This window comes from Methylophilus sp. 42 (genome assembly GCF_000384155.1).
Classification (GTDB): Bacteria; Pseudomonadota; Gammaproteobacteria; order Burkholderiales; family Methylophilaceae; genus Methylophilus.
The window spans coordinates 2,839,917-2,895,474 of the sequence record NZ_KB913031.1 but is presented as its reverse complement, the minus strand read 5'-3'; the positions used below and the strand labels follow the sequence as shown (position 1 = coordinate 2,895,474).

Sequence of the window (55,558 nt, the reverse complement as noted above, 5' to 3'; positions counted from 1 at the left end):
GGGGGCAACAACATCCTGACCAATTACGCGCGTTGCTGGATGCGAATCCTAGCTATGTGTTTTTTAAATTATTGCCTGCAGGTTTGTCCGGTCCGCTCGGTGCGCTGGGCGTGCCGTTAAGTGCCGCCCGTAGTATAGCGGTTGACCCGTTTTATATTCCACTGGGGGCGCCAGTCTATCTGGCCACAACTTATCCAAACTCGGAGGCGCCTTTGCAGCAGCTGATGCAGGCGCAAGATACCGGTGGCGCTATCAAAGGTGGCGTACGTGCCGATGTCTATTGGGGTGAGGGCGAGTCTGCGGGCAAGCTGGCAGGCGCGATGCGCCAGCAAGGGCAGTTGTGGGTGTGGTTGCCTAAAACGTTCCGGCTACCACACTAGCTGCTATGCACCGCATGCATGACAGGCAAGATTACGGCTGGCAAGCACATGTGGTTGGTCGGCTACCGTTGCGGCCCTGGTTGCAGGAACGTGGCTCGTTAACGGCGCGCTTAAAGCGCCAATATCCGGATTTCTCAGTCAAGGTGTTGTCTCAAGGCTGGCGCAAGCCCAATGTCGATGAGCAGGCAGTGTTACGATTGCCTGCCGCCACCCATGCCTGGGTGCGCGAAGTCATGCTGATGGGCCAGGGGCAGCCGCAGGTGTTTGCGCACAGTGTCATTGCCCGCAAGGACTTGCGAGGGGCATGGTGCCAATTGCGCAATATTGGGCGTGTGCCGTTGGGTGCGGCACTGTTTGCCAATGCCAGTGTGCAGCGTGGTCGTTTACACTACCGAAAACTGTCGTCTGCGCATCCGCTGTACAAAGCTTTTTACCGTCATTTTCCTGAGCAAACGCGGCAGGTGCTATGGGCCAGGCGCTCGTTGTTTTGCCTGCGGCATTATCGTTTGCTGGTGACTGAAGTGTTTTTACCGTCCTGCGCCCAGCCGCCTGGTCGTTAATCCTTATCAGGAATCCTTTTTATGCAATTTCTCGCCAAATGGCATGCTTATTACCGGCTGACGCGGCTGGATAAGCCTATCGGTATCTGGCTGTTATTGTGGCCTACGCTGTGGGGGCTACTGATTGCGGGGCAAGGGCAGCCACAGTGGTGGGTTGCCTGTGTATTTGTGCTGGGGACAGTGTTGATGCGGTCGGCAGGCTGTGCATTAAATGATATTGCCGACCGGCATTGGGATGGCGCGGTCGCACGCACAAACAAGCGGCCGCTGGCGACCGGTGAAATCTCCGTCAAAGAGGCTTACCTGGTCGCCATCGGATTGTCGTTACTGGCGTTTGCGCTGGTTTGTACACTGGGCTGGCAAGTCGTGCTATGGTCTGTGCCGGCGCTGTTTCTCGCCGTCAGCTATCCTTACACCAAGCGTTTTTTCGCCATTCCGCAAGCCTATCTGGGCATTGCCTTCGGTTTTGGCATCCCGATGACTTTTGTTGCCTTGCAGGGTCAGGTGCCTGCAGTCGCCTGGTGGCTATTGTTGGCCAATGTCTGCTGGTCGGTGGCTTATGACACGGCCTATGCCATGGTTGACCGCGAAGATGACCTCAAAATCGGCATCCGCTCTTCCGCCATCACTTTCGGGCGTTTTGATGTGCTGGCGATTATGGGCTGCTTTGTTGCCATGCTGCTGATTGTGGGCTATGTGGCGCAAGTGCTGGCGCTAGGCTGGCCATTCTGGCTTGGCTGGGGAGTGGCGGCTGCGCAGCTGTGGCGGCAATACAGGTTGATTCGTCACCGGCAGCCTAGCGATTGCTTTAAGGCGTTTCTGAAGAATGTCTGGATTGGTGCGGCATTGACCGCCGGGCTGGCAGTCAGTTACGGTTTAGGCGGACTTGCGTAATGTTGAAGGTTCGTCCAACTCAAAGGTGAAGTCTGTCCAGTATTGGAAGGGCGTGTGTTCAACCGGCGCCAGAATATAAAGATCTTCTGACAGCTGCTGCAACTCACGCAAGTTGCCATTGATCGGTTCTTCATGGTCAGCCGCTTTTGGCGCAGGCGGCACCGCTGGCAGGTTTTGTGTCTGGCAGGCAATTTCTTTCAACAACATCAGGTCTTCAAAGACGCTGCGCTCAAAACCCATGCGTGGGACCAGACGCGTGTTGTAAACCAAGTCGTCAATCAAGGCAATCACCTGCGGTGTGCCCCAGGCTTGTTGCAAGGCTTTCATGACGCGCGGGAAGGATTCAATACCTTGTTGCTTCAAGTCCGGCGCGTGCTCCACGTTGAGGTTGAAATGTTTGCGGCATTCGCCGGCAACAATATCAAATTCTTGCTGTTTGCCTTCTTTTGACAGCAGGTCCAGCAAATACAGCCACATCCAGGGAGATGATTTCGGATGCTTGGCCAAATGCTGCTGCAAATGATCAATCGCCTGATTGACCCGGCCATGTGTGAATAATCGCGAGGCATCTTGCATCACCGCCTGTGTGCTTTGCTGCGAGCTCACCTTCAGAGGCACGCCGTGTGGCATCACCGTATCATCGTTGGCATGCATGGGCACTGATTTTAAGCGGCTGCTTGTTTTGGTCGTGGCAGGCGGCTGTGTTGGCGTATTCAAGCCATGTGTGTCGCTTGCCTGCTGAGTCGGCAAGACGGTGGCTGAAAAAGGTTTGCCACTCAGTGGGCGCGTCGCCGGGCCCGATGTGCCATCGGTAGGTATAGATGCAGCGTCACTTTGTTTAGCTGTACGGCGTGACTTAATCACTTTTGGCACGGCGGCGTGGCGGCGTAGCCAGTCAGCAAAGAAAAAACCGCTGGCGATCAGCGCGAGCCCCAAGGCAATGACCAGGGTGCGTAATAGATAATTTTCGTTTTGCAGGTGAGTAAGCTGGGTTTTTAGTGTCGCCAGGATGTCCGCCTGCGCCAGATTGCTGGCATACAGGACATCAGATTTTGTCTGTAATTGCTTGAAGTTTTGCTGCAAATCGTTAATTTGCGCTTGCAGTGCAGTATAAGCTTCTACTGGGATGGCAGGCGGCGCGGGCAGTGTTTCAACCGCTTCTGGTTGAATCACTGCAATGGGCTCAGGAGTCGTGTTGCTGATGGGTGGCGCAGCTGCAATAGCGATTGAAACCGTATTGTCGGGCTGAATGGTCACAGTCTGCCGCGTGTGCTGGCAGCGATCAGTCAAGGTCAGTGTCAGCGGGCTGGCAATGGCAGCGTCAGACCACAGCATCAATACGCCCTGCTGGCTACCCAGGGTCGTGTATTCGAGGTGAACAGGGCTGGTCTCTGGCGCTGGTTGTTTGGAAGATTGGCTCAGGCTGAAGCAACTGATATCTGTGTCTGCCTGAACATGACTCAGCGGCAACTGGGCCAATAATGGCTGGCCTGGCGCAGATTCAATCGTGAGTGCGCCAAATTCAGCTGCTTGCAGCAACGATGTAAACGCAAACAGCACGGAAGCACAAAGCCCTCGCCAGCCAGTGGCAGCGCGAAAGCGGAGTGATTTAACCTGGTATATGCCTGAAAGCATCTAAAATTATTTTTAGTAGTGTTGCTGCTGTTTAATTAAGTGACTGTGGTTTAAATCAATCTAAAGTAAACGGATGCAGAAAGTCAAAACTTGAGCTAATATAGCATCCGATTGCAATTATCCTTGAAAAAACAAGGCTTGTTTGTGATAAAAGCACGTTTTATATCAAGTAATTTGCCTAATTGATGGCAAAAAAGCCACAAAATAGCTTGCCTCAGTCAGCAACCTGATTCCATCAGGCTGGTTACGATTATTTTTAGAATATTTCGTTGACAAGCTTTCTTATGCTGGCATATAATCCGCCCTCTTAATTTATACGCTATAACTCGGTAGTTATAAAATGAAAACTTTTTCAGCAAAATCGCATGAAGTACAACGTGACTGGTTCGTGATTGACGCCACAGACTTGGTATTGGGTCGTTTGGCCAGCGCAATCGCTCATCGCCTGCGTGGTAAGCATAAAGCTATTTACACACCACACGTGGATACAGGCGACTACATCATTGTAGTCAATGCGGACAAAATTAAAGTAACTGGTAACAAAGCGGGTGACAAGCTGTATCACCGCCACTCCGGTTACCCAGGCGGTATCACTACGACTTCATTCTCAAAAATGCAAGACCGTTTCCCAGGTCGTGCGTTGGAGAAAGCTGTGAAAGGCATGTTGCCAAAAGGTCCTTTGGGCTATGCCATGATCAAAAAAATGAAAGTGTATGCGGGCGACAAGCACGAGCACATTGCGCAGCAACCGCAACCATTAACCATCTAATTTAAGACGATTAGGATAAAACATGATCGGTAAATACAACTACGGCACAGGCCGCCGCAAAAGTTCAGTGGCACGTGTGTTCCTGAAGTCCGGCAGTGGCAACATCGTGGTCAACGATAAGCCAGTTGACACATACTTTTCACGCGAAACTTCTCGCATGATTTTGCGTCAACCGCTGGAATTGACTAACAACACAGCAAGCTTTGACATTCTGGTCAATGTGCATGGTGGTGGTGAATCCGGTCAAGCGGGTGCAGTACGTCATGGCATTACCCGTGCGTTGATTGACTATGATGCAGCTTTGAAGAGCGCATTGTCTCACGCTGGTTTCGTAACACGTGATGCACGTGAAGTTGAACGTAAGAAAGTCGGCCTGCGTAAAGCGCGTCGTCGTAAGCAGTTCTCCAAACGTTAATTTCCAACGTTTGTTACAAACCTGTTGTGCAAAAAGGTCGCATTGGCGGCCTTTTTCATTTATATTGTTTTACTTTTTATGCATGGGTCGTCATCGAACGCGCATCTGGTTTAAAGATATGGAAAAAATCAAAGTTGGCATTGTAGGTGGAACGGGTTATACCGGTGTTGAGTTGCTGCGTTTGTTAGCAAGACATCCTGATGTGCAATTGCAAGTGATTACCTCCAGGGGCGAGGCAGGTCTGCCGGTCGCCGATATGTTTCCCAGCTTGCGTGGCGTGGTTGATCTTAAGTTTAGCGATCCGGCCACGGTCGATCTGACGCAATGTAATGTCGTCTTTTTTGCCACGCCGCATGGCGTTGCCATGGCACAAACGCCTGCGCTGGTGGCAGCTGGGGTGAAGGTCATCGATCTGGCTGCTGACTTTCGTCTGCAGGATGCTGCTGAATTCGAAAAGTGGTACAAATTGCCGCATAGCTGTACTGACGTGCTGAAAGATGCTGTATATGGCTTGCCTGAGTTGTATGCCGCTGACGTGCAGCAGGCAGACGTCATCGGTAATCCTGGTTGCTACCCGACCACGGTATTGCTTGGTTTGGCGCCGCTACTGGAGCAGGGCTGGATTGATTTCTCCGTACCTATCATTGCGGATGCCAAGTCTGGTGTCTCCGGTGCTGGTAGAAAAGCCGAAGTGGGCACCTTGTTCTCTGAGTCCAGTGATAACCTGAAAGCCTACGGCGTGGCCGGGCACAGGCATCATCCTGAGATTCTGGCCCAGTTAAAGAAACTGTCCGGTAACGACGCGGTCAACCTTATATTCGTGCCGCATTTGATTCCCATGATTCGTGGCATGCTGACCACTTTGCATGTAAAACTCAACGCACAGGGCAAGCAACAAGTGTTGCAGCAGGTCTATGAGCAGCGTTACCAGGGCGCCACTTTTGTGGATGTGATGCCTGCAGGCTCTCTGCCCGAAACCCGCTCGGTACGTGGTGCCAATGTTTTGCGGATGGCGCTATACCCACAGGCAGGCGATTATGTCACAATCGTTGTCGTGCAGGACAATCTGGTCAAAGGCGCATCTGGTCAGGCCGTGCAGAATATGAATTTGATGTTTAACCTGGCGCCAGATGCTGGTTTGCAAGTGCTGCCATTGTTGCCATAATGATCAGGCCGATACGCAGAAGACTGAGAAACCATTTTGGCCTGACCGCCAAGCAGGTGGCAGTGCGCTCACATCGGCCCTGGTATTTTCAAAGCATGCTGGCGGTGACTTATGTCGTGATCGGCTTTGCCTTGGCCTACTGGGTGGTGCATGATGATGATGGTGAGCATATACGCCAGCGTTTGCGGCAAGTGACTACCGAAAATATTGAATTACAGAAAAAACTGATTGCTTCGCAGCGGGAGTTGCAAGTGGAGCTGGCTACCAGTAACAACCTGGCCAAAACCCTGACGGCGCAGCAGGATGAAAGCATCAAACTGAAAGAAGAATTGGTGTTTTACAAGAATATGACCAAGCGTTAGCCGCCTGCATGATATGGCTGATGCTCAATGGACATCGCCATTTAAGTTAATTCGGAACAGGAAGTAGCATGTTTTTCAAAAAAAGCGTTCAAATCGACAGTCATATTGATACCTTGATCGGCCATGAAACACAGATTAATGGCAATATGCAATTTGCGGGCGGGTTAAGGGTCGATGGCTTGATCGCCGGGAATGTGATTGAAAAACGTGAGCATCCCAGCACACTGATTATCAGTGAAAATGGGGCCGTGACAGGCGCCGTTGAGGCTTCTAAAATTGTTTTGAATGGCATGATACGCGGCCCGGTGCGCTCTTCAGTGTTTATTGAGTTACAAAGCAAGGCCAGAATCGTGGGTGACTTGTACTATAAATCACTTGAAATGCACACCGGCGCGGTGATTGAAGGAAAACTGATTTACCTGGGGGAGCCATCTGAGGCTGCCGTCCCGGAAGCGACTTGAAATTAAAACTTTCGTCGCCATATTGTTATTGAGAATTTGACAGGAGTCTATGATGACCGCAGAAGCTACCCTTGAAATGCCCGTTCCATTGGTGTTTACCGACAATGCCGCCAAAAAAGTGAAAGAACTGATTGATGAAGAAGGCACGCCAGACCTGAAACTGCGTGTATTCGTCAGCGGTGGTGGCTGCTCAGGTTTCCAATACGGCTTTACGTTTGAAGAAGAAGTAAACGATGATGATACGCAAGTCGATAAAGATGGCGTGACCTTGCTGATTGACCCGATGAGCTTGCAATATCTGGCCGGTGCCGAGATTGATTACACCGATAGCCTGCAAGGTTCACAGTTTGTGATCCGCAACCCGAATGCGACCACCACTTGTGGTTGTGGTAGCTCGTTCTCGGTTTAACGACTGCATTCAGTCATGCGTTTTATGATTGAGAAAAGCCAAGCGTGTGCTTGGCTTTTTTTATGCCGGCTGATACTTGTCACGAGTATGGCTATCAGCCTGGGCTGTACCAAGCATGCAGCAGAGGTGCAGGCTATCCCGGCTGGCGCGACTGTACTTGTGCTGGGCGATAGCATTAGCTACGGTACAGGCGCCGAGCATGGTACGCAGGATTATCCGACACTGCTGGCACGCAAGACCGGCTGGCAGGTCATCAATGCTGGTATTGCTGGGGATGTTTCCAGCGGTGGTTTGTCACGCTTGCCGGGCTTATTGGTGCAGCATAGACCTCGATTGGTCATTATTGAGCTGGGTGGCAATGATTTCTTGCGGCAAATGGCGCCAGCGCGTGTCGAGGAAAACCTGAAAAGTATCGTACATTTAGTACAGCAGGCGGATGCAGCCGCTATATTGATTGCCATGCCGGAAGTGAGTCTGGCTGGCCCGCTCAGTGATCACCCGCTCTATGCACGCGCGGCCGAGGCAACTGGCGCACTATTAGTGCCTCACGCAGTGTCTGCTGTCTTGTCAGATGGCCGGCTGCTTGCCGATCAAGTGCATCCGAATGCAGAAGGTTATCGTGAGTTGGCGGATGCACTGACAAAACAGCTCCATGACCTTGGTGTGTTGCGTTAGCGGAAACGATCAGGATCGGAGAATATGAAAAGCCCGACAATCTATTGATGTCGGGCTTTTGTTTTTGCAGGCGTGATTCAGTCTGTGGCTAGCGTTGGTGCAGCGGTACAAACTCCCTGCGTTCAGAGCCGACATACAATTGGCGTGGGCGGCCAATTTTTTGCTCCGGGTCGGCATTCATCTCGCTCCATTGCGAAATCCAGCCAGCGGTGCGCGCTAGCGCAAATATGGCGGTAAACATGGAGTTTGGAATGCCCATGGCACGCATGACGATGCCGCTGTAGAAATCGACATTCGGATACAGTTTGCGTGAGACGAAATATTCATCCTCCAGGGCGATTTTTTCCAGTTCCATCGCCAGTTTGAACATAGGGTCATCGTGCAGACCGAGTTCGTTCAATACTTCATGGCAGGTTTTACGCATGATGGAGGCGCGCGGGTCCATGTTGCGATAGACGCGGTGCCCAAAGCCCATGAGGCGGAAGCTGTCAGTTTTGTCTTTGGCGCGTTTGATGAATTCACCAATACGGCTGACGTCGCCAATCTCTTCCAGCATGTTCAATGTTGCTTCGTTGGCACCGCCATGGGATGGGCCCCACAAAGAGGCAATCCCGGCCGCGATACAGGCAAACGGGTTGGCGCCGCTGGAGCCAACCAGGCGTACGGTAGAGGTAGATGCGTTTTGCTCGTGATCTGCATGCAGAATCAGGATACGCTCAAATGCACGTGCCAGGATCGGGTTGGGTACATACTCTTCGCAAGGGGTCGCAAACATCATATGCATAAAGTTTTCTGCGTATCCCAGCTTGTTTTGGGGGTACATAAATGGCTCGCCTACATTGTACTTGTAGCTCCAGGCGGCAATCGTAGGTACTTTGGCCAGTAGACGCATGGCGGCCACCCGGCGAGATTCCGGATCAGCCACATTGTTATTGTCGGGATAAAACGCAGCCATGGCACCTACGACCGCAATCATGACTGCCATCGGGTGGGCATCGCGGCGGAAACCGCGAAACACATTGCTCATCTGGTCGTGCAGCATGGTGTGCTGGCTGATGGTGTCGACGAATGCTTCACGTTGTTGCAGGTCCGGCAGTTCGCCATTGAGCAGTAAGTGCGAAACTTCGAGGAAGTTACAGTTTTCTGCCAGCTGTTCAATCGGGTAGCCACGGTAATACAGCAACCCTTGTTCACCATCAATAAAGGTGATGCCGGAGGTGCAAGAGGCCGTAGACATAAAGCCAGGGTCAAACGTGAAATAGCCATGTTTGCCCAGGTTGCGGATATCGATCACATCCGTGCCAAGGCTGCCCTTTAAGACGGGCAATTCAATTGCGGTACTGTCGTTGTCAAATGTAATGGTCGCTTTGGTAGCCATAACGCACTCTGTTTAAGTCAAGGTTGTCTAAATTATACGCAATCGTTTTTGAATATGGTGGCTTGTAAGGAAATGAGGGGAGAAAAGTTCAAAAATCGCCTTCAATCCTGCACCAGTTTAAATCAAACGTTGAGTGCATTCGCACTGCTTTAGGGTGTCTTAGTCCTAATTCGGATAAATCGCGCCTAATACCCGTGGCCCTGCTGCACCGGTGACGGCAGGCAGGTTGCCGGGTTGATGATCCACGCAACGTTGCGCCAGCCAGGCAAAAGCAACGGCTTCCACCCAGTCGACGCCAATTCCCAGGCTATCCGTGTGTTGCACTGGTCGGCCGCACAGGGTTTGTAACCTGTCTATCAAAGCAATATTGTGCGCACCGCCGCCACAGACATAAATTTCTGCGGCACCGCTACAATGCTGTTTCAAGGCATTGGCGATCGTCACTGCCGTCAATTCCAGCAGCGTACGGGCGACATTCTGTGGCGTGTCAGCATGGGCTTGCAGGTGTGCATGGAGCCAGGCCTGGTTAAACAGGTCGCGGCCAGTGCTTTTAGGGATGGGCAGGGCAAAATAGGCGTCAGCAAGTAAAGCGGCCAGCAAGGCTGGATTGACATCGCCACGTACCGCCCAGGCGCCACCAGCATCATAGCTCTGGCCTGTGTGCTGCAGGGTCCAGGCATCCATGAGTAAGTTGCCGGGGCCGGAATCAAAGCCAATCACCTTGCCGCTCACCGGCAAGTCGCTCAGGTTGGCGATGCCGCCAATATTCAAAATGACGCGATGTGTGTCAGGTGCTGCAAAGATTGCCTGGTGAAAGGCGGGCACTAATGGTGCGCCTTGCCCGCCAGCCGCAATGTCGCGGCTACGAAAGTCGCCGACTACGGTGATGCCAGTGCGTTCCGCCAGGCGTGCATGGTTACCCAGTTGCAAGGTATAGGCCTGGCCGTTGGCCAGATCAGGACAGTGGCGTATGGTTTGCCCGTGGCAGCCAATCGCCGTCACGGCTTCTGCCGATACATTGGCTGTTTGCAATAAGCCTTGCACTGCCGCTGCGTAGAGGTCGGCCAGCTGATTGGACACTATAGCGGCGGTATGTAATTCGTTGACGGCTGGCGTATGCAGATCCAGCAGGATTTGTCTGACATCCGCCGGATAAGGCAGGAAGTACTGGCTTTGTTGCTGCAGGTGCTCACCGTGTTGCGCGACCAGGACTGCGTCCACCCCATCCAGACTGGTACCAGACATCAGGCCGATAAACAGGCGCGTTTGAGTGGGTGGGGCAGAAAAATTCATAAGGCATAAGTGTAACACTGCTCATGCCTGGCTTACAGAAATGCATGGGATTACGTTAAAATAGCTGTTTTACTTTCATGACGAGGCGTGCGCAACGCGCGCCTCAAAAAAAGAACCTTTATGACAGACGTAAACCAAGCTTCAGTGACGACTGAAGCACTGAGTCCAGAGATTGTGAACGCACTGGCGATTATCAAGCGCGGTGCCGATGAACTATTAATCGAGCAAGAACTGATTGAAAAGCTGAAAACCGGCAAACCCTTGCGTGTGAAAGCAGGCTTTGACCCCACCGCACCTGATTTGCATCTGGGGCATACCGTGCTGATTAACAAATTGCGCCAGTTGCAGGATCTGGGGCACCAGATTCAATTCCTGATCGGTGACTTTACCGGCATGATTGGTGACCCGACGGGTAAAAGTACCACGCGCCCGCCGTTAACGGTCGAACAGGTGAAGGCGAATGCCGACACCTATTCCGAACAGGTATTCAAGATTCTGGACCCGGCCAAAACTGAGATTGTGTTTAACTCCAAGTGGTTAAGCGACCTCGGTGCCGCGGGCATGATCAGGCTGGCAGCCAGCCATACAGTCGCCCGTATGCTAGAACGCGATGACTTCTCCAAGCGTTTCAAAGGCAACCAGCCAATCGCGATTCATGAATTCTTGTATCCCTTATTGCAGGGCTATGACTCTGTGGCTTTGCAGGCCGATTTGGAACTGGGCGGCACAGACCAGAAATTTAACCTGCTCATGGGCCGTGAATTGCAAAAGCAGGCTGGCCAATCGCAGCAATGCGTGTTGATGATGCCGTTGCTGGAAGGCCTGGACGGCGTCAATAAAATGTCCAAGTCTTTGGGTAACTATATTGGTATCAGCGAAGCGCCTGAGACGATTTTCGCCAAAATCATGTCGATTTCTGATGAACTGATGTGGCGCTATATCGACCTGCTGTCATTTGCCACCCTGGAAACTATCGCCCAGTGGAAAGCACAAGTGGCTGCTGGCGACAATCCACGTAATATCAAGGTCGGTTTTGCACAGGAGATCGTTGCCCGTTTTCACGGCCAGGCGGCGGCTGAAAAAGCCCTGCAAGACTTCCAGACCCGTGCCAAAGGCGGGATTCCTGATGATGTGCCTGAGGTAGCAGTAGCGATTGATGGTGATAGCATCAGTATCAGCCAGTTGCTGAAACAGGTGGGCCTGGTGGAAAGCACCAGTGAAGCCATGCGTGCCGTGCAACAAGGCGGCGTGAAGCTGGATAGCGTAAAAGTTGACGATAAAAACCTGTCATTGGCAAAAGGGGTGACCGTGGTGGCACAAGTGGGCAAGCGCAAGTTTGCCAAAATCACCATCCAGTAAACAGGCGTTACCGATAAAAAAGGCCGCATTTGCGGCCTTTTTGTTTTACAGCGATTTGCGTAAATTGGCTGGTGGGATATTCAGCGATTCGCGGTATTTGGCAATGGTGCGGCGCGCAACCACAATGCCTTGCTGCGCCAGCGTATCGGTGATTTGATTGTCGGACAATGGTTTTTTCTGGTTTTCTTCAGCGACCATTTGTTTGATGAGCGCGCGAATGGCGGTGGCAGAACATGAGCCGCCTGCATCGGTGGCGACTGAGCTGCCAAAAAAGTATTTAAGTTCAAATACACCGCGTGGCGTGAGCATGTACTTATGTGTTGTCACGCGAGAAACCGTGCTTTCATGCAAGTCGAGCTCTTCGGCAATTTCGCGCAATACCAGGGGCCGCATGGCAATTTCACCATGTTCAAAGAAATTGCGCTGTCTGTCCACAATCGCTTGCGACACACGCAAGATGGTAGAAAAGCGTTGCTGGATATTTTTAATCATCCATTTGGCTTCCTGCATCTGGCTCTGCAGATATTGGCCGGAGCTTTCACGGTTGCGCTTGAGGATATCTGCATACAACTGATTGATACGTAGTTTGGGGATCACGCCATCATTGAGCGACGCCATCCAGATGCCTTTGATTTTTTTGACCACGACATCGTGCTGAATAAAGTGGTCATGGCTAAAGGTCGCAAACTCGTTGCCTGGCTTGGGGTTTTGCTGGCGAATCAGTTGTTGCGCGCCTTTGAGTGCAGCTTCGTCGCAAGTGAGTACCTTGCGCAATTTGACAAAGTCTTTGTTGGCCAGCAATGCCAGGTGATCTTTGGCAATCGCCATCGCAATACGCAAATAAGGTGTCTCAGGCGGCAGTACTTGCAGTTGTAGCAAGATGCATTCACGCAGGTCACGTGCGCCGACGCCGATCGGATCCAGGTTCTGGATCAATTTCAGTGCGGTTTCCAGCTCCAGTAACTCAATTTCCAGCTCTGGCGGCAACAGGTCGACAATTTCCTGTAGATCCTGCTCTAAATAACCATCATCGTTAATGCTGTCGAGCAAAAATTTCACCAGATCCATGTCACGCTTGGACAGGTGTGCCAATTGCATCTGGTTGATCAGGTGCTCGCGCAGACTGATGTTGCTGGCGTCCTGGCGAGAGAAGTCGCTATCTTCATCATCGAGGTTGTTGCGGCCCGCTTCGTCCCAGTTGCTGGCACTGCCAAACTCTTCGTAGTCATCTTCAAACTCGGGCGGCGTGAATTCTTCATTCAGATTTGGTTGTTCGCCTTCAGTGCCGCTCGTTTCGTCACGTGGTTCATCACGCAGACTCTCTGCAGGGGGAGTGAGGTCGTTTTGGGTCGCGACATCAAATGAACTTGCATCCACCTGCTCTGTGTCTGTCGAGCTGGTGGCCAATGGCGAGTTATCTTCAAATTCTCCTTCTTCGCCATCTGCCATTTCCAGCAGCGGATTTTCCTGCAGGATGGTTTCCAGCTCCTGGCTTAACTCCAGCGTGGACAACTGCAACAGGCGGATGGACTGCTGAAGTTGCGGGGTGAGCGCCAGGTTTTGTGAGATGCGTAATTGCAGGTTTTGCTTCATATCAGGTTACAGCCTAAAATTCTTGCCCAGATAGACTTCACGTACGCCTTCGTTCTGAATGATTTCGTCTGGCGTGCCTGCGGCAAACACAGCGCCTTCATTAACGATGTACGCCCGGTCACAAATATCCAGGGTTTCACGCACGTTGTGGTCTGTAATCAAAATGCCGATATTCTGGCTGCTCAGGTAGCGGATAATTTTCTGGATCTCAATCACCGCAATTGGGTCAATCCCGGCAAATGGCTCATCCAGCAGGATGAATTTCGGGTCTGTGGCCAGGCAGCGCGCAATCTCTACACGGCGGCGCTCGCCGCCCGACAGGCTGACTGCCTGGCTGTGACGGATATGCTGGATATGTAATTGATCCAGTAAAGACTCCAGCCGCGCTTCACGCTCTTCTTCCGTGTAAGGGCGGGTTTCCAGGATTGATAAAATATTATCAGTCACCGTCATTTTACGAAAAATGGATGCTTCTTGTGGCAGGTAAGCCAGGCCCATGCGGGCGCGCTCGTGCATGGGCGCGCGGCTGACATCTGCCCCATTCAGCGTAATGCTGCCGTCGTCCAGTGCGACCAGGCCAACAATCATGTAAAAGCTGGTGGTTTTGCCAGCACCATTCGGGCCGAGCAAACCAATCACTTCGCCGCTGCGTAGCTCAAGTGTAGTGTTTTTAACCACGGTGCGTCCCTGATAGGCTTTTTTCAGGTGGCTGACACGTAAGTGGTTATGATCTGGTGAAACTGTTGTCTGCATAAGGCCGGTCTTTAGGGTTGCGCTTTCGTAGGCTCATTAGTGGTGTCGGCGGGTGCCGGTTCCACTTTGATTTGCAGTGAGCGGTTCATGCGCAGCCCTTGTTGCGAGGTTGGCTTGTTATCAATCACAGGCGGCGTGGTTTTGTTCTTGGGCTGAATGGTCGCTTTGACGCGGCTACCGGCGGTACCATTGGGGTTAGCCTTGGTGCCGCCAATGACTTCGGCGTACTCTGCATTGGCGTCATAACTGATGTAGTCACCGGTGACCAGGTCTTCACCACGTTTGACCCAGGCGTTGGTGTATAGCTGTACCTTGTCCATGCGCGCGTTGTATTCAATACGCTGCCCACTGCCTTGCATCCATTCGTCTTTGCCAGTGCGTTTTTGCTTGAATGTGGTCGGGTTGCCGGTACAGGTGCTGTGCTGAAAGCCATCCTGGTCTTCACGCACAATCATTTTGTCGGCTTTGATTTGTAGGGTGCCCTGGTTGAGGATCACATTGCCGGTATAAATACTGATCTTTTTGGCATCATTCACAGTCACGGTATCCGCTTCCAGCTCAATCGGCTGGTCACGGTCAGACTCTTCAGCCAGCACGCTGGTTGACCACGATAGCAGTGCCCATAAGGTCAAGCAGGTGGCATAAAATAATGGCTTGTGCGTGTTCAACTCATTTCTCCAGAATCAACGACCCTTGTGATTGCCTGTTTTCGCCTTCGCTGCCGGGCTTGCAGTTTTTGCGACTGCGGGTGCGCGTACATAATGTACATGCACCCGGTTAAATAATTGCATGGTGCCTGCCTTGTTATCAAAACGCATGCCGGTACCTGTGATCACCGTCGCCGGTAGCTGGCGGATAGTGACCGGCAAATCGGTGTAAGCGAGGTCTGTATCCGGTTCCAGCGTTAAATGTTCGGTTTGCAACTGCATTTCAGGCTTGGCCAGCGTGCCCTGGCGTATGACCTTGACCTGCTTGCTAAACTCGACCAGTTTACCATTGGCTGACACTTTGCCGTGCTGGCCATGAATTTGCGTGTAAGGTTTATCCTGCCCAAACTGGGTGAAACGCGGGCGCTGTAATTCGGTATAGTCGTTATCCGGAAAATGGCGCATTTCTGCCGCAGCTAACACGTATTTGGTATTGCCAGTGGCGTCGGTACGCGTGCTGACAAAGTTATAGAGCATGTAGTCCGGATCGTGACGACTTAAGCGGCTCAAGCTCAGCGCCTGCTCCTGTACGGTCTGGTTAATCCAGAATGTCAGCAGCGCTAAAAACAGCATTAACGCAATTGGCAATAAGATGGGGTGTTTAAGCATGCGGGCGTTCCAGGGCGTCAGTGAACCTAAACGATTTTTGCCTTGAGTAAATCATGCATGTTAAATGCGCCCACTAATTGCTGCTGCTCGTTCACTGCCATAAACCCGTTAATTTTATATTGCTCCATCAGGTTGACTGCTTCAACCGCCATTTGTTGCATGCCCAATAAACGTGGCTGCGTATTCATGACCGTTTTGATTGATTGTTGCGTATCGGTGGCACCTTGCATAAACAGGCGACGCAAATCGCCGTCGGTGAATACGCCGATCGGGTGTTGTGCGCTATCGACAATCGCTGTAAACCCCATGCCTTTGCTCGAAATCTGTGCAATCGCTTCCTGTACGGTGCCATGCTCGCTGATAGCGGGGATCGCATCCCCCGTGCGCATGACATCTTTAATCCTTACCAGCAACCGTCTGCCCAGGCTGCCGCCAGGATGTGACCGGGCAAAATCCTCGGCAGTAAATTCGCGCAAGTCGAGAACGCAGAGCGCCAACGCATCGCCCAAGGCCAGTGCGGCCGTCGTGCTGGCCGTGGGTGCCAGCCCCAGTGGGCACGCTTCGTGGCTAACGGCGGCACTTAAATGCACATCTGACTCTCGCGATAGCGTGGACTCTTCGCTACCGGTAATGCTCAGAATACGCGCACCGATACGGCGAATGGCTGGCAAAATATTGATGATTTCATCACTTTCGCCGGAATTGGATAAGGCAATCACGACATCTTCAGAAGTGATCATGCCCAGGTCGCCATGGCTGGCTTCCGCCGGATGCATAAAAAACGCAGGGGTACCCGTGCTGGCCAGGGTAGCCGCAATTTTGCCGCCAATATGGCCGGATTTACCCATGCCAGTGACGACAATGCGGCCGCGACAGGCCAGAATCATGCTGACAGCGGCTTCAAATTCGCTGCCGATACGGTCGGCCAGTTGGCGGATTTCATCTGCCTCGTGCAGCAGTATGCCTCGTGCACGCGTCACGATGTCTGGACTTTTCACGAGGTGGACACCTGATTTTGCTGTGTTCATGGCGGGTTAGTATAGCAAGTGACGCCCCCGGCAAGAAAGCGAAACACAGCTTTTTTACGGATTTTTTATTAGCGGGCACATTTTTTGCATAAAATAGTGTTTTGTGGCAGGATGCATCATCCTGAAACGCGACTGTTTCAAGGTGCATCACTGACGATACGTCATAATATATGGTTTGCTGGCAGACATTCATCTGCACGGCTTGACATTAATGCTTTAGAATTTTTGCATGTTTGATTCCCTGATCCATTTATTATTGTTGCTTACCAGCTCGGTCTTCGCCGTCGGCTTATTCCGTATCCTGGGTTTGCCAGCGATGCTGGCTTACTTCATGATCGGTATTGTGCTCGGCCCGCACGCCTTGGGTTTGCTGGAAGATGAAGAAACTGGCCGCCAGGTGGCCGAGTTCGGTATTGTGTTCCTGATGTTTAGTATCGGCCTCGAGTTCAGCCTGCCTAAACTCTATGCCATGCGTAAAACCCTGTTCGGCTTGGGTGGCGGTCAGGTTGTGTTAACGCTGCTGGCCAGCCTGGTACTGGGCAAGCTGGCAGGGCTAAGCCTAACCTCGGCGTTCATTATTGGTGCCGCCATCACCATGTCTTCGACCGCCATTGTGTCCAAAATCCTGATGGAACGTGTTGATTTAAATTCCAGGCATGGCCGCCTAAGTATCGGCGTGCTGCTGTTCCAGGATCTGGCAGTAATCCCGATTCTGGTGCTGATCCAGACCTTGGGCTCACACAGCGATAACTGGCTGGATGTATTGGGACTGACTTTGTTCAAGTCCTCAATTCTGCTGTTTTTCTTGTTTAAGTTTGGTAAAAACATCCTCAACTTCTGGTTTGAACTGGTGGCCAAGCAGCGCTCACGTGAGCTGTTTGTACTCAATGTATTGATGGTGACCTTGTTAATGGCAGCGGCCACTAACTTTGTTGGCTTATCGTATGCCCTGGGGGCGTTTGTGGCGGGCATGCTGATTTCAGAAACCAAATACCGCTACCAAGTGGAATCTGATATTGCTCCTTTCCGCGATATTTTACTGGGCCTGTTCTTTATCAGTGTTGGCATGTTGCTAGACGTCTCTGTGCTCGTCCAGCATGTGGGGCTGATTGCTGTCCTGCTGATATTGTTCCTGGTCTTCAAGATTGGCCTGATTGCATTGCTGACCAGGTTCTATGGCTTTGAAATGGGCGTGGGTGTGCGTACCGGCATCATCCTCGGCCAGGCCGGCGAGTTTAGTTTTGTGGTACTGGCGCTGGGTTTGCAAACCAATTTGATTGATGGCGACTCCTTGCAACTGGTGTTGTCTGTGGCCGTGCTCTCCATGCTGGTGGCGCCGTTTATTATTCAAAAAAACGGCCGCATTGCGCGTGCGCTGGTCAAAAGCTACAGCCGCAACAGCATCAAAGTGGTGGATACCATACAGGAGCATAGCCAGGATCTGCGTGATCACGTGATCATTTGCGGCTATGGCCGTAGCGGCCAATATCTGGGACGTTTTTTGCGCGAAGAAAATATCCCGTATGTCGCGCTGGATATGGATGCCAGCCGTGTGCAGGAAGCCGCTTCTGCGGGTGAGAATGTGATTTACGGTGATGCCGGGCGGCGCTCGGTGCTGGAAGCCGCTGGCTTGGCCAGAGCGAAAGCCGTCATCATCAGTTATGCCGAAATCCGCGGTACCATGAAGGTCTTGCATGTGATTCAGGAGCGGAATCCCAACCTGCCGGTGATTGTGCGCACGCATGATGACAGTGACATGGATGCACTGCGAGATGCCGGTGCCGCAGAAGTGGTGCCGGAAATCCTTGAAGGCAGCCTGATGCTGGCTTCGCATGCACTGGTGACCTTAGGCGTCCCCCTTAATCGTGTCGTCAAACGCATCCGCCTGTTCCGTGAAGAGCGCTATAAAATGTTCAAGGGCTACTTCCGCGGCGTCAGCGATGCTGATACCGCCACTGCCTCGTTACCGCAGTTGCACTCGGTGGAAGTGTATAAGAATTTTTATGCACACGGCCTGCGCCTGGACCATATTCCGTTCGGTGATTTTGCCGTCGAGGTCAAGCAGTTACGTCGCCCGAATATGCCCGAGCCAATCGCGCCCAGGGATGACATTATGCTGAATGAAGGCGATATCCTGGTGTTGCTGGGCAGTAATGCCGCCCTCATCGCAATGGAAGTCTATTTGATTTCCGGACGCAAACCGTAAGACAATACACGCCTCGTGTCCTGACAGGTCACACATCGTCCTGTCAGGCTTTTCATGCTATTTCAGAAAAAATCTTATGGCGAACAGTTCAGTCGTGGTGGTGGGTGGTGGTATTGTCGGGTGCCTGACCGCCATGCAGTTGCGCAAGCAAGGCCATACGGTCACGCTGGTTGAGCGCAACATCATTGCGGCACAAACCTCAGGCGAATCCTCATGGGCGGGGGCTGGCATAGCATTTCCCCTATTGCCCTGGTTTTACCAGGATGTCGTCAATGAACTGGCGTTGGCTGGTGCGCGTGCCTATCCGGCAGTGAGCGCCGAGTTGTACGCCGAAACCGGTATAGACCCCGAATGTACCCGTAGTGGTATGCTGATTCAGCCACCGTTTGACCTGCAACCAGCCATAGACTGGTGTGAACGGTTTGGCCTTGAATACGTGTTACAGGGCGCTGATCTATTGATTCCCGAAGTTGTGCAAATCCGTAACCCGCGCCTGCTGCAATCCCTCAAAACCTGGCTGATCAAGCATGGCGTCACGCTGCGCGAGCAGACCCAGCTGATGCCATTGCAAGAAGGTCACGCATCCATCACCAGCTGGCAAACCACTACTGGTGAAACCTTATCTGCCGATGTGTTTGTCGTCACCTCTGGTGCCTGGAGTTTTGAACTACTTAAGCAAACGGCCTCCAGTCTCGATATCAAACCTATGCGCGGGCAAATGCTGTTGTATCACATGACGCCTGGCCTGTTGCCGCATATTCTTTACCGCGATGGGTTCTATATGCTGCAACGGCAGGATGGTCATTTGCTGGCAGGCAGCAGCCTGGAGGATGTTGGTTTTGATGCAGGCGTGACCGACAGCATGCGGCAGGAAATGCTGCAAAAGGCTGAGGCTATCTTACCTGCCTTGCAGGGGCAGCCGATTATCAAACACTGGAGTGGCTTGCGGCCGGGGACACCGCATAATATTCCCAGTATTGGGCGGCATCCGCAGATTGAGAATTTGTACCTGAATACAGGGCATTTCCGTTATGGCGTGACTATGGCACCGGAGTGCGCGCGGCGGATTGCGGCGTTGTTGGATTAGGCTGGGAAAGTGATGCTTTGGTTGTAATGGTGCTTTTCGCTTTTTCAGCGAGTTACTTTTCTTTGCCTGCCCGAAGCAAAGGTTATTTCATGAGAAATTCTATTTCGCCTCTCGGCGACCGTTCTTTCTTATGCTTGTCCATAAGAAAGAAGGCAAAGAACAAGACACCCCAGCTTCCGCTTCTTCCTTGCGCTACTCGGCTTGCCGGGCGTCCATCGAAACTCGCCCTGACAAGCCACACAGAACGTGGCTTGTTGCGGAGCTCGGACAGCCGATGGCCGAAGACTCCCGCCAACCCTGCGTTGCTCGGCGCGGCAGATGGGGACCCCGAACACCAAGTAAACGCAACGGTTGGTGATTTAAATAAACGAATCTGGTTTTCTAACTTTCCAAATTTCTACGTAGCTAGTTTGACGAGATAAATCCCATCCCATCACGCTGAGTAGCGGAGACAAAATAAGGGAGAAGGGAGCGACTGTTTGAGCTCCGCAACAAGCCACGAAGTGTGTGGCTTGTCAGGGCGAGTTTCGTGACCGCTTATTTTGTTGAGCAACGCAAGGGAGCCGCAGGCCGTGATGGCTGGGTGCCCTCTTCTTTGGTTACTTTCTGAGGGGCAAGCATCAGAAAGTGACTCGCCGAGAGGCGAAAGAAATGCCTCGATACGGTCAGTGTCGCTTTAAAACTTAATTCTTTTGTATTTACTTGGATAGGCTTTCGTTACTTAAACGGCTACCCAATCCCCACTCTTCCCACCATGCTTCTCCAGGACTCTCACCCCTTGTATGGTCATGCCTCTGTCAATCGCCTTGCACATATCATAAATCGTTAGCAGTCCCACTTGCACAGCAGTCAATGCTTCCATTTCGACCCCTGTCTGCCCGGTAGTTTCACATTGCACGCGGCAGCTAATGCTGTGTTGTGCTTCATCTGCCACAAAATTGACATCTACCCGGCTTAGGCTGAGCGGGTGGCAGAGTGGAATTAAATCACTGGTTTTTTTGCTGGCCTGGATTGCTGCAATACGGGCGATGCCGAGCACGTCGCCTTTTTTAGCGTTGCCTTGCAGGATGGTTTGCAAAGTGGCGGCTTGCATGGTGATGTGGCCTTCGGCAATGGCGATGCGTTTGGTATGGGCTTTGTCGCCGATATCCACCATGTGGGCATGGCCTTGGGCATTGAAATGGGTGAGTCCTGAGGTTGATTTTGTCATGGGTTTACGCGTGTGAAAAAGGATGAACTCAAGCGATGAAGTCGTTATCATAACAAGTTTGGGTAGTTGGCACAGGCCTGTGATCGGGCGGTGCAATTTCAAACGCTGGGATTCATGGCTTTTAAAGACATTAAACATGCTTATCAACAGGGTGGCCGCCACGTGGTGCGTGGCTTGCTGTTGTGCGGCCTGTTGTTGATGCCGGGGGCGACCTTACTGGCTAATTATGCAACAGGCGTGTTTTCGGGTAAGCCGTATGAGCCGGATGATCTGGACTTGAGTTTGCCGTCAGATTCATCTAATCAATTGCCGGAGCTGGGCGATGCTTCGCAAACCGTATTGTCATTGCGTGATGAAGAAAAGATTGCGCACCAGATTCTCAAGCAGGTGGCGACCAGTGAGGATGTGCTGGATGACGCAGAAGTCACTGATTATCTGCAAGCATTAGGGTCACGATTGGGCGAGAGCAGCCCCGATCGCCAGCAGAAGTTTTACTTTTTTGTGGTGCAGGACAAGACCATTAACGCGTTTGCCATGCCTGGTGGCGTGATTGGTGTGCATACCGGTTTGTTTATGGCTTCGAACAGTGAGTCAGAGTTGGCCAGTGTGCTGGGGCATGAGATCGGTCACGTCACCCAGCATCACCTGGCGCGCATGCTGGCGTCACAAAAGTACGATATGTTTAAAAATATCGCGGCGACGGCGTTGGCCTTATTGATCGCGCGTTCGAATCCGCAGGTGGGGATGGGTGCCATGACCGCTGCTTCTGCGGCAGGGATACAAAAGCAATTGGATTACACGCGTGAGCATGAACGCGAGGCCGACCGGGTGGGTTTGACCATTTTGCAGGATGCCGGATTTGATGTGCGCGCCATGCCTGCTTTTTTTACCACCATGCAGCGTGCGACACGCTTTTCTGATGGCGGCAGTATGCCTAGCTATTTGCGTACGCACCCTTTGACCAGTGAGCGTATTGCCGATATTGGTAACCGTGTGCAAAACCTGCCTTACAAGCAGATTAACGAAAGTCTGACTTTTTTCCTGATGCGGGCGAAAATCCGCGCTTTCCAGGGTGCCCCGCAACAAATGGTGGAAGAGTTTCAGAATAATATTAGCGAAGGTCGTTATCAGAACGAACTGGCAGAGCATTATGGCCTGGCTTATGCCTGGCTGCGGGCCAATCAGGCCAAAAATGCGCAGGGGGAGGTCGACTGGCTGGTGCAGCATGGTATGGTGAGTCCTTACCTGGTGACCTTAAAGGCGCTGACTTTGGCCAAGCTAGGCCAGGTGCCGCAGGCACAGGCGCAATTTGTGCAGGGCTTGCAGCAGTACCCCAAACATAGAATCCTGGCACAAGGGCAGGCCGAGTCATTAATACGCAGTAATCAATGGGCGCCAGCGGTGACCTTTATTCAAAAGCAACTGGATGCTTTTCCCGATGATCCCAAGTTGTATGACTGGCTGGCAGCGGCTTATCAAGGACAAGGCAAGCAGATGTTACGGCATCAGGCATTGGGCGAAAGCTATGTGCGTAAATATGATTTGCCGCGCGCGATTGACCAGTTTGAGATCGCCAGCAAAGCCAAAGATGGCGATTTTTATCTGCAATCCAGAGTAGAGGCGCGATTGAAAATGCTGAGGCTGCAACTCAAACTGGAGCAGGGGGATGATAAAAATGGATAACAGTATGCAAAGACGGGTGTGGTTGAAAGCCGGGTTGGCTTTAGCCACCATGCCGTTTTGGCTGGTTGCACGCAAACTCGAGGCAGCTACCTGGTTTACGCAAGCCTTTGAGGCCAAGCAGACAGCGCAAGTGATGGCGGCGCTGCAAGCGAGCGCCGTGCCGGTGTCAGCTGATTTGCAGATTGACGCACCACAAAAAGCCGAAAATGGTGCGGTGGTGCAGGTTGAATTGACGAGCAAGCAGGCTGCAGGCAGCGTGAGCAGTTTGCGCTTGCTGGCGGACGCTAACCCGACCCCGCTGATTGCCAGTTTTGAACTGGGGAAGCAGGTGTTGCCCAAGCTGGTGACTCGCATCAAACTGGCGCAATCGGGAGAGGTGATTGCATTGGCACAGCAGGCAAATGGGCAGTTTCAGCAACAGCGACGCCAGGTGATTGTGCTGGAAGATGGCTGTGCCGGTAGCGAACGTAAAGAGCCGTTTGCCAGCAGCATGAAAATGCGTGCACGGTTGATGGATGAGCGTTCGCCAGGCAAGCCAGTCACTGAACTAAAGATTATTATTTTGCATCCCATGCGTACTGGCCGCAGTAAAAACGATGATGGCCAGTTGCTGCCTGCGCATTTTATGCAGCTCATGCAGGTGGTACTCAATGGGCAAGTGATTGTTGACGCGCAGACCGGTACCGGCATTGCGCGTAACCCTTACTTTACCTTTTATATACAAGAAGCCAAGGTGGGCGATGTGATTGCGGTAAACTGGCAAGATAACCTGGGTTATGAAGGCCATGGTCAGGTCACGGTGTCGGCCTGATTTTTAATCATTAATTTTATTGATTAATATTATTTATCAATAAAATTAGAATAATCAATTTTACATATGGTATGTGGTTGCTTAAAATGCATCCATTCGCTGTTGAAACACAGCAAATTTTAATTAAGTCCTGTTTAATAAATCATAAAGGAGAACTAAATGTCATTGATTAACACACAAGTACAACCATTCAAGGCGCAAGCATTCCACAACGGTAAATTTATCGAAGTGACTGAAGAGTCTTTGAAAGGCAAATGGTCTGTGTTGATTTTTATGCCAGCAGCGTTCACTTTCAACTGCCCGACAGAAGTTGAAGATGCAGCTGACAACTACGCAGAATTCCAGAAGGCTGGTGCTGAAGTGTACATCGTGACCACCGATACGCATTTCTCCCACAAGGTTTGGCACGAGACTTCACCAGCAGTGGGCAAAGCAAAATTCCCATTGGTTGGCGACCCGACACACCAATTGACACGTGCATTTGACGTGCATATTGATGAAGAAGGTCTGGCATTGCGCGGTACATTCGTGATCAACGCTGATGGCGTGATCAAAACAGCTGAAGTACATAGCAACGAAATCGCCCGTGATGTAAAAGAAACCTTGCGTAAGTTGAAAGCAGCGCAATACACGGCTGCTCACCCAGGCCAGGTTTGCCCAGCCAAATGGAATGACGGTGCTGCAACATTGACACCATCTTTGGACTTGGTAGGTAAGATCTAAATCTCTTTGAGATGACTTGAGCAAAGCCCTGCGCAAGCAGGGCGCTCAGGTAAAGTCACCCGGTTGTCTTTTAATATGGCGGTGGTTTTACCTGAGCGAGCTTCCCCCCAACGACTTTTGATCGCCATACGATATGGCCACGGCTTGTTGTTGCCGCAAGGTTTAGATAAGTGCGTGAATTTGGAGAGTAAAAAATGTTAGACGATACCTTAAAGACACAACTGCAAACCTACCTGGGCATGCTGCGTCAGCCAATCCGTCTGATCGCATCCCTGGACAACAGCGACAATGCTGTAAAAATGCGCGAGTTGTTGCAAGAAATTGCTGCGTTGTCAGACAAAGTCAGCCTGGACGAAACTGGAGATGATGCTCGTAAACCTTCTTTCGTGATTGCTAAAGAGGGCGAGACCCGTGGCGTGCGTTTTGCGGCGATTCCATTAGGCCATGAGTTCACTTCACTGGTGCTGGCTCTGTTATGGACTGGCGGCCATCCGCCCAAAGTGGAGCAGGATGTGCTCGACCAGATCAAGGCGCTCGACAGCGATTTGAACTTTGAAGTCTATATGAGCTTGTCTTGCCATAACTGCCCGGACGTGGTGCAGGCAACCACTTTGATGACGGTATTTAACCCGCGCATTAATGTGACGGTGATTGATGGCGGCTTGTATCAGGACGAAGTCAATGCACGCAACGTGATGGCGGTGCCTGCCACCTTCTTGAATGGCGAGATGTTTGCCTCTGGCCGTATGCTGGTGGAAGAGTTTCTGGCCAAAGTCGATACTGGTGCAGTCGCAAAAGAAGCTGAGAAAATCAGCGCCAGAGAACCGTTTGATGTACTGGTGGTTGGCGGTGGCCCGGCGGGTGCTTCAGCTGCGATTTATGCCGCCCGTAAAGGCATACGTACCGGCATCGTCGCTGACCGTTTTGGTGGTCAGGTTAATGACACACTGGCGATTGAAAACTTTATTTCTGTGAAAGAAACCGAAGGGCCAAAACTGGTGGCAGCACTTGAAGAGCACGTGAAAACCTATGACGTGGATATCATGCCCTTGCAACGTGCGGTTGGTCTGAGTGAGCCACAAAAGGACAACAAACATGCTGGCCTGATTGAAGTGAAGCTGGAAAGTGGCGCGACCCTGCGTAGCAAGTCTGTGATTCTGGCCACGGGTGCACGTTGGAAAAACCTCAACGTGCCTGGTGAAGTGGAATACAAAAACAAGGGTGTGGCGTATTGCCCGCATTGTGATGGCCCTTTGTTTAAAGGCAAGCACGTGGCGGTAGTCGGTGGCGGTAACTCTGGTGTTGAGGCAGCGATTGACCTGGCCGGTGTGGTCGGGCATGTCACCTTGCTGCAATTTGACACCGAGCTTAAAGCCGATGCCGTGCTGCAACGCAAGTTGCGTTCACTGCAAAACGTGACTATTTTAACCAGCGCGCAAACCACTGAAATCACCGGTGATGGTACACGTGTCAACGGCTTGACTTACCTGGATCGCGTCAGCGGCGAGAGCAAGCATGTCGCACTGGAAGGCGTGTTTATCCAGATTGGCCTGGTGCCGAATAGTGACTGGTTAAAAGGCAGCGTGAACCTGAGCAAATATGGTGAAATTGAAATTAACAACCATAATGCCACTTCATTGCCAGGCGTGTTTGCGGCGGGGGATGTGACTACGATCCCTTACAAGCAAATTGTGATTGCCATGGGTGAAGGGTCTAATGCAGCGCTGGGTGCGTTTGATTACCTGATTCGCCAGTAAGTGTAGTCGCAATAAAAAACCTGCTTCGGCAGGTTTTTTTATTTTGGGTGACTTGGAAAACGGATCAGGAAACTAAAGACAATGAAACCGCTTCGGCGACTTTGATACCATCCACCGCGGCGGACAAAATACCACCGGCATAGCCCGCGCCTTCACCACATGGGAACAAACCTTTGGTATTGATACTTTGCAGACTTTCATCATCTCGCTTGATACGGATAGGACTGGACGTACGTGTTTCCACGCCCGTCAGAATGCCATCTTTCAGATCGAAGTTTGGAATCTGTTTGGCAAAGGCTGGAATCGCCTCGCGAATGGCTTCAATTGCGAAAGTGGGTAGCGCAGACTCAAGGTTGGTGAGATGTACGCCAGGCGTGTAAGACGGTGTCACTTCACCAAATGCGGTAGACGGCTTATTCGCCAGGAAATCACCAATCAATTGCCCGGGTGCGGAATAGTTGCTGCCACCCAGCACAAACGCCTGACTTTCCAGTTGACGCTGTAATTCAATGCCGGCTAATGGATGATCGGGGTAATCGACTTCAGGCGTGATGCCGACCACAATGCCTGCATTCGCATTGCGCTCGTTACGGCTGTATTGACTCATGCCGTTAGTCACGACGCGATTAGGTTCAGAAGTGGCCGCGACGACGGTGCCACCTGGACACATGCAAAAACTATACACGCTACGGCCATTTTTGGCATGGTGTACCAGTTTGTAGTCCGCGGCGCCCAGCTTTTGCAGAATATCGTCGCTATAACTTTTGCCGTAGCGCGCACGGTCAATCAGGCTTTGCGGATGTTCGATACGGAAGCCAATCGAGAACGGCTTGGCTTCGATATAAATGCCTTTTTCATGCACCATTTCAAAAGTGTCACGGGCGCTGTGGCCCACGGCCAGTACCAGGTGGTTGGTTGGCAGGTATTCACCGGTATGTACGGTGACACCCTGTACCTGTTGGTCTTTGACATCAATATCGGTCACGCGCTGGCTAAAGCGGATTTCTCCGCCCAGGCTGATGATAGTGCTACGCATTTCTTCCACCATGCTTACCAGCTTGAAGGTACCGATGTGTGGATGGCTGATGTAGAGAATTTCTTCTGGCGCGCCAGCTTTAACAAATTCCTGCAGCACTTTGCGGCCGTAATGTTTGGTGTCTTTAATCTGGCTGTAGAGTTTGCCGTCAGAGAATGTACCGGCGCCGCCTTCACCAAACTGCACGTTGGATTCTGGGTTCAATTCGCGTTTACGCCATAATCCCCAGGTGTCTTTGGTACGTTGGCGGACTTCCTTGCCACGTTCTAGCACAATCGGTTTGAATCCCGCCTGGGCGAGAATCAGCGCAGCAAAAATGCCGGCGGGACCAAAGCCAACCACTACCGGTCTATGCGTGTTTTCTACAGCCTTTTCGGGCGCGGTCGTGACGAATTGATAAGTGGTATCCGGCGCAGGTTTGATATGTGGGTCTTTTTTAAACTTGGCTAAAATTTTCGCCTCGTTTTTGACTTCGGCATCAATGTTATACACATACAAGATCGCATGCGATTTTCGCGCATCTACACCGCGTTTAAAAATCTCAAAACTGATTAATTCACTTTCAGGAATTTCCAGTCGTTTGAGGATCGCCGCCTTAATCTGGTCATCCTGATGTTTGAGGGTTTCAGCTTGTACCAGCGGCAGTTTGATTTCGGTAATGCGTAACATAAAGGTCTCGTGGATAGTGGTTATCTATCAAAACTCTATTTTATTATAATCAGACTAGTCGTATCATAGATTTTATTCGGCTTCGATTTAATCTGCGCAAAAAAATGACGATATAAACATCGTATGTTTAATTACAAGCGACGAATAATTATCCCGTTAATCATTGCTACTGCACTTTTGTGCGTTTCAATGGTGTGGCTGTTTATTGCCATGTATCAGCTTGTCTATTATTCAGAACAAAAAGACCTGGTCGACCGGCAGCGCTATGACATTGTGGCGCTGGGCAAAGCCATTACTAATGCTGAAAGCGGGCAGCGCGGCTACTTGCTCACAGGCCATACCTTGTTTCTGGATACCTTGGAGCAGGGCCGTATCGAGACCAGGCAAGTCATGGCAAAGCTGGATAAGCAATCGCTCGATGTGACTGAGATACGCCCGGAGCTGGAAAGAGTCAAACAGCTGGTGCATCAGAAATTTGATGTCATGGACCAGAGTATCCAGGTGCAATTGCATGCAGGCGAGTTTTCGCCACATTTGTCGCTGAGCAAGGACAAGGGGCGTGAGGTGATGAAGCTGATTGATGATCAGCTGGACGCGATTGATGGCAAGTTGCAGCGAATGAGGGAAAGCTTTGAGCAGGAAATCCGCAAGCGCATGTTTGCCTCTGTGGTGGGTGCGATTCTACTGGGGGTGCTGATTATTGGCGTATTGCTATTCTCTTATCGCAGTACGACGCATTTGCTGGAACAAGTGCTGGAAAATCAGGCCGTCGCCAAACAAGCCAGCCATCAGGCGGATCACGACTTGCTGACCGGCTTGCCTAATCGTCGCAGTGTCGATGTGCATCTGGCCAATACGTATCAATTGGCCAGGCATACCTCCAAGCAGTTTGCGGTGCTTTTTATGGATCTTGACGGCTTTAAGCTGGTGAATGATAAATATGGCCACGGCGTAGGCGATGCGTTGCTGATAGAAGTGGCTGATATGTTTAAAAAAGTACTCAGGCAATCTGACTTTCTGGCGCGCCAAGGCGGGGACGAGTTTGTGCTGGTGGTTGGCAGTTATTTATATCGCCACGAATTGACGCAGTTAGCCGAGCGCCTGATCAGATTGTTTGCGCAGCCGGTGGTAGTACGCGGTATCCCGTTGGAGATCGGTGTCAGTATCGGTATCGCCGAGTATCCGCACCATGGCAAGCATGTGAAACAGCTGCTGCATGTGGCGGATAAGGCCATGTATGACTCGAAGAAAAACGGCAAAAACCGCTACAGTTTTGGGTCAGAATAAAGGCACTTAGAACACGTCTTGCAGCATCTTTTTCAGTGACTGCACGGTGACCGCTTTTTTAGCCGTCAGTGACCATTCATCCAACGCCTCCAGCACCGCCATCAAGGTTGGCAAGTCCCGGCGCAGATAGCGCAAGCAGTAAGCAATCACTTCGTCTGGCAGTTTCATGCCGCGATCGCGGGCATGCGCGCGCAGGGCATCAGCTTTTTCATCGTCACTGAGCGGATGTAACTGGTAGACCAGTCCCCAGGCCAACCGCGTGGCCAGGTCGTCACGCAAGCCCATTTGTGTAGGCGCATGGTTGCCTGCAGTGACTAATACACCGCCTTCGGCCTTGATCTGGTTGTAGGTATCAAACAGCACGATTTGTGATTCTTCATCCAGTGTGTGCACATCGTCTGCAATGTGCGCGCCCATGTCTTGCGCGGCGAGCAGTAAATGGCTTTTACCACTGCCGGATTCTCCCCACAGGTAAATAAAGCGGGTGGTGGCCTGGCCAGCCAGGACGGCATGCACACTGGCAAGCGCCTCCTGGTTTTGGCCAACGATATAGTTATCAAAACTCGGCGCAGCCGGTGGTTGAATATTGAGCAACAGTTGTTTCACAGCGGTCGTTTCAGGTGTCTGGAATCACTCGTCCAGGGTTTGAATAATTTGCGGTTGGCTGCTCAAATAAGCTTCGCTACGCAAATAACTTTGTTTGGTGTGGCGCACCCCCACAGCAATGGCGGCGCTGACAGGTAAGGCCAGCAATACGCCCGCAAAGCCAAATAACTGGCCGCCTGCCATCAACGCCAGAATGACAATGACCGGATGCAGGCCGATGCGGTCACCGACCAGAATCGGGGTGAGGATAAAGCTTTCTACCAACTGGCCGACACCAAACACCAGTAACACTGGCACGACTTCTGGCAACGAGGCAAACTGCAATAAGGCCAGCACCACCGCGAGGACAAATGCCAGCGCAAACCCCAGGTAGGGTACAAAACTCAGCAAACCGGCAATCATGCCGATAGAAAGTGCCATATCCAGGCCAGCCAGCCATAAGCTGACACTGTAAAACACACATAATGACAGCATGACCGACAATTGGCCGCGCAAGAATTCGGCAACGACACGATCGATTTCAACCGACATGCTTTTGGCCCTGCCGACCCAGTCGCGCGGAATCAATTCGCCGATCTCGGCCACCATGTCATCCCAGTCGCGCAAGAAATAAAACAGCACTACCGGTAACAAACAGATATTGGCAAAGATACCAATCAGGCTCAGGCTTTTCTGGCCAGCGTTGAGCAGAAAGGTGCCTATCATGCTGCCCGCGGTTTGCCAGTGCTCGGTGATCAGCTTTTGCACGTTGGCGTGATTCATGTCGAGGTGGATGCCGAATCGTTGCAGCAGCCAGGGCTCGACTTGCTGGTGAAAGTGATCAAGCAGCAGCGGCAGGCGTTGAGCGATCAGCATGGATTGCTGTTGTAGCAAGGGGATGATAATGAGCAGCAGGCCGGTAACGACCAGGATGACGCCCAGCATCACCAGCAGCGTTGCCAGTGTGCGGCCAATTTGCCAACCCTTAATGCCGGTTTCACTCAGGCGGTCTACCAGCGGATCCAGCATATAGGCAATCACCGCCGCCGCCAGAAATGGGGTCAGGATAGGTTCCAGCAGGTAAAACAGGTAGATGAAGACCGCCGTCACAAGCCACCAGCGATGATCGCTGACAAATTGGGTGGCGACAGATTTCTGATGATCCTGGTCTGACATGGGCGTGTGTGACGCATCCGCACAATCCGGCATAGGTCGAAGCGGCAAGATGCGTTAAAATAATGATTATTTTAAAATTATACTGAATTTCAACGCTGTATCGCGCTTTGTTGTAAACATCTGCGCTGCTTACAGTGGTTCACCTGATTAATCGCATTGAAAGAAACGAGAGTATCTTGACGACTTCTTCTGATAAAACTTCACTCACCTACCGTGATGCTGGTGTCGATATGGAGGCTGGTGATGCCTTGGTCGAGCAAATCAAGCCGTTTGCCAAGCGCACCATGCGCCCGGAAGTGATGGGCGGCATTGGCGGCTTTGGCTCGCTGTTTGCCATGCCTAAAAAATTCAAGGAGCCAGTACTGGTGTCCGGCACCGATGGTGTGGGCACCAAGCTGAAACTGGCTTTCCAACTGGACAAGCATGATACTGTTGGTATCGACCTGGTGGCCATGAGTGTGAACGATATCCTGGTGCAAGGCGCTGAGCCGCTGTTTTTCCTCGATTATTTTGCCTGTGGCAAACTCGAAGTTGGCACCGCTGCCGCGGTGATTAAAGGGATTGCCCTCGGCTGTGAAGAGTCAGGTTGTGCGCTGGTGGGCGGTGAAACGGCCGAAATGCCGGGCATGTATCCTGCCGGTGAATATGACCTGGCGGGCTTTGCTGTTGGTTGCGTGGACAAAGCTAATATCATCGATGGTTCTACCATCAAAGCCGGTGACGTGGTGTTAGGCCTGGCTTCCAGTGGTGCGCACTCCAATGGCTATTCGCTGATCCGCAAACTGATTGAAAAATCCGGTATCGATATGGAATCCGATTTTCATGGACGTCGCTTTAAAGACGTGGTCATGGCACCCACCAAGTTGTATGTGAAGTCTATTCTCAAGTTGCTGGACACCCTGCCAGTAAAAGGCATGGCGCATATCACTGGTGGCGGAATTACCGAAAATATTCCACGCGTATTGCCTGAAGGCTTGACGGCGGAAGTACAAAAATCCAGCTGGACCTTGCCACCGTTGTTCCAGTGGTTACAGGCACAAGGCAATATTGAGCCGATTGAAATGTACCGCACATTTAACTGTGGTATCGGCATGGCAGTGATTGTGGCGGCTGAGCATGCAGAGCAGGCGCAAGCTGTGCTGGCTGGCGCGGGCGAGACGGTGTACCGCATTGGCCAGATTCGTGCGCAACAAGCAGGTGAAGCACCGACCGTGGTCGTGTAATGCGTGATGGTGTAATGCTGCTTTTCAGCAATCACAAGCGCATCGCGGCCAGCCTGTTAGCCACGATGCTGCTGTTGCTATCGCCTGTGTTGTCAGCGGCACCCAAGCAGTTGACGCTCAAATATGACTTGCTGCAACAGGGCATCACCATCGGCACGGTCAAAGACCAGTTGAGTGTAACCGGCAACCGTTATCAAATCGCATCGCTGGCTGAGGGTAAAGGAATCTATAAGCTCATGGGTGAGCGCACACTCTCCAGCCAGGGCCAAGTGGTTGCCAATGCCTTGCGCCCCAATCGTTTTGAGTCTCGTCAGTCCAAGCACCCGGATAAAGCACTGATCAGTGATTTTGACTGGGCAAAAAAAGTGCTTAAGATGCAGATTAAAGATGAGCAGGCGACAGATAAGTTATCCAAGGGCACGCAGGATTTATTAAGTGTGATGTATTGCTGGATGTGGCAACCGCCTAAGGACAAGCAGGTGAGTTTTGCCGTTGCCAACGGTAAAAAACTGGCACCACATACGTTTGTGGTGACTGAGGAAACCACGCCATTGCAGACTGAGGCGGGGACATTTAATGTGATTAAACTGACAGATGCGGATGGTGAGAAAACCCTGTATCTGGCCAAGGATAAAGGTTATTTGCCAGTGAAGCTGGTGATTCAGGATGATGGTAAACGCATGGAACAGGTGATCACCAGTATCACCGGTCAGTAACAGGTTCTGCAGCGAGAGAAAGCGCGTGATGCAAGCATCAGCTCTGCGACACTGGATTCAACAGCATGTTTCATGGCCACTGGCGCTGGCGCTTTGCCTGTCGTTATTACTGCATGTGTTTGCGTTTAGCGAAGTGAATTGGCGCAACTGGTTTGACAATGAAGTGCGTGCGCCTTCTGTATTGCAGGCACGATTATTACCGCCTCCTGCACCGCCTGTCTCTACTGCGTTGGCAAAACCCGTTTCGCCGCTCAACTCACCCAAAAAGCAAGCTGCACCGCCGCCTGCGCAGGTGCCAGTCGTTACACCACCGCCAGCAACTGAATCGAGTACGGTGACAGATACATCGCAGGCGCCATCGGCTGATGCTGAGCCGCCAGCCATCAGTGAGGAAGAGACGCAAACCAGGTTGGCAGAAATCAATGCCTGGCATGAAATGGATCACCCTGAGGCTGTGCCGGATGATGCACAGCCACCGCCTTACCAGCATGTGAGGACTGACTTTGTGGTGTTTGTGAACGGCGAAGAGCGGCCCGCGGGCAGCGCAGAAATTGAGTATGTTCGCGATACATCGGCCACTTATCGTTTGCGTTGGCTGGTGGAAGGGCGCGGTCTGTTAAAATTGCTCTATCCCTCGCTAGAGCAGCAAAGCTCAGGCGAAGTGGGCCCAGGCGGTTTGAAGCCGCAATTGTATCGCTATGCCTTTGGCAGCCGCGCCAGTAAAACTTATGAAGCTGTGTTTGACTGGGAAACCAATGTGATTACCCTGAAAACAGCCAAGGGTGAGCAGCGCCGGGATTTGCGCGTCAATACGCAAGATATCCTCAGTTTTATGTACCAGTTTATGTTTGTGCCGCCGTTGCAAGAAATGCATGTGACGCTGACCAATGGCCGGCGCGTTGGTGAATATGAATATACGTTTGAAGGCGAAGATAGCCTGGTGATTGCTGACCAGACCATTCAGACGGTGCACATTGTGCACACACGTGGCGATACCGACGAAAAAGTAGAACTATGGCTGGCCAGCGATTATCGCTATGTGCCGGTCAAAATTAAAAAGCTGGAGAAAAACGGCATGGTGATTGAGCAAGTCGCCACGCGGTTGATCACCGAATAATGTAAGTATTTGAAAGATTCTGATGAACCAATCCCTGATGCGCCAGACGGCGATGTTGTTAAACGACATACTGAAGTTCGAAAGTCCGGCCGATGCCAAGCTCAGCGAATTTTTTCGCCAACATCGTGAGTTAGGTACCAAAGACCGTGCATGGGTGGCTGAAACCGCTTATGGTGTCTTGCGCCGTTATCGTTACCTGCGCGAAGTCTCTGTCAGTGAGACAGACGAGCAGGAAGATACGCGTAAACTGATTATTGCCTGGTGGCTCAAGATTGAAGGCAAAAGCATTCGTGACTTAGATGAGATGCTGGATGAGCGCCAAAAAGAATGGGCAGTGGCCATTAAAAGCAAAAACAGTGAAGGCTTTGCGCCAGCTGTGCTGGCCGATGTACGCGACTGGTTCTGGAACAAGCTGGTCGAGCAATATGGCGAGGCTGAGGCGATGACCATTTGCCGCAGCATGTTTGAGCAAGCGAGCCTCGATTTACGCGTGAATACCATCAAGTCCAACCGTGAAGAAGTGCTGGCGCGCATGCTGGCAGAAAACACAGTGAAAGATAACGTCATCGCCCCAACCCCTTATTCACCTGTGGGCATCCGCATGGGCGCACGTCTCAATATCGGCAAACACATCCTGTTCACCGAAGGCAAAATTGAAGTGCAGGACGAAGGCAGTCAGTTGTTGAGCTACCTGGTCGCGCCTAAACGCGGGCAAATGGTGGCCGATTTATGTGCAGGTGCTGGCGGTAAAACCCTGGCACTGGGCGCACTCATGAAAAACACCGGCCGTTTATATGCGTTTGATGTGTCTGAAAAACGCCTGAATAACCTGGGTCAACGCTTGAAACGCAGCGGCTTGTCTAATCTGCAAGCGCAACTCATCAACAACGAAAACGACTTGAAACTCAAACGCCTCAATGGCAAGTTTGACCGCGTGTTGGTCGATGCGCCATGTAGTGGCCTGGGTACCTTGCGCCGTAACCCTGACCTGAAGTGGCGTCAGGCGGAAGAAGATGTTGCCGAGTTAAACGTCAAACAAACCAATATCCTCGCCCGTGCCGCCAAACTGTGTAAAGCAGGTGGCCGTGTGGTATATGCCACATGCAGTTTGTTGCGTGACGAAAACGAAGCCATTGCCGAAGCGTTTTTACAAGCGCATCCAGAGTTTAAATTGGTGCCTGCCAATGAAGTGCTGGCGCAGCAGAATATCGTGCTCGATACCGGTGAATATTTGAAGTTACTGCCGCATCTGCATGGCACAGATGGTTTCTTTGCAGCGGTGTTTGAAAAAGCGGCTTAGCTATTAGCTGCCTCTGGGCAGCCTTTTTACTCGATCAGGTGGTCTGCTTGCATTTGTTTGATCACATGTGCAGCAACCTCTTGATTGGAGCTTGTCGGTGCATACACCTCGGCGCGGTAATGCCATACAGCGCTTGATTCAGTGGCAGGGCGTATCCAGATATCTACGGTGTAGTTTTGTAAATACTTTGCAGCAGCGACTTTACCTGATTCCAACGTAATGGAGAGAATATGGCTAGGTTTATGCCGTTGAGATGCTTCCATCAATTTGGATAAGTTATTTATTTCATATCCTTTGACCGTATATTCACTGACTGGAATGCCTGCGTGATTCAACTGCTGTTGCAGTTCTACTGCGACTGCGTAGGCTTGATGATTCAAAATGTCTTTGCGATTTTGTTCAGGCCGAACAATCATGAGTTGATTGATATTGCCCAAGGGGCCGCGTTTTACTTCTGAAGTTGCTTTAATATCACTACCCGTACTGGCGCAAGATGCAAGAAAAATTAATCCGGCAAAAGTGATCGCGTAGTTTTTTATTAGCATCATTATCCTTATTTCTATATTAGCCATGAGCGTGATTAAGCTTTCTGGATTTAGGATTGTCAGCAAGGTATTTCATCTCCCGACATGAATATTAACGTATGTAAACTTTATACGTGTTGGTGGTTTTGCACAATGTAATTATTTTTAAGGATGTCGTGTAAATGAAAAGCATTGGACTCAATGGACAAATCTTTTTCGCCGCCACCGCCGCGGTGACACTTGGCCTTTTTGCACATGGCAAACAAGTCGATAGCGCTTTATACGCCGCCAATCTGATTGGTACTCTGTTTATCGACCTGCTCAAAATGGTGATGATCCCGCTGGTATTTTGTGCCATCGTCACCGGCATTGCCAATCTCCGCCAGCATAGTCAAATTGATATTGTCTGGAAAACCACACTATTGTTTTTTGCTACGACTACCATCATTGCAGTCGTTATCGGCTTGGGTGCCAGCCATCTTTTCCAGCCTGGAGCAGGTTTGCACCTCAATATGTTTGCCGATGCCCTGCAGCAGTTTGAAACCAAGCAACTCACCTTGCCTGAGTTTTTCACGCAATTTCTGCACGGCATCTTTATTAACCCGTTCAAAGCGCTGGCTGAGGGTAATATCCTGGCCATTGTGGCTTTTGCCTTGTTGCTGGGGATTGCGCTGGTAGTATCTGCCGAGCGTTACCCACACTTGCTGGCTGTGTTTGAAGAAGGCATGGCGGTGGCGATGCAGATGATCAACTGGATTATGCGCCTGGCACCTTTTGGCATTGCCGCGTTGCTATTCAAACTGGTCGCCACGCAGGATGTGAGCCTGTTTGCCAGCTTGACCAAATTCATGCTGGTGGTGACAGGGACCACCTTATTCCATGGTCTGGTCGTGCTGCCACTATTGTTATTCCTGCTTACCGGCAAACGTCCGTGGTGGTTTTTACAGCGGGCGCGTGAGTCCCTGCTCACGGCATTTGCCACCAGTTCGAGTAATGCCACCATGCCGGTGACCATGCGTTGCGCGACAGAAAATATGCAGGTGAAGCCTGAAATTGCAGGCTTTGTGGTGCCGCTGGGCGCCACCGTGAATATGGATGGGACCGCATTGTACGAAGCCGCGGCTGCTTTGTTTGTTGCACAACTGGCTGGTATTGACTTGTCACTCGGGCAGCAACTGGTGGTGTGCTTTACCACCATGATCGCCGCCATGGGCGCACCGGGTATCCCGAGTGCGGGTATGGTCACCATGGTTATGGTATTGCAAAGCGTGGGTTTGCCCGCTGAGGCCATTGCCATTTTATTACCGATAGACCGCTTGCTGGATACTGTACGTACTGCGGTGAATGTGGAAGGCGACATGATAGGTAGCCTGGTGGTACAACATCGAATCGAAAAATTAGTGCAATAAACCTCAATGACTGAATTAATCATAAGACCTGCCCAGGTGCAGGATGCCGATGCAATTTCGGCACTGGTCAATCGTGCTTATCGCGGCGAAAGCAGCCGGGCAGGCTGGACCACGGAGGCGGATCTGCTGGATGGCAAACGCACGACGACCGGCGATGTACTGGCATTGTTAAATCGTCATGATGCCGTGATCCTGACTGGCTGGGTCGCCGAAACGCTGATGGTCACGCTGTGTGCAGAATGGCATGCGGATGAACAAGTCGCACATCTGGGCATGATTGCGGTAGAGCCAACGGCACAGAATCGAGGCTATGGTAAAAAGATAATTCTGGCGGCCGAGCAATTGTCGGTTGAGCGCTGGGGCGCGCTTGCCAGTCAAATGGCGGTGGTCAGTGTGAGGCAGGCGCTGATTGCGTTTTACCAGCGGCTTGGGTACCAGGCGACGGGGGAATTAAAGCCTTTTCCTTATCTGCCGGAGATGTGGCAGGCGAAGGTGGAGAATATGCAGTTGATCACTTTACAAAAGAATTTGATCGTTTAATTGATTGCTGGATTAGGCTGGGAAAGTAATTCTTTGGCGGGTGGATTGATAAGCTGCTTTTCGCCCTCTCGGCGAGTTACTTTTCTTTGCTTGCACAAAGAACAAGTAACCAAAAGAAATGCACCCCAGCTTCCGCTTTTATCCTGTGCTACTCGGCTTGCCGGGCGTCCATCGAAACTCGCCCTGACAAGCCACACAGAACGTGGCTTGTTGCGGAGCTCGGACAGCCGATGGCCGAAAGCTCCCGCCAACCCTGCGTTGCTCGGCGCGGCAGATGGGGTCCCCGAACACCACGTGAGCGCCACCATTCTTGGTGATTATCGGCAAAGCTGAAGAATTATGCTTCCGTTAAATTTTCACTAATGGTCGTTTGACGAGACAAATCCCATCCCATCACGCTGAGTAGCGGAAACAAAATAAGAGTTGAGGGAGCGACTGTCTGAGCTCCGCAACAAGCCACGTTCTGTGTGGCTTGTCAGGGCGAGTTTCGTGACCGCTTATTTTGTTGAGCAACGCAAGGCAGCCGTCAGGCCGTGATGGCTGGGTGCCCTCTTCTTTGGTTACTTTCTGAGGGGCAAACATCAGAAAGTGACTCGCCTAGAGGCGAAAAGAAAAGTATTGAACACACATATAAATTAAACAGTTCCCTTGACCATTCTCCCAAACCCACGTAAATTCCATAAACTTATGAACAAGCAATTCCTCCAATCTACTGTTGTGGTGATGAACCGAAAGGCATTGTGGCTAGTCGCCACATCGTGCTGCGGTTGCTGCTTGTCGTAATTCTTTTGCAACCGCGGGCTCTCCGCGGTTGATCTTGTCATACCCTTCCCGGTGAGCCCCATTGATTCAGGGCTCATATGAAAGATTCTACCCATCCGTATTACGGTGCCATGCTGGTACTGATATCGTCCGTGGCCATTTCGTCGAAAGCGATCATGGTCAAGCTGGCTTACGTCTATCACATTGATACGGAGACCTTGATTGCGTTGCGTATGGCGTTTGCTATGCCGTTTTTTATCGGGTTGGGCTGGTGGGCGATGCAACAAGATACACCACTGACCATGAGCGTCAAAGACTGGCTGTCTCTGCTGGTGTTAGCCACCGTCGGTGGTTATGGCTCGATGTGGCTGAATTTTGAAGGGTTGCGTTATGTCTCGGCCGGGCTGGAAAGGGTGATTCTGTTTATTTACCCCGCACTTGTGGTAGCGATGAGCGCGGTATTCCTCAAACACACGATTACGCGTCGTGAGTGGTTTGCTATGGTGACCAGTTATGCAGGCGTGGTGTTAGTGGTGTTGCATGATGTGGAGCTTGCAGGTCTGGGCTCGCAGCAGACGCTGTATGGCGCCTGGCTGGTGTTACTGAGTGCGATTGTCTATGCAGGTTACCTGTTGGGGAGTGGCCAATTGATTCCCAAGCTGGGTGCTAGCCGGTTTACGGCGCTCACCATGACCCTTGCGGCGTTAGCCAGCGGCTGCCACTTTGGGGCCAGTGGTTCATTCACGGCCATGATCGGGCAGCCACAAGCGGTTTATGTGCTGGCTTTACTGATGGCATTGATTGCGACGGTATTGCCTGCGGTGTTGATGAACCTAGGGATTCATCAGTTGGGTAGCCGCAAGGCAGCACTGATTAGTGCGGTTGGGCCAGTCGCGACGATTGTGCTGGCGTATTTATTTCTTGGCGAAACGGTGTCGTGGATACAGGGTATGGGCACCGCTTTGGTGTTAGTGGGAGTGATGGCAGTGAGTTTGGAGAGTACGCCGCCTATCTCCGAAGCAAGCGCTGCTAAAGCTTAATCTTTTTTGCACTCTGACGGTTCAGTCACTCCTGGCAAGCCGTCAAAGCCAGCATCACGCATCGGACGCTGCCTGGTTGGCGTCTGTTGATCATGTGATTCGTTGCCAATCAAAGAATGGGCCGGGGTCGGTTTTGCGTCCCGGCGCAATATCTGAATGCCCGACAATGTGCCTGATGGCATAGCGTTGTCGCAAGGCATTGATCAGTGCTTGCAAGGTGATGTATTGCACATCTTCAAACACCTCAATGTCACTGCCTTCGAGTTCTATGCCGACTGAAAAGTCATTACAGCGTTCGCGGCCCTGCCATTTTGAGAGTCCGGCATGCCAGGCGCGCTGGTTACAGCTCACAAATTGTAATAACTCACCTGTGCGGCGTATGAGAAAGTGTGACGAGACCTTGAGGTGCGCAATCTCGGCATAATAAGGGTGTTCCTGCGGGTCTAACTGGTTGGTGAACAATTGCATAATGCCCGGGCCGCCATACTGGTCGGGCGGCAGGCTGATATTGTGGATGACGATCATATCCACTTCGGCAGGCTGTGGCCGTTCATCCTGGTTGGGCGACAATATATATTGCACCGGGCTGGCGAGGCCAGCGGAGTCAATGTGAATAGCAGAGGCAGGTGTTTGGGACATGCGAACATTGTAGGTGAATTTGGGCGAATTGCGTTATGATTCCGCCCGCATGCACACGTTTGTCATGCACATGCGGGGCAGGCGGTGGCCGCATGCGAGATCGATTACCGCCAGACAGGAATAGTCATGGTTTTTCTACAATTATTGCTAATGTTGCTGCTGATTTTGGTGGCGGCTGAAGTCTTTACCAATGCCCTGGAACATTTGGGTGAGCGGCTAGGTATTTCCGAAGGGGTGACCGGCTCTATTTTTGCTGCAGTGGGCACGGCATTGCCGGAAACGCTGGTGCCGTTGCTGGCCATTTTCTCCTACACCTCATCGACCGGCGACAGTCATGCCGGCCACGATATCGGTGTCGGCGCCATTTTGGGCGCACCTTTGATGCTGGCGACGCTGTCTATCAGCTTAATGGCGTTCTCGGTGTTGAAGCGTCGTGGCGCGCATGGGCATATCCGTCCTGAGCGTACTGGCCTGATTCGGGACCTCAACTTCTTTATTCTGGCCTTTATTTTCGCCACCATCGCCATGTTTATTCCGCACACTGAAGCATTGGTGCGTTACGGCATCAGCATCCTGATGATTTTGACCTACTTTGTGTATGTGCTGATGACGATTAAAGCGTCCAAAGGCCTGGTAGAAGAGGGGCATGCGACTGAGGCTGAAGACGTCATGATGTTATCCAGGCTTGGTTTGCCGACCAATATGGTGACGATCGTGCTGCAATTGCTGATTGGTCTGGGCCTGTTGATCGCAGGTGCCAAAGGCTTTATCAACGAGGTCGAAACGGCGGCGGCGATTTTAGGCGTGTCAGCTTTGCTGCTGTCTTTGCTGATTATCCCGATTGCGACCGAGTTACCGGAGAAAGTGAATAGCATTTTGTGGATACGCAAGGGTAAAGATACCCTGGCATTTGGCAATATCACCGGCGCCATGGTGTTTCAGGGCACGTTGTTACCGGCCATCGGTATTATGTTGACTGACTGGGCACCAAGGCAGGAAGTGGCCTTGGGCATCCTGATCACTTTGCTGGCGGCAATCTGGGTACGTTACCGAATTGCCAAAGGCGGCTTGCTGGTGTGGCATTTGCTGGTGAATGGCTTGTTCTACCTGGCCTATCTGGCGATCGTGTTGAGTTAATCAAACAGATGTTAAAAAGGGCGACTATGCAGTCGCCCTTTTTTATTGGCTATTTATTCCTCGTCGCCTTCGGCATCGTCCAGGTCGGCATCCTGTTCTTTGGATAGCCCGAGTTTGGACAAGCGATAGCGCAGGGTACGGAAGCTGATGCCTAATAGTTTAGCCGCTGCTGTTTTGTTGTTATTGGTTTTTTCCAGCGCCTGCAAAATAGTGCGTTTTTCAATATCTTCCAGGTAATCAGACAAGCTGATATCCATAGGCAACATGGTGCTACTGCCCGGGGTTGCCTGCACCGCTGGCTGATTTTCGCGAGGTGGGGTGGCGGCGAGAATGGCCGGGATTGGCTGGCTGGGTTCTTCCAGGATGGGGGCATTCCAGGGTAGCACAGGCTTGTCGCTGAGGCTGGCGGGCATCTCATCCAGTGACAGGTCTTCAACCGTAATGGTGACGCCGTCACATAATGCCAGCGCACGTTCCAGCATATTTTCAAGTTCACGCACATTGCCATGAAAAGGTAATTGCTGAATGTAGACTTTGGCTTCGTCTGCAATGCCGGGGATGCCGATACCCTGCATCAAGCACAATTTGCCCAGCAAGCGTTCAGTTAGCTCGGGGATATCTTCCGGCCGCTCGCGCAAGGACGGCATTTTGAGTTGAATGACGTTCAGGCGGTAATATAAGTCCTGACGGAATTCGCCTTTTTCCATCATGGCATTCAGGTTTTTGTGTGTGGCGGAAATAATGCGCACATCCACCGCTTCTTCACTGGTACTACCGACTACGCGTACTTTTTTCTCCTGGATTGCACGCAGCAGTTTTACTTGCATGGCCAGCGGTAAATCTGCGACTTCGTCGAGGAATAGCGTGCCGCCGTTGGCCGCCTGGAACAAGCCTAGCGTATCCTGGATGGCCCCGGTAAACGATCCTTTTTTATAACCAAAGAATTCGCTTTCCATCAGGTTCTCGGGAATGGCGCCGCAGTTCACGGCGATAAAGGATTGATCCTTACGCGAGCTGTTGAGGTGAATCAGCCTGGCAGCCAGTTCTTTCCCGCTGCCGGATTCGCCGCTGATATAAACGGGTGCCTGGCTACGCGCCAGTTTGGCGATCATGGTGCGCACGTAAGCCATGGCGGGTGACGCGCCAATCAGGTCTACCGTATTAGCGCCTTGCGATTCTTTTTGTGAAGACAGCTTGAGCGCAGACTCTACCAGTGGGCGTAATTGTTTAAGCGAAATCGGCTTGGTGATGTAATCATAGGCGCCCGCTTTTAAGGCAGAAACCGCATTTTCTGCACTGCCGTAAGCGGTAATTACTGCGACTGGCAGGCCAGGAAATTGTGCATTGATATATTGCACCAGCTCCAGCCCGAGGCCATCTGGCAGCCGCATATCTGTCAGGCAAAGGTCATAGCTGAATGAGTTCAGCATGTGTTTTGCGTCCGTCACCGAGCTGGCACTTTCTGCCTGTATGCCCATGCGTTCCAGGGTCAGTACCACGAGTTCGCGGATATCGGTCTCGTCATCGACGACCAGGCAGCGATAAGAGTTTGCCATTTAAACGATTGCCTTTTTAACTGTCAGTGAAAATTGCGTGCCATTGGCACTACTGGTGTAATTTAATTTTGCGCCATTGGCTTCGGCCAGTTCGCGGGCGATAAATAAGCCCAAGCCGGTGCCGGTTTTTTCTGTGGTCATGAATGGTTCAAACAAATGCGGCTGTATTTTGGGGTCGAGGCCGCTGCCGTCATCTTTCACGTGCACGTGAATGAATTGACCGCTTTTATCGCTCACTACCTTGAGTTGCAAACTTTGGGCATGCTGCTGGCTATGCCGCCAGCCATTTTTACATAAATTCCACAAAATCTGGTTGATATGCCTGCGGTCAAACACGATCGCGCTCTCTTTGGCTGGTAGATCCAGTGTAAAGTTGCTGAGGGCTATCTTTTCCACGGCGCAGAATTGCTGGTAGAACTCTTGCACAAAGTGGTTGATGTTGAGCTGCTCCTGATTGGTGCGGTCACGGCGGTTGAGTTCCAGCACGTCCTTGATAATTTGATCCAGCCGTTGCACGTTGTCAGAAATGATTTGCAGCATACGCTGCGTGCCTGGTTGCTGCGAGTCTTCCTGCATCAATTGTGTCGCGTGGCTGATTGCGCTGAGTGGATTGCGGATTTCGTGCGCGATATTGGCGGTCAGCCTGCCTAATGCCGCCAGTTTCACCTGATGTGCCTGTGTCTGGATTTGTGACCAGTCTTCGATAAAAATCACCACACCATTATCAATGCTTTCTGAAATGGGGTGAAAGCGTATACCCAGGTCGCGGTTATTGATGCCGAGTTTGGTCGCGTCTGTCGCGGCGAGCTTGCTGGCGGGGGAGGATTGCAGTAATTGCATCACGGCAGGCATCAGCTCCGCGAGCGGGGTTTGCAGCTGTATGGCGGCTTGCAGCGTCATCTCTTCCAGCCCTAACAGTTTGCACGCTTGCTGGTTGTAGTGCTTGAGCTGTTGGTGCTGGTCAATCACTAATACGCCGTTCGGCATCTCTTGTGTAATCAGCGCATTGGTTTTGGCCAGGTATTCAATATCCTGGCCGCGCTGCGTTGCGAGGTTTTCGCTGCGTTGCATGCGCGCAGTCAATGTTTGCGCCAGCCAGGCGGTGGCGAAGCAGCTTAGGGAAAGGACCACCGCATTGCTGAAATCATTGAGTGGCAGGTTGCGATGGATGATCTGGAAGGTGTTTTCGAGCAAGATGCCGATGGTGGCAATGGCGGCATAAAACAGGGCAAAACGGCCATCACTGATCAGGCCGGCAAAAATAATGTTCACAATCAGCAGTAGTCCGATGCCACTCTGGTTGCCTGGCAAAAAGTGCATCATCAGCACTAAAAAAACAATATCCAGGCTGGTCTGGATTTTTAATGGCAGGCCGCGCTTGCATTGCAGTGATTCAAAGCTGACGCTGACGGCAATCGCGTACAAAAAGAAAATCAACAGTAACCAGAATGAGAGTGAAGGCTCTGAGGGGGCGTTTCTAAAGTAGGGCCAGAGCTGGCTGCCGAACAGCATGCCTGAGGCGCCCAGGCGGAACAGGCTGTAAAGCCGCAGGTGCTGGCTGTCTGGTGTTTTTTCGAGGGTGGTGATCGTGGTGGCCGTCATGCAACTGACTCCGTGGTCGCGCGGCTGGCGGCGCAGGCGTGACGTGTGTGCGACGGATCGAGCAGGGTGATAGAATTTATTTTTTTGGTCGTCATAAAGGGTGGCCGAACTTTCGCTGCTATCGAGCTTATTCTAACAGTAAATAAATTTAAAACTGATATACTCGCAAGCGACAGGGAGATAAAACGGTGCATATTTCTGTGATGACATCTCATAATTCACAACAATATCGCGAAAAAAGCACGTGCGTCAGTGGCAAACACTGGTGATCTCGGGGAAGAGGATTTGTAGTGGCGAGTGCGCAAGAAATATCGGATTTTTTACGACAGGTTGAAAAGCGGGCATTCAGGCAAACCGCGTATGCGGTGCGTGATGACCATGCTGCGTTGGATATTGTGCAGGACGCCATGTTAAAACTGGCTGATAAATATGCCAGCAAACCGGTTGAAGAATACCCCATGTTGTTCCAGCGTATCCTGCAAAATACCATGCGGGATTACTGGCGTCGGCAGAAGGTGCGTAACCTGTGGACCACGCTGTTTTCGTCTTTCGGCCAGTCTGATGACGAAGATTATGATCCGCTGGAAACCATAGAGGTGGAAAGTGCTGACGGTGACCCTTCTGATCAATTGGAGCGGTCGCAAATCATGGCCCTGATCGAAAAGGCATTGGCAAAATTACCTTTACGTCAACGAGAAGCATTCGTGCTGCGTTATTGGGAAGAGTTGGATGTTGCTGAAACGGCATCGGTCATGGGGTGTTCAGAAGGAAGTGTTAAAACGCATTGTTCGAGAGCGGTCAGTGCGTTATCTACATTGTTAGAGCAAGCCGGGATCGGAACCCGCAAGTTACAAAAGAAGGAGTAAAGCCATGAGGAAACAACGTCATCCAGAAGACGACTTGCCTACCCCTCTGCGCGAAGGTGTTGAGTGGCTGAAGCAAGATGATCGGCCTTTGTCGGCTGAGGTAGAAGCCCGCCTAGCAGAAGCACGACAGGCTGCATTGACGCAATTTGCCCAATCAAGCCAGTCTGGGCATGCCTGGGCAGATGCCTTGTCCTGGGCCTCTTTTGGCCATCCGCGGATGGCCGGTATGGCGGCCTTGTCTGTATTTTTTGCGCTCGGGCTATTTGTCCTGTCCGCCAGCAATAATGATGATGCGATGTTGCTGAGCGATGATTTGCCTGTCGAGGCTTTTGTCGATAGCGGATTCGACGCCTGGCAATATTCAGAAAATATTTGAGTGGCCAGCTGGATTGAAAGCAAAACTTGGCGGGATGAAGAAAATAATGTGTCAATGGAACAATGAGAAATGATGCGAAATCATTCTGTTTTATTAGGGTGGATAGTATTAGCGGTGTGTGGAAGCGGTGGCTTGTCGATGCATGCCAGTGCGGCTGATCATGATTCTGGCCAGCGCTGGCTGGCGATGGCGGATATCGGTGCGATCAAGAATGATCTGTCACCTGCTGATCCTGCTGCCAATGTGACGTGGTCGCACCTGACTGATCAGCAGCGCGCCGTGTTATCGCCTTTGGGTGGTGAGTGGGATACGCTACGCCCATGGCAGCGCGAGAAAATGCTGGATATTGCCAAAGAATACCCCAAGATGGATGCGCAGAAACAGCAGCGCATTCAGCATCAATTGGTGAAATGGAGCCGCATGACGCCGTATGAGCGTGAAAATGCGCGCAAGCGTTATCAGCAGTTTCAGAGTTTGAGCCCTGAGAAAAAAGACGTGCTACGCAAGCAGTGGAAAGAGCATAAGCAAAAAGCTGCGATTACTGAGGGCTATGATCCTGAGTTTGATGGTGCTGAACATTAGTTGGCCTGTAGTGGCGCTAAATAAAATGCGCTGACAATAAAAAACCCGCGAATCTCGCGGGTTTTTTATTGTATTCGGTTGACGATTAATTGGCTTCGTCGCCCAGTGTTTTGCTCATTGACAGCCCAGTCAGCACAATGCCACCGTCGTTGTGTGAGGTCAGGGTGCTGTAGTTATGTTCCATCCATTTTTTGATGCGCCGGGCATCGCCGATACGGGTCAGTTTGCCAACGGAATCCAGCAACACCAGAATCAGTGGCTCGCCAGCAATGGTTGCTTGCATCACCAGGCAGCGTCCAGCTTCGCTGATATACCCTGTTTTTGATAAGCCAATTTCCCAGCTGCTGTTGGTGCTTTCACGTACCAGCGCATTGGTGTTGTGGAAGTGTATAGGCTGGCGTCTGCTGCCGACATTCAGGTCGTAGTCAGAAGTCGTCGTGATTTGACGAATCAATGGGTATTGATAAGCCGCGTGTACCATTTTTGCCAGGTCCATGGCCGTAGACACGTTGTTGCTGGTGAGGCCGGTAGAATCTTCAAAATGGGTGTTCATCATGCCCAGGCTGGCAGCCTTGGCATTCATGTCTTGAATAAAGCGCGCTTTGCCGCCCGGGTAGTTGGTTGCCAGTGCAGAGGCGGCGCGATTCTCTGAAGCGATCAATGCCAGGTTCAGCATATCTTCACGCGTCATGGTGGTGCCAACCGGCAGGCGTGAAGAGGTGCCTTTCAGGTAATCCACGTCCATTTCAGTAATCGAGACCTGGTCATTCAAATTCAGTTTTGCATCTAGCACCACCATGGCAGTCATCAGTTTGGTCACTGAGGCGATGGGTGTCGGCGTATCCAGATTTTTGGAATAAATGATTTCGTGCGTGTTCTGGTTCATCACCAGCGCTTTGGTGGAGGCGATGGACAGGTTGCCATGGCTACCGGATTTACCTTCGAAAGAATCAAACATTTCTGCATCAATCGCAGGTCTGGCTGATTTTCTGGCATGCGCATGCAGTTTAACCGGGCGCATGGATTTGGTTTTTTCCGGGTTGACGCGGTATTGTGAGGATCGCGTGCTGTATTTCTTGCTCTTGGCGGCAGAAACGGTCTGTTTTTTAGAAGGTGACTTTGCTATGGCTTGACCCGCAGGTGCAAAAGCGATGGAACACATTAGCAACACTTTAAGGCAATGCTTGTAAAAACTCATAATCAACCTTCCGAAAACCCGACTCATTATTGCCCAGTTATTATTCAGAGTCAATCACTTATCGCAATTTTTTCGTGTAAAAAATTAAACCGCTTTTTGACTTACCTGAATAAGTTTTGGCGCGTTTCGCAGACTGTGGCACAATAATTATCTACTAAACTTTTGATTTTTAAATCATATGTCAGCAGGCTTGAAATACTTCTTTTCTAAAGACCACACATGGGCTGCTCAGTCCGAAGATGGGGCATGGTTGGTCGGGATCACTGATTACGCACAGAATATGCTGGGTGATGTGGTGTTTGTGGATCCGCCAAAAGTCGGCCAGTCCGTGGAACAATTCAGTGTGTGTGGCTTGATTGAGTCGGTCAAAACAGGCTCGGATATTTATGCGCCTTTGTCCGGCGTAGTACAGGCCATTAATGAAGAAGCACTGTCTTCGCCGGAGAAGATCAACGATCATCCGTACGCTACCTGGTTATTCAAGCTGGCGCCTGATGCCAGTGGTGTGGCGTCTTTGCTGGACCAGCCGGCTTACGACGCGCAGCTCTAAATCACTGCGCTTTTGGCGCAGCGGCTACTCCACTTTTCTGATTTTGAGTGTCGGTTCGGCGTAGAGTAAATCCGCCAGGTGTAATGTCACCATTTTGCCCGGTTGTGCTTGTTTACCAAGTGTCAGCATAGGGTGATGTATGTTGAGGTCGCGGCTGGCTAATCCCAGAAAAAACAGCATAGTCAGCATAAATGGTAATTTGAGTGAGAGTTGTTGCATATCGTGCTCCTTAAAGTCTTTTCAATTCAAATACATCTCTGTGCTTTTGGTGATTTGTAACGCGAATCAGGTATAATTTGCACTTGGTGAAATTTTTCCAGCAAGTTGCCCTTCAGGTTGTGTTAACAAATGCCTATCTACGATTTTCAATGTACCGCGTGTGGTTACCAGCAAGAGCTGATGCGCAAAGTGTCCGCGCCTTCTGTTGAGGCGTGCCCCAAGTGTGCGCAAGAGACATTTAGCAAGCAGGTGTCTGCTCCTAATTTTCAACTGACCGGTAGTGGCTGGTACGCGACCGATTTCAAAAACAAGCCGGCAACAAGCAGCAGTAAATCCACAGAATCTGCCACAACGACCGAGGCTGCCAAGTGCAACCCAGGTTGTGCCTGCCATTAAAAAACAAGACGCATGAAAAAATATTTCATTACAGGTTTGCTGGTACTGGTCCCATTATTTATTACGGTGTGGGTGCTCAAAACTTTAGTGCAAACACTGGATCAAAGTTTGCTGTTGCTGCCGGTTGCCTGGCGCCCGGAAGCCTTGCTCGGTGTGGATATTCCGGGCTTTGGTGTCATATTGACCGTGGCGATTGTGCTGGCGACTGGCCTGGTGGCAACCAATATCTTCGGCCAGCAGTTGATCGAGTTGTGGGAAGGCTTGCTGATCCGCGTGCCGGTCGTTAAATCCATTTATTCCAGCGTCAAGCAAGTGTCTGACACGCTGTTCTCGGATTCCGGCAATGCATTCCGCCAGGCATTGTTGATTCAGTATCCACGCCAGGGTTCATGGACCATCGCCTTTTTGACCGGTATGCCCGGCGGTGATGTTGCCAACCATTTACAGGGCGAGTATGTCAGCGTTTATGTGCCGACCACGCCTAACCCGACTTCTGGGTTCTTTCTCATGCTGCCTAAGTCCGAAGTGATAGAACTCGATATGAGTGTGGATCAGGCCTTGAAATACATCATCAGCATGGGTACAGTGGCGCCCTTGCCTAAACATCATTAACTGCAACACCACTTTAACTTTATAAAATTATTATGATGCGTACACATTATTGCGGTCACCTGAACCGCGAACATATCGGACAAACCGTGACACTGTGTGGCTGGGCCCACCGTCGTCGCGACCACGGGGGCGTGATTTTTATTGATTTGCGTGATCGCGAAGGCCTGGCGCAAATTGTGATTGACCCGGATACCAAAGACGCATTCGCCATTGCTGAAACCGTACGTAGCGAGTTTGTCTTGCGTGTGGTGTGTAAAGTGCGCGCGCGCCCTGAAGGCACCGTTAACCCGAACTTGCCTACCGGTGAAGTCGAGATGCTGGCGACTGAAATTGAAGTGTTGAACGCTTCATTGACGCCACCATTCATGCTGGATGACGACAACCTGACCGAGACCGTGCGTCTGGAGCACCGTTATATCGACCTGCGTCGTCCTGCCATGCAGAAAAACCTTATGCTGCGCTACAAGGTGGCGAAAAACCTGCGTGACTATCTGGATGATAACGGCTTTATCGAAGTTGAAACACCGATGCTGACGCGCTCAACACCTGAAGGTGCGCGTGATTACCTGGTGCCATCCCGTGTACATCACGGCATGTTCTTTGCGTTGCCGCAATCGCCGCAGTTGTTTAAACAATTGTTGATGGTGTCCGGTTTTGACCGTTACTTCCAGATCACCAAATGTTTCCGTGACGAAGATTTGCGTGCGGACCGTCAGCCAGAATTCACCCAGGTCGATATTGAAACTTCCTTCCTGGAAGAAAATGAAATCATGGATATCGTCGAAGAGATGATCCGTCGCATGCTGAAAAAAATTCAGGATGTCGATCTGCCTGCCAAATTCCCACGCATGCCTTTCTCTGAAGCGATGAACCGTTACGGTTCAGATAAACCAGACATGCGCGTGACACTGGAAATCACTGAACTCAGCGATGTGATGAAAGATGTCGATTTTAAAGTATTTGCCGGTGCCGCCAATATGGCGGGTGGCCGTGTGGCAGCGATTCGCGTCCCTAACGGCGCTGCGATCAGTCGTTCTGAAATTGATGCCTACACCGAGTTTGTCAAAATCTACGGTGCTAAAGGCCTGGCTTATATCAAGATCAATGACATCACTAAACTGAACGAAGAAGGCCTGCAAAGCCCAATTGTGAAAAATATTCACGTCAATGCGCTGCAAGCCATTATTGAGCGCACAGGCGCACAAAACGGCGATATCGTCTTCTTCGGTGCCGATAAAGCTAAAATCGTCAACGAAGCCCTGGGTGCCTTGCGTACCAAGGTTGGCCACGAAAAAGGCCATGTCGATGGCCGTCAGTGGGCGCCATTGTGGGTGGTGGATTTCCCGATGTTCGAGCACGATGAAGACGGTGACCGTTGGGTGGCCTTGCATCACCCGTTCACTGCGCCTAAAGATGGCCATGAAGATTTGCTGGTCAGCAATCCAGGTGCTTGCTTATCCAAAGCCTATGACATGGTGTTAAACGGCTGGGAAGTGGGCGGCGGTTCTGTGCGTATCCACAAACAAGACATCCAGTCTAAAGTGTTTGATGCATTGAAAATCAGCAAGGAAGAAGCGCAAGAGAAGTTCGGCTTCTTGCTGGATGCATTGCAGTACGGTGCACCTCCGCACGGTGGTCTGGCTTTTGGCCTGGATCGCCTGGTGACTTTGATGGCGGGTGCCGAGTCTATCCGTGACGTGATTGCTTTCCCGAAAACCCAGCGCGCGCAATGTCTGATGACCAATGCGCCGAACGAGGTCGACGAGAAACAATTGCGCGAATTACATATTCGCGTACGTCAGCAAAACGCAGCTGGCAGCTAAGCCTGGCTGGCTTGTGTGACAACTCACACGAACTCTTTAAACGCGTCTGCCTTGGGTGGGCGCGTTTTTTATTGGCGGTAACCGTATGATTAATTTGAGTGCGCACATTAGAACGATTGCCGATTATCCGAAAGCGGGCATCCAGTTTCGCGATATCACGACCTTACTCAAGGATCCGTTGGCATTTAATGCTACGATTGATGCGCTGGCCTTGCATTATGCGGATGTCGTGCTGGATAAGGTGGTCGGTATTGAGGCGCGCGGGTTTATTGTCGGTGCCGCCCTTGCCAGTCGATTGAAGCTGGGGTTTGTGCCAGTGCGTAAGCCTGGTAAATTGCCAGCCAGTGTCATTCGGCAGTCTTACGCGCTTGAGTACGGTGAAGATGCGCTGGAGTTGCATGCCGATGCGATTGTTGCCGGTGAGCGTGTGTTGCTGATTGATGATTTGATTGCAACTGGCGGCACGGCGAGGGCCGCAGTTGGCTTGATACGCCAACTGGGTGGTGTGGTAGAGCATGCCGGATTCGTCATTGACTTGCCTGCCTTGTCTGGCATGCAACATTTACAGGCCAGCGGCGTCCAAACGTTTGCCCTGTGTCAATTTGAAGGACACTGATTTTTGTACTATATTGCGCAAACGCTTTGCACACACTTTTTGATACGGCACTAAATAGATTGGAAAATCATGCCATTGACAGGAATTGATCACGTCAACTTTCGGACCGACCGCGACACCATGCATCTGTTGCGCGATTTTTATTGCGATGTGCTGGGCTTGACGGTTGGTAAGCGGGTGGCCAGCACGACGTATGGCTACTGGTTGTATATTGGCAAGCAGGCCGTGGTGCACCTGGCAGAATATAAAACCGCTGAGCCACCGCAACTGCATGTGCATGGCGTCTATGACCATGTTTCATTCAACTGTAACGATATGGATGCGATGGAAGCCAATCTGCAGGCGCGCGGCGTGACTTATACCACACGCATCCTGGCCAATGGTATCCGCCAGATCAATATGCGCGACCCGGCGGGCAATGGCGTGGAATTAAATTTTTCCGAATATGCAGACCCGAATTACGAGATGCGACCTTCAGGTGACCCAAGCAAGATTTGATCACGAGTGTGATGTGCATCACATATTCTGATGGTTAAAGCATAAGAAAATCCTTTTCATGCAAATGAAATCAATAATCAGCAGATGGGGAAATGTATGAAGAAAACATGGGTGATGATGTTAGGTGTGTTGGCCTTTGGGTTGACCGGTTTGGCGCAGGCAGAAGCTGATCCAAAATTATGGGCGGTGGTCAAAGAGGCGTTCTTTCCCAAGCGCGATATTCAGGAAGTCGACTTTCTTAAAGTTGAAGCGCCGCGCCGCGCCGAGAGCGGTGCACAAGTGCCGGTGACGTTTATCTATGACAAGGCAGCTGCCAATGGCGTGGTGCTGAAGAAACTGTATGTCATTGTCGATGCCAACCCGATTCAATTGGCCTCGACCTACCATTTAACCGACATGCTGAATGGCTTTCAGATGGCAACCCGTATCCGCCAGGAAACGGATTCTTTTGTCAGGTTGATTGGTGAAACGGCCGATGGCAAGCTGTATATGGGCAAGCGTGAAATTCGCGCCGCGGGTGGCTGTGGCGGTACCGTGGATAATAATGAAGCCGAGGTGCGCGCGGCCGCCGGCAAAATTAAATTGAACGTGGATGCGCCCAAGTTTGGCGAACCAGCCACGGCGACCTTCAATATTCGCCACGTGATGCGTACCGGCTTGCAGCGCGACCTGGTCTCACAAGGTTATGTGCCTGCGTTTTATATCAATAAAACGACTTTTACCTACAATGGTAAAGAAGTGATGACGGTGGATGTGGGTGTGGGAACCAGTGAGGATCCTTATATGAAATTCAGTTTTATTCCAGACGCGCCGGGCAAGCTGGAGGTGGTGGCCACCGATAATGAAGGTAAAATCTTTACGCAAACGTTGGATGTCCACAGCTAGATGAAATGTTGCAGATCAGGCCTCTTTTAGAGGCCTTTTTTGTTTTATGGCAAATGACTGTTTAATCGCAGTGCTAAAATAACCGCTTTAGGAAAGGGGACAAAATGAAAAGTTTTCGTAAAGAGCTGTGGTTTAACATTTCAGCGCGTATGGACTTCAAGAACATCACGCAGGATGTGGTGGCGTGTGTACGTGAAAGCGGCGTGAAAGAGGGCTTGGTGTTGATTAATGCCATGCATATTTCTGCCAGTGTGTTTATCAATGACGACGAGCGTGGCCTGCATCACGATTACAAAGTATGGCTGGAAAAACTGGCGCCACATGAACCTGTGAGTGGCTACCGTCACAATGATACCGGTGAGGATAATGCCGATGCGCATATCAAGCGCCAGATCATGGGCCGTGAAGTAGTGGTAGCGATTACTGAAGGTCAGCTGGATTTTGGCCCTTGGGAACAGATTTTCTATGGCGAATTTGATGGCCGTCGTAATAAGCGTGTGCTGGTGAAAATTATCGGTGAGTAAATGCAAACACTGCGTGTTGAAATGGAAATACGGTAATGAAGTCTCCTGAGTTATTAGCCCCTGCGGGCGATCTCGATCGCATGCGTACGGCCTTTGATTATGGTGCGGATGCGGTGTATGCCGGTCAGCCGCGCTACAGCCTGCGGGTGCGTGAAAATGATTTCTCGATGCAGAATCTGGCCATTGGTATTCAAGAGGCGCATGCGCGAGGCAAAAAATTCTTTGTTGCCAGCAATATTTCGCCGCACAACGCCAAGGTCAAAACCTATATGCGCGACATGGCGCCGGTGATCGACATGCAGCCGGATGCACTGATTATGGCTGACCCAGGCTTGATCATGATGGTGCGCGAGCAATGGCCGGAGATGCCTATTCATCTATCCGTGCAGGCCAATGCGGTCAATTACGCTTCGGTCAAATTCTGGCAGCGCATGGGGCTGACGCGCGTGATTCTGTCACGTGAATTATCCCTCGATGAAATTGCCGAAATCCGCCAGGAGTGCCCAGAGATGGAGCTGGAAGTGTTTGTACACGGTGCGTTGTGTATTGCCTATTCCGGCCGTTGTTTATTGTCTGGCTATTTCAATTCGCGTGACCCTAACCAGGGTACCTGTACCAACAGTTGCCGTTGGGATTACAAAGTGCATGATGCGCAGCCGGATGCAGCAGGCGTGATCCGTTTGAAAGAGTTTGATTTTCAGGCGGAATTGGAGAAATCCAGTTTATCTTCTTGTGGCTCATTAACGCGGCATCCGGCGGCCGAGCAGGTGTACCTGATTGAGGAGAAAGGTCGTCCAGGCGAATTGCTGCCTATCATGGAAGACGAGCACGGCACCTATATCATGAACAGTAAAGACCTGCGTGCGATTGAGCATGTGGAAAAACTGATTGCGCTGGGCGTGGATTCGCTCAAGATCGAGGGCCGCACCAAGTCACGTTACTACGTGGCTCGCACCAGCCAGAATTATCGCCAGGCGATTGATGATGCCGTGGCGGGGCGCCCGTTTGACTGGCGTTTGCTGGGCGAGCTGGAAAACCTGGCTAACCGTGGTTATACCGATGGCTTTTACCAGCGCCACCATACCGCCGAGCACCAGAATTACGTACAAGGACATTCCAGCGCCAACCGAAGTTTATATGTCGGTGATATCGTGGATTACGATGTCGAGCGCGGTCTTGCCTCGATTCAGGCACGTAATAAATTTGCCGTGGGTGATAGATTGCAATTAATCCACCCCAGCGGTAATCGCGATATTGTGGTTGAGCAGTTGTTCGATAAGCGGGGTGAACCCGTACAGCAAGCCGCAGGCAGCGGCCATTTCGTGAAGTTGCCAATTGCCGCCACGGCCTTGCATAATGCAATGGTCGCCAGGTATTTGAGTTAATCAGCGAGCGACGCCATACAAAAGCAAAGGGGAGCCATGCTCCCTTTTTTTTGCTATGACATGCCAGCTAGGGCATCAGCTATGGATATAACTTTCCAGTTGCTTGATAAGCTCTTGCTGGTAACTGATGGTTTCTTTGAGGATGTCGCCAATTGACAGCATGCCCAGCATTTTTCCATTGTCGACCACAGGCAGGTGGCGGATGCGTTTTTCCAGCATGGTGCTCATGGCCGATTCCACCATCTCTGCCGGTTTGCCGGTAATCACCTTCTCGGTCATGACTTCGCTGATGGTGGTGGTTTTGGATGAGCGGCCTTTGAGGATCACTTCGCGTGCATAGTCTCGTTCAGAGAAAATGCCGACCAGTTCGCCATCCTTGATCACCGCCAGTGCACCGATCTGGTATTCCGCCAGGATGACCAATGCATCGTACACCGGTCGGTTGGGCGCAATACTGATGATGCCTTGGTGTGTTTTATGAGAGAGTACTTGTTGAAGCGTCTTCATCACTTCCTCCTTTCATAGGGCACGGATAGTTAATATACACCGATGTGGTAATTAGTAACATATTTGTTTCACTTGAATTCGCCCCTTGACATAATTAGCTGGCTAACTATAATGTGGCTAATTATGTTGCAACTTAGAGATCTCCCTACCCAAGAAGTTTTGCAGCGGTTTGCCCAACGGTACCCCGCAGCAGATGTGACGGCTATTGCCAGCTTTTTAATGCTGCTACGGGTGGCGACGGATTTGTCCGTGGCGCTGGACGCCTGCCTGAGCAAGCATGA

58 protein-coding genes (2 of these 58 only partly in view) are annotated in these 55,558 nt (G+C 51.4%); 39 read left to right on the top strand and 19 right to left on the bottom strand.

Annotation, left to right across the window (positions count from 1 at the left end; translation table 11 throughout):
* The 3 genes in view from MET42_RS0113940 to ubiA are tightly spaced (at most 21 nt apart) and all read left to right on the top strand, a layout consistent with a single transcriptional unit that may run on beyond the window.
* Positions 1-380, top strand: partial view of a murein transglycosylase A gene (locus MET42_RS0113940; protein ID WP_019883724.1) — the end only. The gene continues 820 nt to the left of window position 1, outside the view; only the last 380 of its 1,200 coding nucleotides appear in the window; its start codon lies beyond the left edge, outside the window; the stop codon is at positions 378-380.
* A gap of 14 nt (positions 381-394) precedes the next feature.
* A complete protein-coding gene (locus MET42_RS0113935) occupies positions 395-940 on the top strand; it encodes a chorismate lyase (RefSeq protein ID WP_019883723.1) in 546 nt (181 codons plus the stop codon).
* Positions 941-961: 21 nt separating this feature from the next.
* Entirely contained in the window at positions 962-1,834 is an 873-nt protein-coding gene (gene ubiA, locus MET42_RS0113930; protein WP_019883722.1) for a 4-hydroxybenzoate octaprenyltransferase, read from the top strand.
* Here the strand turns inward: ubiA and MET42_RS0113925 are convergent.
* Positions 1,817-3,469 carry a FimV family protein gene (locus MET42_RS0113925; protein WP_232411633.1) on the bottom strand — a complete coding sequence of 551 codons (1,653 nt, stop codon included), beginning with the start codon at positions 3,467-3,469 and terminating at the stop codon, positions 1,817-1,819. The two genes, ubiA and MET42_RS0113925, sit on opposite strands and share 18 nt — an antisense overlap.
* Positions 3,470-3,809: 340 nt before the next feature.
* Between MET42_RS0113925 and rplM the strand changes: the two genes are divergently transcribed.
* The 7 genes from rplM to MET42_RS0113890 all read left to right on the top strand — a co-directional run bounded on the left by rplM (position 3,810) and on the right by MET42_RS0113890 (position 7,725).
* A complete protein-coding gene (gene rplM, locus MET42_RS0113920; protein ID WP_019883720.1) occupies positions 3,810-4,238 on the top strand; it encodes a 50S ribosomal protein L13 in 429 nt (142 codons plus the stop codon).
* Positions 4,239-4,260: 22 nt separating this feature from the next.
* Entirely contained in the window at positions 4,261-4,653 is a 393-nt protein-coding gene (gene rpsI, locus MET42_RS0113915) for a 30S ribosomal protein S9 (protein ID WP_019883719.1), read from the top strand.
* Positions 4,654-4,771: 118 nt separating this feature from the next.
* Positions 4,772-5,818: an N-acetyl-gamma-glutamyl-phosphate reductase gene (gene argC / locus MET42_RS0113910; RefSeq protein ID WP_198289758.1), complete on the top strand. Its 1,047-nt coding sequence runs from the start codon at positions 4,772-4,774 to the stop codon at positions 5,816-5,818.
* A complete protein-coding gene (locus MET42_RS0113905; protein ID WP_019883717.1) occupies positions 5,818-6,180 on the top strand; it encodes a hypothetical protein in 363 nt (120 codons plus the stop codon). The genes argC and MET42_RS0113905 overlap by 1 nt, the downstream gene beginning before the upstream one ends.
* 68 nt (positions 6,181-6,248) lie before the next feature.
* On the top strand, positions 6,249-6,641 hold the full coding sequence (locus MET42_RS0113900; protein WP_019883716.1) for a polymer-forming cytoskeletal protein: 393 nt from the start codon (positions 6,249-6,251) through the stop codon (positions 6,639-6,641).
* Positions 6,642-6,693: 52 nt separating this feature from the next.
* Positions 6,694-7,050 carry an iron-sulfur cluster insertion protein ErpA gene (gene erpA / locus MET42_RS0113895; protein ID WP_019883715.1) on the top strand — a complete coding sequence of 119 codons (357 nt, stop codon included), beginning with the start codon at positions 6,694-6,696 and terminating at the stop codon, positions 7,048-7,050.
* An 87-nt stretch (positions 7,051-7,137) separates the two neighbouring features.
* The gene (locus tag MET42_RS0113890; RefSeq protein WP_019883713.1) at positions 7,138-7,725 is read left to right on the top strand and encodes a GDSL-type esterase/lipase family protein; all 588 of its coding nucleotides are present in this window, start codon (positions 7,138-7,140) and stop codon (positions 7,723-7,725) included.
* Positions 7,726-7,813: 88 nt separating this feature from the next.
* Here the strand turns inward: MET42_RS0113890 and gltA are convergent, their stop codons facing one another.
* Positions 7,814-9,103: a citrate synthase gene (gene gltA, locus MET42_RS0113885; RefSeq protein ID WP_019883711.1), complete on the bottom strand. Its 1,290-nt coding sequence runs from the start codon at positions 9,101-9,103 to the stop codon at positions 7,814-7,816.
* A 165-nt stretch (positions 9,104-9,268) separates the two neighbouring features.
* Positions 9,269-10,396, bottom strand: a complete 1,128-nt coding sequence (locus MET42_RS0113880; protein ID WP_019883710.1) for an anhydro-N-acetylmuramic acid kinase — start codon at positions 10,394-10,396, stop codon at positions 9,269-9,271.
* A gap of 120 nt (positions 10,397-10,516) precedes the next feature.
* On the opposite strand from MET42_RS0113880, the gene tyrS reads away from it, so the two are divergent.
* The gene (tyrS, locus tag MET42_RS0113875; protein ID WP_019883709.1) at positions 10,517-11,755 is read left to right on the top strand and encodes a tyrosine--tRNA ligase; all 1,239 of its coding nucleotides are present in this window, start codon (positions 10,517-10,519) and stop codon (positions 11,753-11,755) included.
* 45 nt (positions 11,756-11,800) lie between these two features.
* On the opposite strand, the gene MET42_RS0113870 is transcribed toward tyrS, so the two are convergent.
* The 5 genes from MET42_RS0113870 to MET42_RS0113850 are packed head-to-tail and all read right to left on the bottom strand — an operon-like array spanning position 11,801 to position 16,445.
* Positions 11,801-13,348: an RNA polymerase factor sigma-54 gene (locus MET42_RS0113870; protein WP_019883708.1), complete on the bottom strand. Its 1,548-nt coding sequence runs from the start codon at positions 13,346-13,348 to the stop codon at positions 11,801-11,803.
* 6 nt (positions 13,349-13,354) lie between these two features.
* Positions 13,355-14,101 (bottom strand): LPS export ABC transporter ATP-binding protein, encoded by a 747-nt coding sequence (lptB, locus tag MET42_RS0113865; protein ID WP_019883706.1) that lies wholly within the window; start codon positions 14,099-14,101, stop codon positions 13,355-13,357.
* 11 nt (positions 14,102-14,112) lie between these two features.
* Positions 14,113-14,769 (bottom strand): lipopolysaccharide transport periplasmic protein LptA, encoded by a 657-nt coding sequence (lptA, locus tag MET42_RS0113860; protein WP_019883705.1) that lies wholly within the window; start codon positions 14,767-14,769, stop codon positions 14,113-14,115.
* A gap of 15 nt (positions 14,770-14,784) precedes the next feature.
* Positions 14,785-15,417: an LPS export ABC transporter periplasmic protein LptC gene (gene lptC / locus MET42_RS0113855; protein ID WP_019883704.1), complete on the bottom strand. Its 633-nt coding sequence runs from the start codon at positions 15,415-15,417 to the stop codon at positions 14,785-14,787.
* A gap of 26 nt (positions 15,418-15,443) precedes the next feature.
* On the bottom strand, positions 15,444-16,445 hold the full coding sequence (locus MET42_RS0113850; protein ID WP_019883703.1) for an SIS domain-containing protein: 1,002 nt from the start codon (positions 16,443-16,445) through the stop codon (positions 15,444-15,446).
* Between the two features lie 229 nt (positions 16,446-16,674).
* Here MET42_RS0113850 and MET42_RS0113845 point away from each other — a divergent pair, with 229 nt between their 5' ends.
* Complete coding sequence (locus MET42_RS0113845) at positions 16,675-18,651, top strand: cation:proton antiporter (RefSeq protein ID WP_019883702.1); 1,977 nt, start codon at positions 16,675-16,677, stop codon at positions 18,649-18,651.
* A 76-nt stretch (positions 18,652-18,727) separates the two neighbouring features.
* A complete protein-coding gene (locus tag MET42_RS0113840; protein ID WP_019883701.1) occupies positions 18,728-19,738 on the top strand; it encodes an FAD-binding oxidoreductase in 1,011 nt (336 codons plus the stop codon).
* 721 nt (positions 19,739-20,459) lie between these two features.
* On the opposite strand, the gene moaC is transcribed toward MET42_RS0113840, so the two are convergent.
* Positions 20,460-20,948: a cyclic pyranopterin monophosphate synthase MoaC gene (gene moaC, locus MET42_RS0113835; RefSeq protein ID WP_019883700.1), complete on the bottom strand. Its 489-nt coding sequence runs from the start codon at positions 20,946-20,948 to the stop codon at positions 20,460-20,462.
* A 114-nt stretch (positions 20,949-21,062) separates the two neighbouring features.
* Between moaC and MET42_RS0113830 the strand changes: the two genes are divergently transcribed.
* The 4 genes from MET42_RS0113830 (at position 21,063) to ahpF (ending at position 25,922) form a co-directional block, all read left to right on the top strand.
* Positions 21,063-22,631, top strand: coding sequence for a M48 family metalloprotease (locus tag MET42_RS0113830; RefSeq protein ID WP_232411632.1), 1,569 nt, complete (start codon positions 21,063-21,065; stop codon positions 22,629-22,631).
* A 4-nt stretch (positions 22,632-22,635) separates the two neighbouring features.
* Positions 22,636-23,442 carry a thiosulfate oxidation carrier complex protein SoxZ gene (gene soxZ, locus MET42_RS0113825; protein WP_232411630.1) on the top strand — a complete coding sequence of 269 codons (807 nt, stop codon included), beginning with the start codon at positions 22,636-22,638 and terminating at the stop codon, positions 23,440-23,442.
* A 159-nt stretch (positions 23,443-23,601) separates the two neighbouring features.
* Entirely contained in the window at positions 23,602-24,165 is a 564-nt protein-coding gene (ahpC, locus tag MET42_RS0113820; RefSeq protein WP_019883695.1) for an alkyl hydroperoxide reductase subunit C, read from the top strand.
* 194 nt (positions 24,166-24,359) lie between these two features.
* On the top strand, positions 24,360-25,922 hold the full coding sequence (gene ahpF, locus MET42_RS0113815; RefSeq protein ID WP_019883694.1) for an alkyl hydroperoxide reductase subunit F: 1,563 nt from the start codon (positions 24,360-24,362) through the stop codon (positions 25,920-25,922).
* Positions 25,923-25,986: 64 nt separating this feature from the next.
* On the opposite strand, the gene MET42_RS0113810 is transcribed toward ahpF, so the two are convergent.
* Positions 25,987-27,627 carry an NAD(P)/FAD-dependent oxidoreductase gene (locus MET42_RS0113810; RefSeq protein WP_019883693.1) on the bottom strand — a complete coding sequence of 547 codons (1,641 nt, stop codon included), beginning with the start codon at positions 27,625-27,627 and terminating at the stop codon, positions 25,987-25,989.
* Positions 27,628-27,816: 189 nt separating this feature from the next.
* Between MET42_RS0113810 and MET42_RS0113805 the strand changes: the two genes are divergently transcribed.
* On the top strand, positions 27,817-28,914 hold the full coding sequence (locus MET42_RS0113805; protein WP_019883692.1) for a diguanylate cyclase domain-containing protein: 1,098 nt from the start codon (positions 27,817-27,819) through the stop codon (positions 28,912-28,914).
* Between the two features lie 6 nt (positions 28,915-28,920).
* On the opposite strand, the gene MET42_RS0113800 is transcribed toward MET42_RS0113805, so the two are convergent.
* Both MET42_RS0113800 and MET42_RS0113795 read right to left on the bottom strand, forming a co-directional pair.
* Entirely contained in the window at positions 28,921-29,520 is a 600-nt protein-coding gene (locus MET42_RS0113800) for a DnaA ATPase domain-containing protein (RefSeq protein ID WP_019883691.1), read from the bottom strand.
* 24 nt (positions 29,521-29,544) lie between these two features.
* Positions 29,545-30,675, bottom strand: coding sequence for an AI-2E family transporter (locus tag MET42_RS0113795; RefSeq protein WP_019883690.1), 1,131 nt, complete (start codon positions 30,673-30,675; stop codon positions 29,545-29,547).
* Between the two features lie 176 nt (positions 30,676-30,851).
* Between MET42_RS0113795 and purM the strand changes: the two genes are divergently transcribed.
* The 4 genes from purM to MET42_RS0113775 are packed head-to-tail and all read left to right on the top strand — an operon-like array spanning position 30,852 to position 35,031.
* Positions 30,852-31,898, top strand: a complete 1,047-nt coding sequence (gene purM, locus MET42_RS0113790; RefSeq protein WP_019883688.1) for a phosphoribosylformylglycinamidine cyclo-ligase — start codon at positions 30,852-30,854, stop codon at positions 31,896-31,898.
* Positions 31,899-31,912: 14 nt separating this feature from the next.
* Positions 31,913-32,614: a DUF3108 domain-containing protein gene (locus tag MET42_RS0113785; RefSeq protein WP_232411628.1), complete on the top strand. Its 702-nt coding sequence runs from the start codon at positions 31,913-31,915 to the stop codon at positions 32,612-32,614.
* Positions 32,615-32,642: 28 nt separating this feature from the next.
* Positions 32,643-33,731, top strand: coding sequence for a DUF3108 domain-containing protein (locus MET42_RS0113780; RefSeq protein WP_019883686.1), 1,089 nt, complete (start codon positions 32,643-32,645; stop codon positions 33,729-33,731).
* Positions 33,732-33,753: 22 nt separating this feature from the next.
* Positions 33,754-35,031: an RsmB/NOP family class I SAM-dependent RNA methyltransferase gene (locus tag MET42_RS0113775; protein ID WP_019883685.1), complete on the top strand. Its 1,278-nt coding sequence runs from the start codon at positions 33,754-33,756 to the stop codon at positions 35,029-35,031.
* 26 nt (positions 35,032-35,057) lie between these two features.
* On the opposite strand, the gene MET42_RS0113770 is transcribed toward MET42_RS0113775, so the two are convergent.
* Positions 35,058-35,642 carry a hypothetical protein gene (locus MET42_RS0113770; RefSeq protein WP_198289757.1) on the bottom strand — a complete coding sequence of 195 codons (585 nt, stop codon included), beginning with the start codon at positions 35,640-35,642 and terminating at the stop codon, positions 35,058-35,060.
* 95 nt (positions 35,643-35,737) lie between these two features.
* On the opposite strand from MET42_RS0113770, the gene MET42_RS0113765 reads away from it, so the two are divergent.
* The 3 genes from MET42_RS0113765 (at position 35,738) to MET42_RS0113750 (ending at position 39,306) form a co-directional block, all read left to right on the top strand.
* Complete coding sequence (locus MET42_RS0113765) at positions 35,738-36,964, top strand: dicarboxylate/amino acid:cation symporter (RefSeq protein WP_019883683.1); 1,227 nt, start codon at positions 35,738-35,740, stop codon at positions 36,962-36,964.
* Positions 36,965-36,970: 6 nt separating this feature from the next.
* Positions 36,971-37,504 (top strand): GNAT family N-acetyltransferase, encoded by a 534-nt coding sequence (locus MET42_RS0113760; RefSeq protein ID WP_019883682.1) that lies wholly within the window; start codon positions 36,971-36,973, stop codon positions 37,502-37,504.
* An 860-nt stretch (positions 37,505-38,364) separates the two neighbouring features.
* A complete protein-coding gene (locus MET42_RS0113750; protein WP_019883680.1) occupies positions 38,365-39,306 on the top strand; it encodes a DMT family transporter in 942 nt (313 codons plus the stop codon).
* A gap of 90 nt (positions 39,307-39,396) precedes the next feature.
* Here MET42_RS0113750 and ampD read toward each other — a convergent pair whose 3' ends face one another.
* Positions 39,397-39,945, bottom strand: a complete 549-nt coding sequence (ampD, locus tag MET42_RS0113745) for a 1,6-anhydro-N-acetylmuramyl-L-alanine amidase AmpD (protein WP_019883679.1) — start codon at positions 39,943-39,945, stop codon at positions 39,397-39,399.
* A gap of 126 nt (positions 39,946-40,071) precedes the next feature.
* Between ampD and MET42_RS0113740 the strand changes: the two genes are divergently transcribed.
* Entirely contained in the window at positions 40,072-41,082 is a 1,011-nt protein-coding gene (locus MET42_RS0113740) for a sodium:calcium antiporter (RefSeq protein WP_029512458.1), read from the top strand.
* Between the two features lie 53 nt (positions 41,083-41,135).
* On the opposite strand, the gene MET42_RS0113735 is transcribed toward MET42_RS0113740, so the two are convergent.
* The gene (locus MET42_RS0113735; protein WP_019883677.1) at positions 41,136-42,638 is read right to left on the bottom strand and encodes a sigma-54 dependent transcriptional regulator; all 1,503 of its coding nucleotides are present in this window, start codon (positions 42,636-42,638) and stop codon (positions 41,136-41,138) included.
* Positions 42,639-44,240, bottom strand: coding sequence for a nitrogen regulation protein NR(II) (locus MET42_RS0113730; protein ID WP_019883676.1), 1,602 nt, complete (start codon positions 44,238-44,240; stop codon positions 42,639-42,641). It abuts the gene before it with no gap.
* A 290-nt stretch (positions 44,241-44,530) separates the two neighbouring features.
* On the opposite strand from MET42_RS0113730, the gene MET42_RS0113725 reads away from it, so the two are divergent.
* The 3 genes from MET42_RS0113725 (at position 44,531) to MET42_RS0113715 (ending at position 46,064) form a co-directional block, all read left to right on the top strand.
* Positions 44,531-45,106, top strand: a complete 576-nt coding sequence (locus MET42_RS0113725; RefSeq protein WP_029512457.1) for an RNA polymerase sigma factor — start codon at positions 44,531-44,533, stop codon at positions 45,104-45,106.
* Positions 45,107-45,110: 4 nt separating this feature from the next.
* Positions 45,111-45,482, top strand: a complete 372-nt coding sequence (locus tag MET42_RS0113720) for a DUF3619 family protein (RefSeq protein WP_019883673.1) — start codon at positions 45,111-45,113, stop codon at positions 45,480-45,482.
* A gap of 138 nt (positions 45,483-45,620) precedes the next feature.
* Positions 45,621-46,064, top strand: a complete 444-nt coding sequence (locus tag MET42_RS0113715) for a DUF3106 domain-containing protein (RefSeq protein ID WP_019883671.1) — start codon at positions 45,621-45,623, stop codon at positions 46,062-46,064.
* 85 nt (positions 46,065-46,149) lie between these two features.
* Here MET42_RS0113715 and pbpG read toward each other — a convergent pair whose 3' ends face one another.
* On the bottom strand, positions 46,150-47,226 hold the full coding sequence (pbpG, locus tag MET42_RS0113710; protein WP_019883670.1) for a D-alanyl-D-alanine endopeptidase: 1,077 nt from the start codon (positions 47,224-47,226) through the stop codon (positions 46,150-46,152).
* A 214-nt stretch (positions 47,227-47,440) separates the two neighbouring features.
* On the opposite strand from pbpG, the gene MET42_RS0113705 reads away from it, so the two are divergent.
* Positions 47,441-47,812: a glycine cleavage system protein H gene (locus MET42_RS0113705; RefSeq protein ID WP_019883669.1), complete on the top strand. Its 372-nt coding sequence runs from the start codon at positions 47,441-47,443 to the stop codon at positions 47,810-47,812.
* Positions 47,813-47,836: 24 nt separating this feature from the next.
* Here the strand turns inward: MET42_RS0113705 and MET42_RS0113700 are convergent, their stop codons facing one another.
* Positions 47,837-48,031, bottom strand: a complete 195-nt coding sequence (locus MET42_RS0113700; protein WP_019883668.1) for a hypothetical protein — start codon at positions 48,029-48,031, stop codon at positions 47,837-47,839.
* 129 nt (positions 48,032-48,160) lie between these two features.
* Here MET42_RS0113700 and MET42_RS0113695 point away from each other — a divergent pair, with 129 nt between their 5' ends.
* The 8 genes from MET42_RS0113695 to yegQ all read left to right on the top strand — a co-directional run bounded on the left by MET42_RS0113695 (position 48,161) and on the right by yegQ (position 54,770).
* Positions 48,161-48,427 carry an FmdB family zinc ribbon protein gene (locus MET42_RS0113695; protein WP_019883667.1) on the top strand — a complete coding sequence of 89 codons (267 nt, stop codon included), beginning with the start codon at positions 48,161-48,163 and terminating at the stop codon, positions 48,425-48,427.
* A 12-nt stretch (positions 48,428-48,439) separates the two neighbouring features.
* Positions 48,440-49,039 carry a DUF502 domain-containing protein gene (locus MET42_RS0113690; RefSeq protein WP_019883666.1) on the top strand — a complete coding sequence of 200 codons (600 nt, stop codon included), beginning with the start codon at positions 48,440-48,442 and terminating at the stop codon, positions 49,037-49,039.
* A 32-nt stretch (positions 49,040-49,071) separates the two neighbouring features.
* A complete protein-coding gene (aspS, locus tag MET42_RS0113685) occupies positions 49,072-50,862 on the top strand; it encodes an aspartate--tRNA ligase (protein ID WP_019883665.1) in 1,791 nt (596 codons plus the stop codon).
* Positions 50,863-50,947: 85 nt separating this feature from the next.
* A complete protein-coding gene (locus MET42_RS0113680; RefSeq protein WP_019883664.1) occupies positions 50,948-51,478 on the top strand; it encodes an adenine phosphoribosyltransferase in 531 nt (176 codons plus the stop codon).
* A gap of 69 nt (positions 51,479-51,547) precedes the next feature.
* Complete coding sequence (locus tag MET42_RS0113675) at positions 51,548-51,976, top strand: VOC family protein (protein ID WP_019883663.1); 429 nt, start codon at positions 51,548-51,550, stop codon at positions 51,974-51,976.
* Between the two features lie 96 nt (positions 51,977-52,072).
* Complete coding sequence (locus tag MET42_RS0113670) at positions 52,073-52,861, top strand: quinoprotein dehydrogenase-associated SoxYZ-like carrier (protein ID WP_019883662.1); 789 nt, start codon at positions 52,073-52,075, stop codon at positions 52,859-52,861.
* Between the two features lie 104 nt (positions 52,862-52,965).
* Positions 52,966-53,385: a secondary thiamine-phosphate synthase enzyme YjbQ gene (locus tag MET42_RS0113665; RefSeq protein WP_019883661.1), complete on the top strand. Its 420-nt coding sequence runs from the start codon at positions 52,966-52,968 to the stop codon at positions 53,383-53,385.
* A 35-nt stretch (positions 53,386-53,420) separates the two neighbouring features.
* Complete coding sequence (yegQ, locus tag MET42_RS0113660; RefSeq protein WP_019883660.1) at positions 53,421-54,770, top strand: tRNA 5-hydroxyuridine modification protein YegQ; 1,350 nt, start codon at positions 53,421-53,423, stop codon at positions 54,768-54,770.
* A 75-nt stretch (positions 54,771-54,845) separates the two neighbouring features.
* Here the strand turns inward: yegQ and MET42_RS0113655 are convergent, their stop codons facing one another.
* Positions 54,846-55,277 carry a CBS domain-containing protein gene (locus MET42_RS0113655; RefSeq protein ID WP_019883659.1) on the bottom strand — a complete coding sequence of 144 codons (432 nt, stop codon included), beginning with the start codon at positions 55,275-55,277 and terminating at the stop codon, positions 54,846-54,848.
* A gap of 123 nt (positions 55,278-55,400) precedes the next feature.
* Here MET42_RS0113655 and MET42_RS0113650 point away from each other — a divergent pair, with 123 nt between their 5' ends.
* Positions 55,401-55,558, top strand: the start of a protein-coding gene (locus MET42_RS0113650; protein WP_029512456.1) for a MarR family winged helix-turn-helix transcriptional regulator. The gene runs 355 nt beyond the window's last position; only the first 158 of its 513 coding nucleotides appear in the window; the start codon lies at positions 55,401-55,403; its stop codon lies beyond the right edge, outside the window.

What these genes read in the sequence shown, in the direction of transcription:
- MET42_RS0113900 (WP_019883716.1), top strand. Translation starts at nt 6,249, where the DNA reads ATGTTTTTCAAAAAAAGCGTTCAAATCGACAGTCATATTGATACCTTG.
- MET42_RS0113700 (WP_019883668.1), bottom strand. Translation starts at nt 48,031, where the DNA reads ATGCAACAACTCTCACTCAAATTACCATTTATGCTGACTATGCTGTTT.
- MET42_RS0113905 (WP_019883717.1), top strand. Translation starts at nt 5,818, where the DNA reads ATGATCAGGCCGATACGCAGAAGACTGAGAAACCATTTTGGCCTGACC.
- MET42_RS0113805 (WP_019883692.1), top strand. Translation starts at nt 27,817, where the DNA reads ATGGTGTGGCTGTTTATTGCCATGTATCAGCTTGTCTATTATTCAGAA.
- MET42_RS0113845 (WP_019883702.1), top strand. Translation starts at nt 16,675, where the DNA reads ATGTTTGATTCCCTGATCCATTTATTATTGTTGCTTACCAGCTCGGTC.
- lptB (WP_019883706.1), bottom strand. Translation starts at nt 14,101, where the DNA reads ATGCAGACAACAGTTTCACCAGATCATAACCACTTACGTGTCAGCCAC.
- ahpC (WP_019883695.1), top strand. Translation starts at nt 23,602, where the DNA reads ATGTCATTGATTAACACACAAGTACAACCATTCAAGGCGCAAGCATTC.
- MET42_RS0113795 (WP_019883690.1), bottom strand. Translation starts at nt 30,675, where the DNA reads ATGTCAGACCAGGATCATCAGAAATCTGTCGCCACCCAATTTGTCAGC.
- MET42_RS0113935 (WP_019883723.1), top strand. Translation starts at nt 395, where the DNA reads ATGCATGACAGGCAAGATTACGGCTGGCAAGCACATGTGGTTGGTCGG.
- rpsI (WP_019883719.1), top strand. Translation starts at nt 4,261, where the DNA reads ATGATCGGTAAATACAACTACGGCACAGGCCGCCGCAAAAGTTCAGTG.
- MET42_RS0113840 (WP_019883701.1), top strand. Translation starts at nt 18,728, where the DNA reads ATGGCGAACAGTTCAGTCGTGGTGGTGGGTGGTGGTATTGTCGGGTGC.
- MET42_RS0113775 (WP_019883685.1), top strand. Translation starts at nt 33,754, where the DNA reads ATGAACCAATCCCTGATGCGCCAGACGGCGATGTTGTTAAACGACATA.
- MET42_RS0113735 (WP_019883677.1), bottom strand. Translation starts at nt 42,638, where the DNA reads ATGGCAAACTCTTATCGCTGCCTGGTCGTCGATGACGAGACCGATATC.
- argC (WP_198289758.1), top strand. Translation starts at nt 4,772, where the DNA reads ATGGAAAAAATCAAAGTTGGCATTGTAGGTGGAACGGGTTATACCGGT.
- gltA (WP_019883711.1), bottom strand. Translation starts at nt 9,103, where the DNA reads ATGGCTACCAAAGCGACCATTACATTTGACAACGACAGTACCGCAATT.
- MET42_RS0113750 (WP_019883680.1), top strand. Translation starts at nt 38,365, where the DNA reads ATGAAAGATTCTACCCATCCGTATTACGGTGCCATGCTGGTACTGATA.
- MET42_RS0113690 (WP_019883666.1), top strand. Translation starts at nt 48,440, where the DNA reads ATGAAAAAATATTTCATTACAGGTTTGCTGGTACTGGTCCCATTATTT.
- pbpG (WP_019883670.1), bottom strand. Translation starts at nt 47,226, where the DNA reads ATGTGTTCCATCGCTTTTGCACCTGCGGGTCAAGCCATAGCAAAGTCA.
- MET42_RS0113780 (WP_019883686.1), top strand. Translation starts at nt 32,643, where the DNA reads ATGCAAGCATCAGCTCTGCGACACTGGATTCAACAGCATGTTTCATGG.
- MET42_RS0113730 (WP_019883676.1), bottom strand. Translation starts at nt 44,240, where the DNA reads ATGACGGCCACCACGATCACCACCCTCGAAAAAACACCAGACAGCCAG.
- aspS (WP_019883665.1), top strand. Translation starts at nt 49,072, where the DNA reads ATGATGCGTACACATTATTGCGGTCACCTGAACCGCGAACATATCGGA.
- MET42_RS0113655 (WP_019883659.1), bottom strand. Translation starts at nt 55,277, where the DNA reads ATGAAGACGCTTCAACAAGTACTCTCTCATAAAACACACCAAGGCATC.
- tyrS (WP_019883709.1), top strand. Translation starts at nt 10,517, where the DNA reads ATGACAGACGTAAACCAAGCTTCAGTGACGACTGAAGCACTGAGTCCA.
- ahpF (WP_019883694.1), top strand. Translation starts at nt 24,360, where the DNA reads ATGTTAGACGATACCTTAAAGACACAACTGCAAACCTACCTGGGCATG.
- MET42_RS0113680 (WP_019883664.1), top strand. Translation starts at nt 50,948, where the DNA reads ATGATTAATTTGAGTGCGCACATTAGAACGATTGCCGATTATCCGAAA.
- MET42_RS0113870 (WP_019883708.1), bottom strand. Translation starts at nt 13,348, where the DNA reads ATGAAGCAAAACCTGCAATTACGCATCTCACAAAACCTGGCGCTCACC.
- MET42_RS0113665 (WP_019883661.1), top strand. Translation starts at nt 52,966, where the DNA reads ATGAAAAGTTTTCGTAAAGAGCTGTGGTTTAACATTTCAGCGCGTATG.
- ampD (WP_019883679.1), bottom strand. Translation starts at nt 39,945, where the DNA reads ATGTCCCAAACACCTGCCTCTGCTATTCACATTGACTCCGCTGGCCTC.
- MET42_RS0113810 (WP_019883693.1), bottom strand. Translation starts at nt 27,627, where the DNA reads ATGTTACGCATTACCGAAATCAAACTGCCGCTGGTACAAGCTGAAACC.
- MET42_RS0113890 (WP_019883713.1), top strand. Translation starts at nt 7,138, where the DNA reads ATGGCTATCAGCCTGGGCTGTACCAAGCATGCAGCAGAGGTGCAGGCT.
- MET42_RS0113785 (WP_232411628.1), top strand. Translation starts at nt 31,913, where the DNA reads ATGCTGCTTTTCAGCAATCACAAGCGCATCGCGGCCAGCCTGTTAGCC.
- yegQ (WP_019883660.1), top strand. Translation starts at nt 53,421, where the DNA reads ATGAAGTCTCCTGAGTTATTAGCCCCTGCGGGCGATCTCGATCGCATG.
- MET42_RS0113705 (WP_019883669.1), top strand. Translation starts at nt 47,441, where the DNA reads ATGTCAGCAGGCTTGAAATACTTCTTTTCTAAAGACCACACATGGGCT.
- MET42_RS0113850 (WP_019883703.1), bottom strand. Translation starts at nt 16,445, where the DNA reads ATGAACACAGCAAAATCAGGTGTCCACCTCGTGAAAAGTCCAGACATC.
- MET42_RS0113925 (WP_232411633.1), bottom strand. Translation starts at nt 3,469, where the DNA reads ATGCTTTCAGGCATATACCAGGTTAAATCACTCCGCTTTCGCGCTGCC.
- MET42_RS0113670 (WP_019883662.1), top strand. Translation starts at nt 52,073, where the DNA reads ATGAAGAAAACATGGGTGATGATGTTAGGTGTGTTGGCCTTTGGGTTG.
- MET42_RS0113695 (WP_019883667.1), top strand. Translation starts at nt 48,161, where the DNA reads ATGCCTATCTACGATTTTCAATGTACCGCGTGTGGTTACCAGCAAGAG.
- MET42_RS0113715 (WP_019883671.1), top strand. Translation starts at nt 45,621, where the DNA reads ATGCATGCCAGTGCGGCTGATCATGATTCTGGCCAGCGCTGGCTGGCG.
- MET42_RS0113760 (WP_019883682.1), top strand. Translation starts at nt 36,971, where the DNA reads ATGACTGAATTAATCATAAGACCTGCCCAGGTGCAGGATGCCGATGCA.
- MET42_RS0113675 (WP_019883663.1), top strand. Translation starts at nt 51,548, where the DNA reads ATGCCATTGACAGGAATTGATCACGTCAACTTTCGGACCGACCGCGAC.
- MET42_RS0113830 (WP_232411632.1), top strand. Translation starts at nt 21,063, where the DNA reads ATGGCTTTTAAAGACATTAAACATGCTTATCAACAGGGTGGCCGCCAC.
- MET42_RS0113765 (WP_019883683.1), top strand. Translation starts at nt 35,738, where the DNA reads ATGAAAAGCATTGGACTCAATGGACAAATCTTTTTCGCCGCCACCGCC.
- erpA (WP_019883715.1), top strand. Translation starts at nt 6,694, where the DNA reads ATGACCGCAGAAGCTACCCTTGAAATGCCCGTTCCATTGGTGTTTACC.
- rplM (WP_019883720.1), top strand. Translation starts at nt 3,810, where the DNA reads ATGAAAACTTTTTCAGCAAAATCGCATGAAGTACAACGTGACTGGTTC.
- moaC (WP_019883700.1), bottom strand. Translation starts at nt 20,948, where the DNA reads ATGACAAAATCAACCTCAGGACTCACCCATTTCAATGCCCAAGGCCAT.
- MET42_RS0113720 (WP_019883673.1), top strand. Translation starts at nt 45,111, where the DNA reads ATGAGGAAACAACGTCATCCAGAAGACGACTTGCCTACCCCTCTGCGC.
- lptC (WP_019883704.1), bottom strand. Translation starts at nt 15,417, where the DNA reads ATGCTTAAACACCCCATCTTATTGCCAATTGCGTTAATGCTGTTTTTA.
- MET42_RS0113740 (WP_029512458.1), top strand. Translation starts at nt 40,072, where the DNA reads ATGGTTTTTCTACAATTATTGCTAATGTTGCTGCTGATTTTGGTGGCG.
- soxZ (WP_232411630.1), top strand. Translation starts at nt 22,636, where the DNA reads ATGCAAAGACGGGTGTGGTTGAAAGCCGGGTTGGCTTTAGCCACCATG.
- MET42_RS0113880 (WP_019883710.1), bottom strand. Translation starts at nt 10,396, where the DNA reads ATGAATTTTTCTGCCCCACCCACTCAAACGCGCCTGTTTATCGGCCTG.
- ubiA (WP_019883722.1), top strand. Translation starts at nt 962, where the DNA reads ATGCAATTTCTCGCCAAATGGCATGCTTATTACCGGCTGACGCGGCTG.